Below are 57,671 nucleotides of genomic sequence, written 5' to 3' on the forward strand. Positions count from 1 at the left end.
AACATCACTTTAGGTGCTCCTGGAACGCCAATTAAGATTAATAAATCGTTAATCACAGCACCAGGAAGCGTAAAAATCAACATCATCGCACCGAATTACCAAAATGCGACAGTTGATCAACCTTTCTACAAACAAGGGATAACACTTACAAAACCAGCAGGCACAATCTATGCTGGAAAAGACTTAGTGATGACATATAATCCTAGTACAGCAGCATCTGATTGGATATCTGCAGTGAAGGCTGGTGGCGATATTAAATTTGGCACATCAATCAAAACGAAAGTTAACGTTGATGAAACAGCAGGAACAATAACAATTCCATATAATTTGGTAAGAACTGATGGTGGTGGTGCAGTTTCAAGGAATTTAAGTGTGACAGCTCCAGGATATGCTGACACGATTATGACTGTAACTGTTACACCTCAAACTGCGCCTGTGCTTACGCTTTCTGCGCCTACAGGAACACCGCAGTTTGGCGACACCATTACTTATAAGATTAACGGTGATGATAATCCACTGTGGAGAAGTTCAATTTTCCTTGCGTCAACATCAGATCAAACCGTAGACAATGGTGATGTGACAATTCAGATGTCATCAGTTATATCAGTCAAACCATATGTCACAACATCTGTAGCAAATGGTACAGGGGCAGTAACGATTGACGGGTACGTAACACAGTCGAATACAGTAGCGGGTAATAAGAACGTTAGGTTCAAATCACCATACTTTACACCAATTACAATTGCTCAACCATTTACTCAAAGAACGGCACCAACGCCTACTTTGACACCAAGTGGAATTGGTAAGCCAGTTATTGTGACAGTTCCGAACAATGCTGAAAACATGAGATGGGCAAATGCTACAAAAGCAGTTTCAGGTGATATTACGGTAGGAGGAGTATCGATTAAAGCGGGTACGACTATCTCATCTGATGAAAGAAATATCACGATTACAATGCCTGGAACTGCATTCCCAGCAACGGGTAATATTGAGGTCAAGTTTACAGCTTATTGCTACCCTGTTACGTCTGTAACTCAAGTAGTTAAGAATAATGCACCAGTGTTTGCATCAAAAATTGCTTATATTCAAGAAGATACACCAATCACTACTAGCTACAATCAAGATTCAAATTGGGTTGCAGCGTCACCTGTTGTTTCACTAAATGGCAAAGTAGTTGATTCTGGCAAGTACACGCTTACAGCTAATGAACTGACATTTGTTGATAGATCTTTATTTAAAGACCTAGGTGAATATGAGTTTACAATTTCTACTCCTGGTTATACTGATACGTCATTTACGATAATCATTAGTGATGATTTGTCACATTTGATTTCGGCAACATCAGACAGCAATGGAAAAATTGATCCAGAAGGCTTCGTTTCGGTAAAACATGGATCTAACCAAACGTTTAAAATCACACCGAATACTGGTTTTGAGATTGGAAGCGTTAAGGTTGATGGGCAAGAAGTAACAGTAACAAATGGCGAGTACACATTTACAAACATCACGAAGAATCATTCAATCAATGTAACGTTCAAACAAATCGTTCACATCATCACGGCAACAGCTGGAAGCAACGGAATGATTAGTCCGAACGGTAGAATTGCTACGAATTATGGAACGAACCAAACGTTTACAGTCACACCTTATGAAGGTTATGAGGTTGCAACGTTTAAAGTAGATGGTGTGGATGCACAGTTAACAAACAATACGTACACATTTACGAACGTAACGAAAGATCATACGATTAATGTAACGTTTAAACAAATCGTACACACAATCACAGCAGCAGCTGGAAGCAATGGGACGATCAGTCCAAGCGGTAATGTTTCTGTAAATTATGGAAAGGATCAAACATTTACGGTTACACCGAATAAAGGCTATGAAGTTGCTACATTTACTGTTGATGGTGTGAATGCAAATCTTACAAATAACTCTTATACGTTTACAAATGTAACAAAAGACCACACGATTAACGTTACGTTCAAGAAGATCGTTTACACAATCGTAGCATCAGCTGAAGGCAATGGAACGATTAGCCCAAGTGGTATACTTTCTGTAGATGAAGGAGCAAATCAAACATTCAAAATTACACCTGATAAGGGTAACTATGAGGTTGCAACATTTAAAGTAGACGGAGTAGCTGCACAGTTAACAAATAATACTTACACGTTTACGAATATAACAAAGAATCATACAATCAGTGTAACGTTCAAACATAAAGGAAGCAGTGGAAAGTAATGGCACAAATAGCACGGGTCGGTAAAGCTTCAGCTATTGATGGAGCAAGTAAATCGTTCAAGAAAAAATAAGTGCCGTTAAACAATTACAAAATATATGTTTTCGAATGAGGAATTAAAGGGCTCATTTTGAGTCGCATTAGGCTGTCGGGACTTTCTCGACAGTCTCTTTTTTTGTGTACAAATCAATTAAGTCGGAGTAAATTTAGACTAAAATTTGGTTCAATTAAATAATTTTAAAATAATAAGCAAATCTTTCCTTCAGTTATTTTATACTGTTCACGAGACAAAGTTAAAATAAGCGCTTACTATATAAAGGTAGGGTTCATTAACTAATAGTGAATTAGAATTTATTTTTCTAAAATAAGGACCTTAATGATAGATTTTTAACTTTTTTACATTGTTTAAATAGTTTATAATTATCAGATAAAGAAAAAATTTTTTAGGACAATAAATAATAGAAATATACTATTAATTGGATATAATTAAATAGTGATATACTATTATTAAAATGTAGCTTAAATGTGTTATACTATTAATAAGATATAATTGAGACAGAAAAGGTGTGTTCCTAGGTGGTGCCTTGCTTTTTGTGACACCTAAGCAGGAAAACCTACTTTTTTGCAAATAAAGGGGAAAAGGAAGGTTATTATGAGCAACAGACAAACTAGAACAGACATTATCTTAATTGGTGCCGGAGTCATGAGCGCGACTTTGGGATCATTACTAAAAGAGTTAGCACCGGAAATGGAAATTAAAGTATTTGAGAAATTAGAAAAAGCAGGAGAAGAAAGCTCTAATGAGTGGAATAATGCAGGTACGGGACATGCTGCATTATGTGAGCTTAACTATACATCAGAAAAAGCTGATGGATCGATTGATATTAGCAAAGCAATAAAAATTAATGAACAGTTTCAACTTTCAAGACAATTTTGGTCATATCTTGTAAACAACAACTTGATTGGTAATCCTCAAGACTTTATCATGCCAATTCCTCATATGAGTCTAGTGCAAGGTAAAGAAAATGTGGAATTTTTGAATAAACGATTTGAAGCGCTTTCTAAAAATCCTCTATTCAAAGGGATGGAATACTCAGAAGACGCCCAAAAGTTGAAAGAATGGATCCCGCTAATCATGGAAGGACGCACATCTAATGAACCAATAGCGGCAACAAAAATAGACTCAGGAACGGACGTAAACTTTGGCGCTTTAACACGTATGATGTTTGAGCACTTAGAGAGTAATAATGTAGAGATAAACTATAGACATAGTGTTGAGGACATTAAACGCACTAGTGACGGCGGGTGGGAAGTAAAAGTGTATAATATGAGCACTGGTAACATCGATTCCCACATTGCAAAATTCGTGTTTATCGGAAGTGGAGGAGCTAGTCTACCTTTACTGCAAAAAACTGGTATCCCTGAGTCAAAACATATTGGAGGGTTCCCTGTAAGTGGGCTATTCTTAGTATGTAAAAATCCAGAGGTTGCGAAGCAGCACCATGCAAAAGTATACGGAAAAGCTAAAGTTGGTGCACCACCAATGTCTGTTCCGCATCTTGATACAAGATATATCGATAACCAAAAGTCGCTATTATTTGGACCTTTTGCTGGGTTTTCACCAAAGTTCTTAAAAACAGGTTCTAATATGGATCTGATTAGTTCTGTAAAACCAAATAACGTCATGACGATGTTAGCGGCAGGCGTAAAAGAGATGTCATTAACTAAATATTTAATCCAACAAGTCTTATTATCGAATGAAAAACGTATGGAAGAATTACGTGAATTTATTCCAAACGCTAAGAGTGAGGATTGGGATATCGTAGTTGCTGGTCAACGTGTACAAGTTATTAAAGACACGCCAGCTGGAAAAGGAACACTTCAATTTGGTACTGAAGTAGTTAGTGCTGCTGATGGTTCGATCGCGGCATTACTTGGAGCATCTCCAGGTGCTTCGACAGCTGTTCACGTAATGCTTGAAGTATTAGAAAAATGCTTCCCACAACATATGATGGAATGGGCTCCAAAAATTAGAGAAATGATTCCTTCATTTGGTTTATCTCTAGAAGAACATCCAGAACTTTTAGAGAAAATTCAAGTTTCAACTTCAAATACGCTTGGATTAAACGAAAAAGAGCTAGCTTATAGTTAACCTTTTTCAATTAAATAGCATAATCAAGTTAAGAACCTTCAATTTGAATTGGATTGAAGGTTCTTTTTATAGTCATATATAATTAGTGAAAGGAACTAAATAACAAAGATAATGATGAATCATGTCGATTTAAATTTTTTGAAAAATTGAAAAAAAGTATTCATGATTTAAAAAAGAGGTGATATACTACATACAACTGGTAATGACATCATTACTAATGTGATTTTTATGAAAGTTATACAGGAGGTGAATGTTTTATATTAGAAATTAAACAATTTTTGTAAGCCTTTTCAACTTAACTGGTAATAACATCATGACAACATGTTTGTGGAGCACTATTCCAAATCATGTCTTTTAGTGCAACTACTGGATTAAAAGGCTATTAAACTTTTAAGAGAAAGAAGGGGAATGGGATGAAAAAGTGGCTTATTATGCTACTAATCTTAGCTTTAGGCTTACTAGGATTAGCTGGATGTGGTAGCAGTGACACATCGGGAGATGCAAAAGATGGAAAGGTTGAAATTACTTACGGTTATTGGGATAAGAAACAAGTTCCCGCGGTTGATGAAATTATAAAATTATTTAATGAAAAGTACCCTAATATTAAAGTGAAAACTGAGCTTACTCCATATGCACAGTATTTCCAAAAGCTAGAAACAGCTGCAACAGGGGGAGCATTGCCTGATGTTTTTTGGATGAATGGCGCACATGTAGTCCAATATGCGGAAGGTAAAGTAATAGTCCCTCTTAGTGACTTAGCATCTAAGGACAACTATAGTCTAGACAATTATCCTAAGTCATTAGTCGACCTTTATACAGTTGACGGAAAACTTTATGGTATTCCAAAAGACTTTGATATAACTGGATTTTGGTATAACAAAAAGATTTTTGATGAAGCTGGTATACCTTACCCAGATGATACTTGGGATTGGAATAAGTTAAAAGAAGTAGCTAAGAAGCTTACAAATAAAGAAAAAGGAATTTATGGTTTTGCAGCTTTAATGGGTAACCAAGGCGGTTATTATGATTTCATTTGGCAAAATGGTGGACATATTATTTCCGATGATGGCAAATCAGTCGGATTTGATCAACCTGAGGCTATTGAAGCACTTAAATATAACATTAGTTTTATAAAAGAAGGGCTTTCTCCAACACAAGCTCAAATGACAGAAACAGCACCATCGGAGTTATTCGCTTCAGGAAAAATTGCAATGATGTTTGATGGACCATGGATGGTTCCGGAGTATAAGAAAAATCCAGATTTAAATGTAGCTGTTGTACCAAAAGGAAAACAACGCGCAGTTTCTATTCATGGATTATCAAACGTGATTGCGGCAAATACGAAGCATAAGGACGCTGCTTGGAAGTTTGTTCAGTTCCTAGGTTCAAAAGAAGCGGCTGAAATCTATGCAAAAACAGGTACTGTTATTCCTGCTTACAATGGCACACAAGATGCTTGGTTAAAATCTGTTCCAAGTTTAAATCTTCAAGCCTTTATTGATGGAGTTGATTACTCTGTTCCTTTACCTAGTGTGAAAAATACGGGCGAAATCTGGCAGTATGAAACAGATATCTTGAAAAAGGCATGGAGTAATGAAGAAAGTGTTGAAGATGCTGCAAAAGAATTAACGAAAAAGGCAGACGAGGCACTAGCTAAGAACTAAAAAATGAAGAGAAGAAGATCTCTAAAGCCTAAAATTACTTCTTCTCTTTATTTCCTTAAAAGGAGTGAATACAGTGAAAGAAATGCCTCTACAAGTTGAAGTGAAATCAAAAAGTAAACTAAAAATACCAAGCTTATCAAAGACGAGAAAACGATCAGATTATTTTTGGGCGTATTGTATGATTGCACCAACAATGATTGGTTTAACTATTTTCTACTTATGGCCAATCATTCAAACGATTTACTTCAGTTTTACAGAATGGGGAGCATTTGGGCAATATGAATGGACAGGATTAGACAATTATAGACGAATGCTAGAAGACTCTAACCTATTACAGTCGTTTAAAAACACAGGCATTTATATAATTTTTACGGTTCCGATTGGTATTTTTTTATCGATTCTTATAGCAGTTCTCTTAAACCAAAAAATTAAGGGCAAATCTGTTTATCGAACCTTGTATTTTTTACCTGTTATTACCATGCCAGCAGCAATCGCTATGGTTTGGAGATGGTTATATAATTCTGATTATGGGCTCCTAAATTATCTTTTATCTATCTTTGGAATAAAAGGTCCACAGTGGGTAAGTGATCCAAAAATTGCACTGTATTCAATTATTGTAGTAGCAATTTGGAGTGGACTTGGTTACAACATGGTTATTTTTCTTTCAGGGCTCCAAGGGATTCCAAAAACATATTACGAAGCAGCGGAGATAGATGGTGCTGGGCCGATCAGGGTCTTCTTTAAAATAACACTACCGTTACTTTCCCCGGTTATATTCTTCGTAACAATCATGTCCTTTATAGGAGCGTTTCAAGTGTTTGATTTAATTTTTATGATGATTGGGAAAAGCAGTACAGCACTCGAAAATACTCAATCAATTGTGTACTTATTTTATCAGCATGCATTCGTGTTAAATGACAAAGGTTACGCTGCTGCAATTGCAGTTTTACTATTAATCATTATTTTAATCATTACAGCGATACAAATGGTTTTACAAAAGAAATGGGTTCATTATGATTGAAGGAGGAGTAACCATTGGAGAAAGCAAGTCAACATATCACAAGTAAAACAATCTTAATTCATTTAATTCTAATTGTCGGCGCCTTGGCGATGGTCTTCCCTTTTATATGGATGTTACTAACTTCATTAAAAACTTATGCTGAGTCGATTCATGTTCCACCTGTTATTGTTCCAAAGCATTTTCAGTGGGTAAATTATAAAGAAGTTTTTGATTTACTACCATTCTTTAAATTTATGTTTAATACGCTGATCATTACAGTGATTCGCACAATTGGACAATTATTATTATGTTCTTTAGCCGCATACGCTTTTGCGAGAATTGAATTTCCAGGAAGAAATTTTCTTTTTTTAATAGCTTTATCGGTTTTAATGGTACCAGGACAGGTCTTTTTATTGCCACAATATATGATTATGGTTAAATTAGGCTGGTTAAACACTTTACAGGCAGTAGTCGTTCCAGGTTTATTTAGCGCATTTGGTACATTCCTTTTAAGACAATTTTTTATGGGGTTACCAAAAGAATTAGAGGAAGCAGCTAGATTAGATGGTTGTAATCATTTTCAAATCTATTGGAAAATCTTGCTTCCTTTAGCAAAGCCAGGTTTAGTTGCTTTAGGTATATTTACAACATTATGGAGCTGGAATGAATTAATGTGGCCAATGATTGTTAACAGCTCACCAGAATCAATGACGTTGTCCGTCGGTTTGTCGTCATTACAAGGACAATATTTAACTAATTATCCAGTTTTAATGGCAGGATCATTTTTAGCAATTTTACCAATGCTTATTTTATTTATGATTTTGCAAAAACAATTTATTGAAGGAATTGCGGTTACAGGAAGTAAATAAAAATCTTACAAAGCTTGGAGGAAACTAATTATGAAAGCAGCTTTAATAGGAGCGGGAAGTAGAGGATTTTACGCATACGGTTCATACGCTTTACAGTATCCACATGAAATTCAATTCATTGCTGTAGCGGAGCCAAATAAAGAAAAAAGAGAAAAGTTTGCGGAAGCTCACAATATCCCTGAGAATATGAGATTTGAAGACTGGACTGAGCTATTAGAAAAAGAACAGCTATGTGAGGCATTATTAATTTGCAGTCCAGACCGTAATCATTATAAGCCTGTTATGAAGGCAGTTAAAAAAGGATACAGTATTTTATTAGAAAAACCGATGTCACCAGAACCAATTGAGACGTTAGAAATAGCTGAAGCAGCAGAAAGGCATAATACATTATTAACGGTTTGTCATGTTATGAGATATGCGCCATTTTATCAAGCATTAAAAGAAGTTGTTGATCGAAAAGTAATCGGCGACATCGTATCGATCCAGTGGAATGAGAATGTAGGTTATTTTCACCAAGCTCATAGTTTTGTACGTGGTAACTGGCGTAATTCATCTGAGTCTAGCTCAATGCTCTTACAAAAAAGCTGCCATGATATGGATATGCTTGCGTGGCTGATTGGTACAGATTGCAAGAGTGTATCTTCATATGGAAGTTTAACTTACTTTAAAAAGGAAAACGCACCAGAAGGTTCAACATATCGCTGTTTGGATGGTTGTAAGGTAGAAAAGGAATGTCCTTATTCAGCAGCTAAATGGTATTTACATGAACGTGATGTTTGGCCAGCAAATGTTATTTCAGCAAGTTCAAGTCTTGATAGTAGACTTAAGGCAATTCAAGAGGGACCATATGGTCGCTGCGTATATCACTGTGACAATGATGTTGTTGACCATCAGGTAGTTAATTTATTATTTGAAAATGACGTTACAGTTGCATTTACTATGACTGCATTTACAAATGAAACCTTCCGTAACTTTAAAATTATGGGAACAAAAGGCGAAATAGTTGGAAATGATGCTAAAAATGAAATTGAAGTTAATTATTTTTCAGGCAAGAAGGAGTTAATTAAGCCATCAACTGTAGATGGTGGTCATATGGGAGCCGATACAAGTATTATGGCTGATTTCATTCAACGCGTTACTAAGAAGGACAAAGGCAGCTTAACATCAGCTATCGTATCAGCTAAAAGTCATATGATTGCTTATGCTGCTGAGGAATCAAGAGTTTCAGGAACAATGGTTTCACTAGGTGACTATGAGAAAAAATTAAGAATGACAGAAGAGGGAGTTTTGTAGAAAATTCTGTTGCGACATAATGTGGTATCTTTTTCAATATTATGTATAATAGATGTATATTTAACTGGTTATGACAAAGATACCACTAAAGGAGCTAATCATGGTAGAAAAGGATTCCCGACTTCCTCTTTATTATCAATTAATGGATATTTTATTAGAAAAAATCGAATCAGGCGAACTTGCTGAAAACGATCAGCTACCATCTGAACGAGAATTATGTGATACGTATCAAGTTAGTCGAACAACGGTAAGGCAGACGATGCAAGAGCTAGAAAAACAAGGCTATATTTATAAAGTTCATGGCAAGGGGACATATGTTTCTCCAAGAACGTATAACCAAAGCCTTGTAAAATTTTATAGTTTTACAGAAGAAATGAAAAAAGCAGGGAAAATCCCAACGACAACGGTCGTTTCTTTTGAAAAAATCAATTGTGACAGTAAAGTAGCAAAGGTCATGGATATACCGGTAGAAGAAGAGGTATTTAAGATCGTTCGGTTAAGACTTGCAGATCAGGAACCGATGTTATACGAAACCTCTTATGTACCCGTAAAGGATTTTAAAAATCTTTCGAGTGAGGAATTACAACATACGCCGATGTATGAAATCTTCAGAACCCAATATAATGTGAATATTTCTAGCGCTTTAGAAAGCTTTATGGCTGTTAGTGCAAATAAAGTGGAGTCAGAAATGCTAAACATAATCGAGGGTGCACCATGTCTGATGCTTAAACGAGTAACTTACGATCAAAGCAAAGTAATTGAGTATACAATTTCTATTGCAAGAGGGGATAAATTTACTTATACAGTAGAGTTAAAATAGACCTTCAGACTGCCCGCCATACGACCGCATGCAATCAGTTTGAAAACCAGCTTTTATGGGTTTTGTCTACACACTGAAATAGATACAGAAGTATCTATTTAATCTAACTGGTAATGATGACATTAACAGTTAAAATAGGAGGAAATAGTATGGAGCTATTAAAATCGAATGAATATGAAAGAATGAATGTTGGCGCGAACCATACAGCAAAAGAAATAGCTCAGCAACCTAGATTGTGGAACGAAACAAAGGATATTCTTTTATTTAATAGAGATCGAATTCTTACTTTTTTAAAGAGCATTGAAAATAAACACGATCAGTTACGAATTATTTTAACCGGTGCAGGTACATCTGCATTTGTTGGTGACACAGTCCTTCCTTATTTAAAACAAATCGTTAACAACAAAAAAATAGTAGTAGAGAGTATTGCGACGACAAATATCGTTTCAAATCCATATTCTTTTTTAAACAAGAATCTTCCAACAATCATGATTTCATTTGCACGTTCAGGAAATAGTCCAGAGAGTTTAGCTGCTATTCATTTAGGAGAACAAGTTATCGATGATTTTTATGGAATCATTTTTACATGTAACCAAGATGGACTACTGGCTAAAAAGAAGAAAAATGATAATAAGCATTTGGTCATCTATATGCCAGAAGAAGCAAATGACCAAGGATTTGCAATGACGAGTAGTTTTACGACTATGCTTTTCTCAGCTCTACTGCTTTTCAATATCGAGCAGATTCATACATGGGAGAAGAAAGTTGATGAACTTATACATGCTGGTCATTCAATTATTAGCGGGAGCGAGCAAAGTATTAAACAGCTGGCAAATTCGTCTTTTCAAAAAGTTGTTTATTTAGGCTCAGGGGTTTTTGAAGGATTGGCAAGAGAAGCATCATTAAAATTGTTGGAGTTAACAGGCGGGACAATTCCTTCTACTTTTGATACCTCATTAGGTTTTAGACACGGCCCTAAGTCCATTTTAGATAAAGATACCGTTGTATTTGTATTTTTATCTTGTAACCCATATACAAGGCAGTACGATCTTGACATTTTAGAAGAGATTTACAAAGAAACGAATCGGGGGAAAGTAGTGGCGATTTCATCCTTAAAGGATCAGGTGGCTGAAGAATATAGTGATCTTTTCTATTATGTAGATCTTCCTAAAATTAGTGAAGATATTTTTCTAACTTTCCCTTTTATCTTATACGCACAAACTTTTGCTATGTATAAATCTATTAATCTCGGCTTTTCTCCAGATAACCCTTCTCCATTAGGAGTAGTTAACAGAGTTGTTAAAGGAGTTACGATTCACCCTCTTACAAATGAGACGAAGAATGGAGGAGATGTATCTTGATTACATCGAGAAGTACGATTCTTTTAGAGGCACAATCCAAAGGCTACGCAGTTCCGGCATTTAATATTCATAACTTAGAAACAATGAAAACAGTTTTAGAAACAGCTCAGGAGCTGCGTTCACCGGTCTTGATCGCAGCTACACCAAGTACGGTTAGTTATATGGGGGAAGAATTTCTAATTAGTATGATGGAGGCCGCAAAAAAAAGATACGATATTCCAATTTGTTTTCATTTAGATCACCATGAAAAAGTTGTGGATATTAAAGCTTTAATTGATAGTGGAATTCACTCAGTCATGATTGATGCCTCTCACCATGACTTTGAAGAAAATATTCGAATCGTTCGTGAAGTAGTCGATTATGCTTCTTCGTTTGGAGTTGCTGTGGAGGCGGAGCTTGGCCGACTAAGTGGGGTAGAAGATGATCTTGAAGTGGATGAAAAGGATCAAATTTATACAAATCCAGCACAAGCTAAAGAGTTTGTTTCAAGAACAGGAATTGATTCGTTAGCCGTTGCCATTGGGACGGCCCACGGTCTATATAAAGGAGAACCTAAATTAGATATTGAACGATTAAGTGCAATCCAAAGAGAAGTTGATATTCCGCTAGTTCTTCATGGAGCTTCAGGCTTGCCAGATGAATTAGTACAAAAAACAATTAAAAGTGGAATATGTAAAGTAAATATTGCTACTGAATTAAAAATAGCTTTTGCTAATGGATTACGTGGTTACTTAAAAGAACATCCAGACGCCAATGACCCTAGATATTATTTTAAAGATGCGGTAAGAGAAATGAAAATAGTCGTTGCTGATAAAATTAAAATGTGCGGTAGTATGAATCGGGGTTAGAAAAATGATTGCTACAATTACATTAAACCCAGCTATTGATATTCGGTATAATCTTCCCGTCTTTCATTTAGATGGCGTTAATCGTGTTACAGCTGTAGATAAAACAGCTGGTGGAAAAGGACTTAACGTTTCACGTGTATTATCTCAGCTAGGGGCTAATGTTACTTGTACCGGATTTTTAGGCGGAAAAAGTGGCGAATGGATAGCTGGTCAGCTCCCAAATTACAATTTAATTAATCATTTTGTAGGAATAAAAGGAGAGACAAGATTTTGTTTAGTAATTGAATCTAAAGAAGGTCATACAGAAATTCTTGAACAAGGGCCAGAGATATTGGAGAATGAAAGAGAAGAATTTTTGAAAAATTTTGATACTATTATTGAATCAAATAACTATATTGTAGGTTCTGGCAGCTTGCCATACGGAATCGACTCTGATTTTTATAGAGACCTAATAGAAAAAACAAAACAAAAAGGGAAGTATTTTCTTTTAGATTCAAGTGGAGAATCACTAGCCCACGGTATAAAGGGAAAACCTTTTTTAATTAAGCCGAACAGAGAAGAGTTTTGCAAGTTGATCGGGTTAAACCAATTTTCAATAGAGGATATGATTTGGCATGCTCGAGATATATGCCAAAAGGGTACCCAATACGTTTTACTTTCTTTAGGAAAAGAAGGTGCTCTTTTAGTTAGCAAAGACGTCACACTGCAAGCAGTTATTCCAGCTTTGACAGATGTACACCAAGTTGGCTCAGGAGATAGCATGCTTGCAGGCTTTACCTTTGCTCATTCGAAAGGTTATTCAATTGAAGATATTTTAAAGTGGTCATGTGCCTGCGGGATTTCCAATGCTGCCTCAGAGCGGACTGGATCAGTTGAATTAACAAAAGTTCAACATTACTTTAATCTCATTAAGGTGAAGGAGTTAACAGGGGGCGATCAAGGTGGAAAATATAGTTTGTTTTGATATCGGGGGTACATTTATCAAATTTGGACTAATAAATTGTGATGGGCAAATGGTCTACAAAGATAAGGTACCAACACCTAAAAAAAATATACAAAAGCTGCTTCCTGAACTTTTAGCTGAGAAAATAAAAAAGCTCCAAAATGATTTTTTAATAGCAGGAATCGGAATCTCCTCGTGTGGTCTTGTAGATCATGAAATAGGTGAAATTTTATTTTCCAACAATATACCCGACTATTCAGGTATGAAGTTGGGCGAAATACTTTTCAATTTATTTAAATTACCCGTTAGTGTAGAAAATGATGTGAAAAGTGCTTGCCTTGGTGAAATGTGGAAGGGTGCAATTCAAGGGAAGAAAGATGTAGTTTTTTTAACATTAGGAACAGGTATTGGAAGCACCATTATTATAGATGGAAAGATTGTAAGCGGATCTCGTCATTTAGCTGGAGAACTAGGTCATACCGTCATTATTAATAACGGACGTTCTTGTGGATGTGGACGGAGAGGGTGCTTTGAAAGATATGCTGCTACTTCGGCATTAGTAAATGACTTTATAGATGAAAAGAACAAAAATGGTGAAGTTATAGAGAAAATCTCTGGAGAAGATATTTTAGCTCTAGTAGAAAAAGGAGATTCAATTGCTACTGGCGTATATAAAAAGTTTATCCATTATATAGGCATAGGTCTATCAAATATAGTCCATCTTCTGAACCCGGAGGCAATTATTATCGGGGGAGGGATTGCTGAGCAGGGAGAACGGTTTATTCAGGACATCAACTCTGAGATTAAAAAGGAAACCATGCCGATTTATCATCAAGAAACAATCGTATTTCCTTCGATTCTTGGGAATGACGCCGGGCTGTATGGAGCATGTTACTTAACTTTAAAAAAATTAAACTACTTACACGTATAAGTAATAAACAAACAGGCAGCATCCTATTTTGGTGTTGCCTATTGTTCTTCTTGAAAAAGTATTCTTACGAACAATAGAGGGGGAAGTGTTATGAAAGCAATTAAGGTAGAAAAAGTTTATACACCGGATAAAGTATTTGAAACTGGTTATATACTGATTGAAAACGGAAAAATAAATGAAGTAACAACGAATAGACCCTCTTGTGAAATTTTGGATTATTCTAGTTTTGTAGCCATTCCAGGTATGATTGATTTACATGTTCATGGGATTGCTGGGAATGACACGATGGATGGTAGTATTCATTCATTACAAGAAATGTCTATGTCACTTGCACGTCATGGAGTTACTGGATTTTTGCCAACTACGCTGACTCATGATTTCGAAAAAATTAAAAAAGCTGTAATAATCGTGAGTGATGCGATGGGAAAGACAGAAGGAGCGGAAATCATTGGGTCGTATGTAGAAGGCCCATACATTACAACTGAGCATCGTGGTGCTCATCCAGTCAAGTATATTCGTGAACTAAATACTGATGAGTTAATTGAACTCATAAAGGTTTCCAATAATACGGTTAAAGTAATCACGATAGCTCCAGAAAAAGAGCATGCAGATGAAGCTATTAAAATGATTACAGATAAAGGAATTCACGTGTCTATGGGTCATACAAATGCAGACTATGACACAACGAATAACGCAATTGAACATGGGGCAAGAGTTTCTGTTCACACTTTTAATGGCATGAGGGGATTTAATCATCGTGATCCTGGGTGTCTTGGTGCCGTTCTAACAAATGATCAATGTTATTGTGAATGTATAGCAGATTTACAACATGTCCACCCTGGAGCAATTAAGCTGCTATACAAAGCAAAAGGCACAGAACGTATTCTTTTAATAAGTGATTCAATGGCAGCTGCTGATTTACCAGATGGATCCTATACTCTTGGTACATTAGACGTTAAAGTGGAAAATAAAATTGCTCGAACAGTAGAAACAGGCTCATTGGCTGGAAGCACGACTAATTTAATGGAGTGTTTAAAAAATGTAAAAGACGTTTTAGAGGTACCTTTAGAAACTATTTTACCGATGGTCAGTCTGAACCAAGCAAAATTACTTAATATTGATAATGAAGTTGGAAGCATAGAGAGTGGGAAAAAAGCAAATATCGTCTTAATTGATCGTAAGTTTAATGTTCAAGCTACTATTGTGAATGGAGAATTTGTATTTAGGAATGATCATAAATAATATGGCGGATTTTAATAAAGATGTAAAATTTAATAAAAGGTAACTGATTGAAGTATGTACAGAAGAAATTAATAAATAATAATGATGACCTTACTATAAGTGATTAATTGATCATTTTTGGGTGGGTCATTTTGTTTTTTTTGTGTGTACGAAAATTAGTAATTGAGATGAAATAATGATGATTTTAAACGAGGAACTATTGCTTAAAAGGTAAAAACATGGTAGATTAATACAGTATATATAATAGGAATAACGAAGAGGTTATATTTTCCCTACTTTAATTTTACTATACAAATCCTCTTGAGTCAACCCCCATTTTTATCTTTTAAAGGAGTGCATGAAATGAACAACGAACTTCAAAAAGAACAGGTAAGAGTAAATGCTGTACTAGATCTAATCACGGACAAAATTAGTAAATTAACAGACGAAACAGCCCAACGTAGAAACGAAGTAATCAATGTTCGGAAAAATTTTTGGGATGAGGTTAAAGTTAATACAGATAGCTTTGATGACTATTTAGAGACGGTTATTAGTTTGAGACAACAATCTCAACTTTTGGCGATCGGCCAAATTAATCATAAGCAATCTTCCAACCGACTATCAGCACTTCGTCGGATGAAAGAGGTTCCTTATTTTGGTCGCATTAACTTTACAGAAGAAGGTATGTCTGAAACAGAGCGTATTTATATAGGCGTTTCAACGCTAATGGATGAAACTGGAGAGAATATTTTAGTTTATGATTGGAGGGCCCCAGTTTCGAGTGTTTACTATGATTATCCACCAGGTCCTGCTGAGTATGATACACCTGGGGGAAAAGTGAATGGTGTATTAGATCAAAAATGGCAATACATTATAAGAAACGGTGTAATTGAATCAATGTTCGATACAAGTCTCACTATAGGTGATGAGATTTTGCAGCATGTGCTTGGTAAAGGAACAAACAAGCATATGAGAAGCATAGTAGCCAGCATTCAAAAAGAACAAAATCAAATTATTCGTTATGACAAAGGTAGACTACTGATTGTTCAAGGGGCAGCTGGTAGCGGAAAGACATCTGCAGCTTTACAAAGGATTGCATATTTGCTCTATAAATATAGAAATTGGATAAAAGCAGATCAAATTATCTTATTTTCCCCTAACGCAATGTTTAATAACTACGTATCGAGGGTTTTACCTGAACTAGGCGAAGAAAACATGCAACAAGTTACATTCCAAGAATATTTAGTTCATAGGCTAAGTGATGCATTTCAAGTTGAGGACAATTATGAGCAATTAGAATATGTGCTAACTGCTTTAGATGATCCTTCCTATAAGACTAGGACTTCAAGCATCCGATTTAAAGCATCAACTCGATTCTTTGAGACAATTAAGGCATACAGACAATCACTGGAATTATCCGGAATGGTCTTTAGGGGATTTAAATTTAGAGGTAAACCAGTCGTTACAGCTAAACAGATTTATGAAAGATTTTATAGCACTGACACTTCTTTAAAATTTAACAATCGATTAGAGAAGTTGACGGAATGGCTAAACAAACAAATCAATGAAATGGAAAAGCTAGAATTGAAAAAAACATGGGTACAAGATGAAATCGAGTTACTCAGCAAAGATGATTATCAAAAAGCATATAAGTACTTACAGAAAAAACAATCTAAAGAAGACTCATTCGATGATTACGAACAAGAAACTAAGGTGTTAGGTCGAATGGTTGTGCGTAAAAAACTAAAGCCACTACGTGAATGGGTTCGAGGATTGCGTTTCATTGACATAAAGGGTGTATATAAACAGTTATTTTCCAATCCAACTCAAATCGAACAATGGATTGAAGGGGATACCCCTGAGAATTGGGAAGACATCTGTCAGTTAACATTAAATATGTTAGATGAAGGCAAATTGTTTTACGAGGATGCTACACCTTATTTACTTTTAAAAGAATTGGTTCAAGGCTTCCAATCAAATGTTACGATTAAATTTGTACTTGTAGATGAAGCTCAGGATTATTCTCCTTTCCAATTTGAATTTTTGAAGAGATTGTTTCCTTCTGCAAAGATGACCGTTCTAGGTGACTTTAATCAGGCTATCTTTGCGCATGCCAGTGAAATGGGAGATTTTAATGTCCTTAAAGGCTTATATGGGCCAGATGAAACAAAAGTGATCAATCTGACTCGCAGTTACAGATCAACAAAACCAATTGTAGAGTTCACACGTAGACTCATACCTGGAGGCAATCTAATTACGCCTTTTGAACGAGTTGGGGATAAGCCTGTGTTAACACAGTTATCTAATCGAGAAGATTTGCATAGTCATATTACATCTAAAATCGAAGACTTAAAGAAAAGTGAATTTAATACAATTGCTGTCATTTGTAAATCTGCTGAAGAAAGTTTAGAGGCATATGAAGCATTAAAAGATGTAGAAGGAATCAAGCACGTGAAGAGAAACTCAGTTGAATATGAACAAGGTGTAGTCATTATTCCTGCATATTTGGCAAAAGGAATTGAATTCGATGCAGTGATTATTTATGATGCATCAGCTCAAGTATATGGAGATGAGCGTCTCCGAAGACTATTCTATACTGCATGTACAAGAGCAATGCATCAGTTACATCTATATAGCTTAGGTGAAGCGACGCCTTTTTTACATGATATAAATTCAGAGTTCCTACTATTAAATCAGACGATAGCTCACGATTAACTTTAAAAGCTTCCCTTACGTAAATTAAGGGAAGTTTTTTTAGATTGAACGCTAGATTTTCTATCCTGTAAATATTCGTAAAGAAAATTTTTATTTCTAGTTCATACTTAATTCATAATTAGTCGATATATTCATCTTGTAATAAGTCGTAAAGGAGGAAATAAATTGGAATTTTTAAATAAAAAAATAATTACCCCAAATAATGGAGATTTGGCCGTAGAAGCGAGTGGTTTAGTTAAAATATTTGGTGATAATCGCGCGGTCGATGGAGTGGATTTAAACGTTCGTGCAGGAAGTATATACGGCGTTCTTGGACCAAACGGTGCCGGTAAAACCACAACAATTAGAATGCTGGCTACACTACTTAGACAAGACGCAGGTAATGCAAGCATATTCGGACATGATGTTTTAAAAGAGGCTCAAATTGTGCGTCAATTAATTGGCGTTACTGGTCAGTATGCCTCAGTTGATGAGTCACTAAGTGCTACAGAGAATCTTATTATTTTCTCAAGATTACTAGGTTTAGGTAGAGCGGAATCGAAAAAGAAAGCAGCCGATTTATTAGAGGAATTTGGTTTAACGGAAGCGGCAAAACGCCCATTGAAAAACTTCTCAGGTGGAATGCGTCGTAGATTAGATTTGGCAGCAAGTTTGATTGCTCAGCCACCACTTATCTTTTTAGATGAGCCGACAACTGGTTTAGACCCGCGTACTAGAAATCAAATGTGGGATACTATTCGTCGTTTAGTAAAAGAAGGTTCAACAGTTCTGTTAACAACACAATATCTTCAAGAGGCAGATGAACTAGCTGATCGAATTGCAGTAATAGATCGTGGTCATGTAGTTGCGGAAGGTACTGTTGATGAATTGAAAGCTTCAGTTGGTAGTTCATCGTTACAACTAAAAATTCAAGATATAAGGGATGTTCAAAAGGCACGTCAGACAGTAGAACATGTTCTAAAAGTAAAATCTAATATCACATTAGAAGAAGGAAAGATTACTGCTCCTATGGCAGATGCTGATCGAGTAACTGACCTACTAATCGCTTTACGGGATGAAGGTATTCATCTAGCTGAAATGAGTGTGCAAAAGCCGACTCTTGATGAAGTATTCCTTACGATTACTGGTAACAGCGTAGAAAATGATGGATCAAAGGAGTCAAATAAAACAAAAGAAATGGAGGGAGTAAGGGTATGAGCACTTCAATAAAACCTGCTGCTTATCGTGACTTGAAAAATAAAACTAGTTTTAGTCAATCAGTAAAAAATTCATTTACGATGGCTTATCGTGGTCTACTAAAAATTAAGCGTACACCAGAACAGTTATTTGATGTTACATTACAACCTATTATTTTTACACTTATGTTTACTTATATCTTTGGTGGAGCAATCTCTGGGGATGTTAAGAGTTATTTACCAGTAATCATACCGGGAATCTTAGTACAGACAGTCATTACTACTTCAATTGTTACAGGTGTACAATTGCGTGAAGATATGGATAAAGGTGTATTCGATCGATTTAAGTCGCTGCCGATTGCACGTATTGCACCACTGGCCGGAGCTTTATTGGCGGATACGATTCGTTATACAATCGCTACTGTTCTTACCTTCACTATGGGGTATATAATGGGATATCGTCCTGAAGGTGGCTTGGGCTATGTCGTTTTAGCTGGGCTTCTTGTAATTGTATGTTCATGGGCAATTAGTTGGATTTTTGCCTTTTTTGGAGTAATTGCACGTACAGCGTCGAGTGTACAAGGGATTTCTATGCTAGCACTATTTCCATTAACATTCCTTTCAAATGCCTTTGTACCAGTCGATACAATGCCAAATTGGCTTCAATGGTTTGTAAAAATAAACCCAATTTCACATCTGATCACTGCTGTAAGAAATCTTACGAACTCAGGAACTGCAGGTTCAGATCTAATCATTTCACTTATTGGAGCTGCTGTAATTGTAGCAATTTTTGCACCACTAACTGTAAAAGCTTATATGCGTAGAACATAAATAGAAGGTGTTTCATTAGTTTTTTTCTAATGGAGCACCTTTTCCTGCATTTTCTACTTGAAAATATTGAATAGCATGTGTAACATAATCAAGGTACAAATATATAAATAACTCATATAATCATGGGGATATGGCCCATAAGTTTCTACCGGACGACCAATATAATCGACCGACTATGAGTGAAAGCACATCTAGGGTTCCGCATTATTGTATAAGTAAAATGGCTGGTCCGAGCGATGTGGGCACTATGTGCTACACCATTAGGGATAAAAACCCAGAAGGACAGGTTTCACTTGAGAGAAACATACTCAAGTGGAACCTGTCCTTTTTGTTTTATAAAGAGTATTAACTGTACATCAATCAATATAGATAAATTTAGCAATGACAAGGGAGAGAATCAGATTGTTAAGTAAACAAAAAGCATTTACATTAGGTTTTCAACACGTCATGGCTATGTATGCAGGTGCAGTTGTTGTACCTCTTATAATAGGTGGCGCGCTTAAACTTACGCCAACTCAGATTGCTTATCTGATTGCAGCAGATTTATTTACTTGCGGTATTGCAACAATCCTGCAAAGCATGGGGACGAAATACATTGGTAGCAGATTGCCAGTCGTTTTAGGATGTACCTTTACGGCGGTAGGTCCAATTATTGCAATTGCATCATCTTCAAATTTACCGACAGCATACGGTGCAATAATCATTTCTGGGATTTTTGTTATATTAGCTGCTCCTTTCTATGGAAAGCTTTTAAAATTTTTCCCTACAATTGTAACTGGATCAGTTGTAACGATTATTGGACTTTCTCTAATTCCAGTAGCTATGAATAATGCAGCGGGTGGCCAAGGGAGTCCAGACTTCGGTCAAGTACACAATTTATTACTAGCCCTTCTTACACTTATCGTAATTTTAGTCGTTAACAGATGGGCTAAAGGATTTTTACGTACAATTTCCGTACTTGTTGGTTTAGTTGTAGGAACAATTGCTGGCTATGCAATGGGAATCGTTCACTTTTCAAGCGTATCAGAAGCATCGTGGTTTAGTATCGCTCAACCATTCTATTTCGGAGCACCAAAAATCAGTATTACAGCTATCATCACAATGATTATCGTATGTATCGTTAGTATGGTGGAATCAACTGGAGTCTATTTCGCAGTTGGAAAAGCGACTAACCAAAAGGTTAAACAGGATCAGATCGTAAATGGTTTGCGTTCGGAAGGTCTTGCAATTATGCTCGGTGGTATTTTTAATGCATTTCCGTACACAGCTTTTTCACAAAATGTTGGTTTAATCTCACTTACAAAAGTTAAATCTAGGGAAGTTATTTATGCCGCAGGAAGTATCATGGTTGTTCTTGGATTATTACCTAAACTAGCAGCTTTAACGACTGTTATTCCAAATGCCGTTCTTGGAGGCGCTATGATTGTCATGTTTGGATCTGTCGCGGCTGCCGGGATATCAATTCTTTCAGAAGTCGATTTAGGTAAAGGAGAAAACTTATTAATCGCTGCTTGTAGTATAGCAGTAGGGTTAGGTTCAGCAACACTTCCACAAATGTTCGACCAACTACCTGACTTTTTAAAAATGTTAATGCAAAATGGAATTGTGACAGGTTCATTAACTGCAATTATTTTAAATTTATTCTTAACAAAACGAAATGTGGCAGTAGAAGTGCAAGTTACGAAAAAAATATCATAAACTTACAAAAGAGACCCCTATCTAGTCGTAGGGGTCTTTTTAGTACTTGTTACTAATAAACTTCGATTTTAAATAATGCAAAATCATGTAAGAACTAACAACTAACCTAGCCGTACTCCCATAAACGCTAATAAATTTGCCTTGAATTGCTGAAATCTCGATATTAAATTGCATACGTTTCGAATACCGATCCCAACATCCAAGCAGTATGACCGTCAGGAAACCGATTTGTGGAGAGAACACCGGCTCATCAAATACCCCTGTAAACAAAATAATTGGTAGGCCGAGTAAAAAACTATTAAAAAAACATTTTTTACTGCGCTCAAAAAAGAATAAGTGAATGCATTTTACAATATTTATACTAATTAGTGTTATAAAAGCCAATCCTCCCAATGTTCCGTATTCCGCAAACATACCCAGCAGTAAATTATGTGCATGGGGGATGAAATGACCATATTGTATTACATATTCTTGACCAAATCCGATCGGTGTCACACCAAAGAACGGGTGATTTTTCCATATAGTATAAGCGTTTTTCCAAATGTCCAACCTTTTTTGCCCTGCTTGAATAACTGAATCGGCTCTTGGCATTATATAGAGCAACCATTTCGAAAAGAATAGTCCGATGATTGTACAAACAAAGAAAAAGATTCGATTAAGTCGGAAGATAAAAAGTAAATAAATCAGAATCATTGTCGCAAAGCCAGCTCTTGAACCAGTAAGATAAATTCCATAACTAAGTAGTAGTTGTATAGGAAGCTGCCACGCTAAGTTAATATAGTGTTTTTTCTCTATACTAGAAAGTAGGCTGGCAAAGAGAAAAGAAATAGCGATTAATAAAATAAAAACAGTAAAATTGGGATTATATGCACAACCAATTAGACGGTTAAAATTCTTAGGTTCAACTTCTCCAAAAAGCACTGTTCCCAATAAATAACCAACAATTTTAGGAAATTCAAACCATTTAGATATCCATCCAATTACACAACTATATACGCCCCCAAAGATTATGATCACGCGAAATTTCTGAAATAATTGACCTTTCTCAGTTACTAAAGTCCTACAATATATTCCCCAGTAACCAAGAATCATGATACTGACCAATAAAAATAATATATTTCTAAATAAAAGGGTAGCACCAATAGTAGATATAAGTAGGCATAAGAAAAAGTGCGAACTAAACGAATAAATAAAACGTTTATTAATAAACCATTGAGTATAGAGTGTACGAAGCCCGATGATCAATAGCAGCAAAATACCTACTGGAGGTAAGAGAAAGCAGAGAAGTGCGCTTTTCTCCACTAACGAGAAATTTTTATAAAACTGTATAAACTTTTTCATTGTATACCCCTAGTTAAGTGACATAAATATCCTTAATCATATGGAGGATGCTGTTTTTTCATTTATAAAATGAAATGTATTTTAGTTAAGTTGTCATCAGATTAACAAACCTATTTTAAATACATAGGTTTAAAATACCACAATAGTTTATTAATTATGTTTTGAAATTGTAAATTGAGCTTAAACTTCTATGCCAGACAAATTAATGTAAAGATTTTATAGAATTATGCATCTTCTAAACGAAAAATTGTTAGTAGTGGTTTTTAAGAATATGACATTTATTTGAACAAAAATACGAATTAATAATATGAAATTTCTTCCTTATAAATTTTATTATTGAAATTTTATTTCAAAAATAGTTATAATATATATGAAATTAAATTTAGTTTTAAAAAATTACTTGAGGTGAAGCAAACATGCTTGAGAATTTAACAACCGAAACAAGAAATGAAAAAACAATGAATTTAGATGAGATGTCTATAGAAGAGTTTTTAACTGTAATGAACGAAGAGGATGCTAAGGTTGCCGCTGCCGTTCGAAATGAAATTCCTAATATTTCTAAAGCTGTTGAAAAAATTGTAACTGCTTTCAAAAGTGGAGGTCGCTTGATTTATATAGGTGCAGGCACAAGTGGCCGCATAGGACTTTTAGATGCAGTTGAATGTCCTCCTACATTTGGAACAAGCCCAGAAGAGGTAGTAGGGTTAATTGCAGGTGGAGAAAAAGCTTTTATAAAGGCAGTTGAAGGTGCTGAGGATAGCGAAGAACTTGCAATTGAAGATTTAAAGGAAATTAAGTTAAGTAAAAATGATATTGTAGTTGGAATTGCAGCTAGTGGTCGTACGCCTTATGTTATTGGTGGTTTAAAATACGCCAAAGAAATTGGTGCTTCTACTGTAGCGGTTAGTTGTAACAAGGGCTCAAAGATTGGTCAAGAGGCAGAAATAGCAATCGAAGTTGTTAATGGGCCTGAAGTATTAACTGGTTCAACTAGATTAAAGGCCGGTACTTCTCAAAAGTTAGTATGCAATATGTTATCTACAGCATCAATGGTTGGAATTGGAAAAGTATACGGTAACCTAATGGTCGATGTTCAATCAACAAATGAAAAACTAGTTGAGCGTTCAAAGCGTATTGTAATGGAAGCAACTTCTTGTACGTATGAAATTGCAGAAGAGTATTTAACGAAGTCGAATCAAAGTCCAAAAGTAGCAATCGTTATGATTCTTACTGGATTTAGTTATGAGCAAGCAATTGAGCAATTGAAAAAATCAGAAGGATTTGTTCGAAAAGCGATACAAAAATAAATTTTGGAGGAGAAGAAGATGGATAAATATCAAAGAATAGCTTCTGAAATCGCTGATGCGATTGGCGGTACTGATAATGTAGTTTCATATACAAACTGTATGACAAGACTTCGTGTTAATGTTGCTGATCGTAGTTTAATCAATGAAGACCAAGTTAAAAAAATTAACGGGGTTTTGGGAACTGTTGATGATGAGACTTACCAAATCATTTTAGGTCCTGGTACAGTAACTAAAGTTGCAGAACAATTTGGTCATCTAAAAAACAGCTCGTCAGGAAAACAAGGAACTTCATCAGCGGCTTTAAAAGAAAAGGGCTCAGATCTTAAAGCTGAGTTAAAAAAGAAAAATAATACACCTTTTAAAAATTTCTTACGAAAAGTCGGTAATATCTTTATTCCATTAATTCCAGCATTCGTTGGTGCAGGTTTAATTGCTGGTATTGCTTCGATATTATCAAACAATATTACTGCTCAAAACCTAGACGCAGCAACTTGGTCACAATATGTTACAGTTTTAAATGTAATTAAAAACGCAATTTTTACTTATTTAGTGATTTATGTTGGTATCAACGCAGCGAAGGAATTCGGGGCGACACCATCCCTTGGTGGAGTAATTGGTGGGGTAACTCTTTTAACAGGTATGCTTCCTGATCAACCAATTAAAAATATCTTTAATGGTGATCCATTAGTTCCAGGACAAGGTGGTATTATTGGTGTACTACTTGCAGTCTATTTATTATCACTTTTAGAAAAACAATTACGTAAAGTTATTCCAGATTCTTTAGATATTATTATTACACCTATGATTGCTTTATTAGTAGTAGGTTTGCTAACAATTTTCTTCATCATGCCATTCGCAGGATTTATTTCTGATAACTTAATTGGCTCAATTAACTGGATTATTGCAAAAGGCGGTATCTTTGCAGGATTTATATTAGGTATGGGATTCTTACCATTAGTAATGTTAGGTTTACATCAAGTATTAACACCAATTCATATCGAATTAATTAATACAACTGGTGCAACAGAATTATTACCAATTCTTGCAATGGCAGGTGCTGGACAAGTTGGAGCAGCATTAGCATTATGGTTACGTTGCAAAAAGAATAAATCATTATCAAATATGATTAAAGGTGCTCTTCCAGTAGGTATTTTAGGTATTGGTGAACCATTAATTTATGGTGTTACATTACCTCTTGGTCGTCCATTTATCACTGCATGTATCGGTGGTGGTATTGGAGGGGCAGTAATTGGAATGTTTGGTAATGTTGGAGCAATTGCAATTGGTCCTTCAGGCGTAGCGTTAGTTCCACTTATTGCGCACGGAATGTGGCTTAAATATGTGATCGGATTACTTGCTGGTTATGCTGGTGGTTTCGTCCTTACGTATTTATTCGGTACCCCAAAGGATGCAATGGCTGAACAAGAATAAATAACAAATATAACCCGAATAATTAGACCTCTCCAGTCTACTATTCGGGTTTTTTAATTATTAATCATTGGAATCAATATACTGAACGATTCTTTCGCAAATTTCATGAGTGATTAAGGAATCATTTATTGAAGGGTCTGGGGTTTTATTTTGTTCTATACAGTCAAGAAAGTGATCAACTATTTGGTAAAACCCACGTTTATATAAGGTTGGTTCCCAATCACCAAATTTTGTAATATTGATTTCTTTATTATGATAATGGGTTGTTTCGACTAAACTACTCACTACATATTTATTTTGTGGTGTCATATATTCAATGATTTCTTCCGTAACACCATTGTTCCTGTTCATTATTCCAATAGCCGTACATCCTTCACCTATAAGATGAATAACTAGGTGTTCGAGCATATTATCTTTTTTTAAGAAATTGATTTTTAAATCAACTACATTAGTGGACATTAAATACCTAAGTGTATCCACCACATGGATAAAATCCTCTACAACAAATCTTCTAGTATATTCAGGAAAGTTAAATCTATTTTTTTGCATGATTATTAAGTTAGCCTTCCCATGCATAGTAAGCTCTCTTACTCTAGGGATAAATCGTCTATTGAATCCAACCATTGCTATTTTTCCTTGTTCTCTGGCTAGATTTACAATTTGTTCAGTTTCTTTAAAATTCATTGAAATAGGCTTATCAATATAAACGTTTATACCATTTAATAATAATTTTTTAGTTATCATATAATGAGCTTCCGTGGCTGTACTAACAAACGCTGCATCAATATTCTTTTCTATCAATTCATCTACTGTATTAACAGTTTCATTGATTCGATATTTGTTTGATAAATTGTCTAGTGTTTCATTACTTCTCGTACATAGCACCAACTCGATCTTTTCTTTTTCAGAAAGAACCGGTAGATAGGCTTTCGCAGCTATATCTCCTAAACCGATTATTCCAATTCTCATATGCTAACACCTCACTTGTTATTAATTGAAACATAGAAAAGTGGTAAAGTAAGTAATTGTATGTAATTTTACTTAAAAAATTTTGGATACTCAGATCAATATTTCGGTTAAATCAAAATGTTTTTTTAATTTTCAAAAAACTATTTATTCATTTAAGCTTTTCCATTATAATAAGGTCTAAAGTTGATTTTGATAATGATTTACTATTCCATTTTCCATTCCATTTATCCTTTCCACACTAAACTTAGCAAATGCCTTATTTTGCAATTTACTTTCAATTAATTTCAAAGATACTATTTAAAGCGAATAATTTGTAAGCGTTTTCTGAAAGAGGGTTTTATATGAATAATTGCCCTGAATTTTTTTGTTAATGACTAAAATTTCATACATACAAGAAAGAGCTATCAGTATTAAAAATTAATATAAAATAGGTACATAAGCGGAGGGGAAAATTATGAGTACTTCACATTTTGCATATTGGCCAAAAAGGGTTTCTAAATCTTTAACTTTACCTGAGACAACACTCTATGATAATTTAGTCGTTTCGGCAAAAAGATATCCAAATAAAACTGCAATAGAGTATTATGGCGCTTCAAAAACGTATAAGCAGCTTCTTGAAGAGGTTGATCATTTAGCAGGGTATCTTGAGCATAGGTTAAAAATATCCCCTGGTGAACGTGTAATGCTTTATATGCAAAACTCGCCTCAATATGTCATCGCCTTTTATGCAATATTAAGAGTAAGAGGAATTGTAGTTCCAATTAACCCGATGAATACCACTGATGAACTTGAATTTTACATAAATGATTGTGAAACTAAAACCGCAATCATTGGCCAAGAACTATCCCCTCAAATTGAACCTTTACAAGCTACAACTGGATTAGAGAATTTAGTAGTTGCAGTTTACTCTGAATACTTACCAACAATTCCTTTAGTTTCCGATTTAACGGCTGAAATAACTGAGCCAAAGAAAATTTATCAAAATGAAAATTTATTTTATTGGGAGGATGCTATACAAACACAGCTCACCCCATCGATATATGAAGGTAATTCAGAAGATGTTGCAGTTCTTCCATACACTTCAGGAACAACAGGTTTACCAAAAGGCTGTATACACACACATAAAACGGTACAAGCAAATGTAGTAGGATCTGCCGTTTGGATGAATATTTCTGCAAATGCCGTTAGCTTTTCAACTTTGCCTCTATTCCATGTTACAGGAATGGTTCATGGAATGCATACACCGATTCTTACTGGTTCAAGTATGGTATTGCTAACAAGATGGAATCGAAACCATGCATGCAAACTGATTGAAAACTATCAATGTACCCATTGGGTAAATATTAGTACAATGCTAATCGACTTTTTAGCAAATCCAACTTTAAATACAGATGACATCAAGTCTCTTGTAAATATTGCAGGTGGTGGGGCTCCTCTTCCAGAAGCAGTAGGTGAGCAGCTATTCCAATTAACAGGTTTAAAGTTCGTAGAAGGTTATGGATTATCAGAAACAATCGCACAAACTCATTTTAATCCGCCAGATCGACCAAAACTTCAATGTCTTGGAATTCCATCATTTGACGTAGACGCCAGAATTATCGAGCCAGCAACAATGAAACAGTTAGGTGTTGGAGAGGTTGGTGAGATTGTTGTTAATGGACCACAAGTATTTAAAGGTTACTTTAACCGATCAGAAGAAACAAATGACGCCTTTATTGAAATAGACGGTAAACTATTTTTCCGTACAGGAGATATCGGTCGGTTTGATGATGAAGGGTACTATTTTATAGTTGACCGTGTTAAAAGGATGATTAACGCGTCAGGCTTTAAAGTGTGGCCAACCGAAGTAGAAAACCTACTATATAAACATCCAGCCATTCAACAAGCTTGTGTCGTTAGTAAGCCTGATGAAAAAAGGGGCGAAACAGTAAAGGCGTATGTAATCCTAAATCCTATTTACTTAGGCAAAGTAAGTGAGGATGACATTATCGATTGGTCAAAAGAGCATATGGCTAACTATAAATATCCGAGATATGTCGAGTTTATCGATAAATTACCAACTACTGCAAGTGGGAAAATTTTATGGAGGACTCTTCAAGAAGCAGAATGGAGTAAAGTTGAACAAGTTAATGATTGAGAAAAGTCAAAAATACGGGGTAGGGGGTAAATAAAAAAGTTAAAAAGAAAATGAAATGGGGAGCCTCAACATCATATGTTTAGGTTCCCTTTTTTCGTGCTGATTTTTATTTAAACTATTTATCATTTTCCCAACATTGCCATTAAGACATCTGGTAGTTATTACTAGATAGTTGTTTTTAATATTCAGACTAATGCTAAATATAGTATGATAAATTTTAAAGAAAACCCTTACATTAACTTACTACTGAAAAGGTGATTACAATCGTCAAAATTAGATTACGGTTAAGAAAATTAAACACTTTACGAAATCAAATATTGGCTGTCTTCTTGATTGTTATGGTGATTGTTTTATCCATTGTTTCCATAATGGTATATAACCAAGTTGGAACTTTAATGAAAGATACAACAGAGAAGCAAATCAAACAAACGGCTGTTGAAGCAAATGGAAGAATGGAAACCTTGTATAAGCAAATTGACACTTTATCAAATCAATTAATGACCAATGAGACAGTTCAACAAATATTACTCGGATTGAAAAACGGAGAAAGTGTTGATTTTGCAAAGAGACAGTCATTAATTAGAGTAATAAATAACTTTTTAGCTTACTCAAATGGAATCTCTTCTTTTGAGCTATATTCTTCGGAAGGTAATCGTATTTTTCCATTCGGTGAAAAAAATTTATCTAGTGTAATCGATGAGAAATGGGTAAAGGAAGCAGAAGCCGAGAAAGGAAGATTAGTGTGGGTAGGGAAAGATCCTAAAAATAGTAACTATTCTTATGCAATAAGAAGAGTAAGTTTAATGGATCGATGGTTTTCAAATGGAGGATATTTAGTAGTAAGAATTCTTAATAGTTACTTTCAGGTTGAAGAAAGTAATTTATCTCCTGGGGAGAAGGATTATATGATGCTACTTGATAGGGATTTAACTCCGATAACGGATAATTACGGCATTGATATTCAAAAGTTTTTACTAGAAGGATACGAATCGATAAAGGTAAATAAAAAACAATATATGATTGTTACGCAACCATCTACAAAAACAGGCTGGACTCTTGTTATTTTAAAACCTACAAGCTTTTTAAATGAGCGGGTCACACCGGTAAGAAAAGCTACTCTTTTATCTGGGGTGATTGGGTTTATCATTTTTGTCGTATCTTCAATTATTCTAGCAACAATGATCACAAGACCGATAAAAAAACTTACAAATACAATGAAGAATGCGAAAATGGACGAGTTGAAAATTAACAAGGAAAGCGCAGCTTCATTAGAAATTATTGAATTAAATAGAACGTATAACCAGATGGTAGAAAATACTAATCATTTAATACAGGTCGTTTACGAAAAAGAATTACTTCGTAGTCAAACTGAGTTGAAGGCGCTACAAGCCCAAATTGATCCGCACTTCCTTTATAATACGCTAAATGCACTTTATTGGTCTTTAGATGATAGGGGTGAGGAGGATTTAGCTGAAATAGTGATTGCAATGTCAGGATTATTTCGCTATACAATTGGCAATGCAAACAGTAGTGAATGGGTGACTATACAAGCTGCTCTTGACCAAATTGAACGTTATTTACAGATTATGAAAATGAGATTAGGAGAACGGTTGTTATGGGAGATATCTGTTGAGCCGAATCTATTAACTATTAAAATCCCTAAACTGCTAATCCAACCTTTAGTTGAGAACGCCATTATGCATGGTATTGAAAGTAGTCGGGAACAAGGGATTGTTTTAGTGAAGATTAAAAGGATTAATGACTCATCTAATTTATTAGTGACTGTTAAGGACAATGGACCGGGGATTAATAGAGAAGCTCTTAATGCTCTTAATCTAGCAATTAAAAATGATAATGTATCATCCTTTAAAGGGATGGGTATGGCGCTTACTAATGTAAATAAAAGAATTAAATTATATTACGAAGGATATGATTTAAGCGGTCTTCGTTTAGAAAGTGAGATCGGTAAAGGTACAACTGTATTATTCGAGGTTCCAGACAAAGGTGGGGAATAATTTGGATACAAAAACGATTCTAATTGTTGATGATGAACAAGCGACTAGACAAGGATTAAAAAAAACATTAGAGAAATGGTCAAATGGTAAATTTGATATTGTTAGTGCGGCAAATGGTCAAGAAACATTTGAACAGATGAGCAAAACAAAAATTCATCTATTGGTAACTGATATTTGTATGCCTGAAATGAATGGTTTAGAGCTTTTAAAAAACCTAAAGGATAAAGGCCATAAGTTTGTTTCAATTATTATTTCTGGACACCCTGACTTTGAATATGCCCAGGAGGCTATTCGTCTAGGAGTTGTAAATTATTTATTAAAACCGGTAAGTAAACAAAAATTAATTGAGGCTATTGAGCAAGCGCTTGAAAAGGAAGCGAATATTGAACGGATTGAATATATGGAAAAAGTGACTGATCAGAAATTATTAAAACTAGATCAAGTTAATAACCGCTCTAACTCAATTAACGGAGCAAAGACCTTTATTAATGAAAATATAAGCAACCAAATTTCATTAAAAGAAGTTGCGGAATCGGTACATCTAAATGCGAGCTATTTTAGTGTGTTATTTAAAGAGCAAGTGGGGTTAACATTTAGTGAGTATTTGACTAGAAAGAGGTTACAAATTGCAAAAAAACTTCTTCTAATAACAGATTTGCAAATTGAAGAAATTGCACTAGAAGTAGGCTATCAGACAGCTAAATATTTCATTAAGATCTTTAAGGATTACGAGGGTATTACTCCTAGTAAATTTAGAAAAGTGTCAGAACTTGATGATTCCCTAATCCAAAAATAGTGGAATTTTATCCAATCGTGGTTACCTTACCGCGGTTTTTTTTTTAGTGCTAGAATTTACTTGTAACGAAAAATTCAAAAAAATGGGGGTTTGACATGTTTAAGAAAGCGTCTTCATTAATGTTAGCACTAGTTCTTATACTGATGGTTGCTTTAACTGGCTGTGGTAAATCTAATAATGCGTCAACTGAAAGCGGTTCCAAAAAAGTGATTAAGTTTATGCATCTTTGGCCAGCTGGAAGTTCTAAGCAACAAAACTTAATTGTATCTGACATTATTAAGCAATATGAGGCTGAACATAAGGATGTAAAAATCGAAGTAGAAGTTCTTGAAAATGAGCAATACAAGAATAAGATTAAGGTTCTTTCTTCTTCTAACGAACTTCCTGATGTTGGGTTTACATGGGCAGCAGGATATATGAAACCATTTGTAAAAGGTGGACTTTTTGCTGATTTAGATGATGTGTTAAATAACGGATTAAAAGATTCTTTTGTAAGCGGAACAACAGAAGCATATGCAATCGATGGTAAAACATATGGATTACCTCTAGAACTAAACATTGCTCCAATTTATTACAATAAAGCAATTTTTGAAAAATATAACCTTCAAGTACCACAAACTTATAGCGAATTTCAAAATGTTGTTAAAACACTTGCTAAAAATGGAGTTGCTCCAATCGCTTTAGGAAATAAAGATCGTTGGACAGGTTCACTTTGGTATATGTATTTAGCAGACAGAATTGGTGGAGCTGATGTACTAAATAAAGCAATTAACCGTACAGGAACATTCGAAGATCCTGCACTTGTTTCAGCGGCATCAGAGGTTCAAAACTTAGTTAAAGAAAAAGCTTTCAATAAAGGCTTTAATGGATTATCGAATGATGAGGGTAAATCTGAATTCTTAAATGGAAATGCAGCTATGTACTTAATGGGAACATGGGAGCTTCCAAACTTTACGACAAATGAAGAAATTCCAAAAGATTTCCGTGATAATGTAGGTTTCTTTAAATTCCCTACTTATGAAGGTGGAAAAGGAAATATTAATAGCTGGGTTGGTGGTCCTGGAGTAGGTTTATTCGTAGCAGAACATTCAAAAGTTAAGGCTGAAGCTAAAGACTTTGTTAAATTCTTTGTAGAGAAGTGGGGAGAGCAATCTGTTGAAAAAGCGGGCGTAATCCCAGCTACTAAGGTTGATACTTCAAAAGTAAATTTACCACCGTTATATATTGACGTGTTAAATGAATTAAATAAAGCTAGCAACTTAACACTATTTGCTGACGTTCAAATGAGTGCTTCTGTAGCAGAAACTCACTTAAATTTAATTCAATCTCTATTCGGAAATGAAGTAAAACCAAAAGATTTTGCTAAACAACATGAAGAAGCTTTAAAGGCAGAAGATAAATAATTCTGATGTACTAAAGAAAAGGGCATATGGATTCGTTATAATATGCCCTTGATTTTTAAATATAGGGGAAGGAGTTGAATCGAAGTGAATAAAGCTATGTCAAATAAAAAAATAATTGCCTTGTATATTACACCAGCTCTTTTTCTGATCCTTGCTTTGATTTACGTTCCAATCGTACAAACTGGATACTTTGGCTTAATGAAATGGAATGGAATTGGGGAAAAGGAGTTCATAGGTTTAAAGAATTACTCCCACTTATTACATGATCCTCTATTCTGGAAAAGTGCTTTCCACTCCTTTTTATTAGCAATTTTTTCGGCAGTTAGTTTAATTGGTTACTTGTTCATCTCATTTATACTTGCCGGAAAAATTAAAGGTGCAGACCTTCTTAGAAAAATATATCTTATTCCGATGCTGCTTGCTTCTGTTGCAATTGCCCAGCTTTGGCTTAAAATTTATCACCCTACTAACGGTATTCTAAATAGCTTACTTGTTTCTCTAGGAGTTAATAATCCACCGGCCTGGTTAGCAGAAACAAACTTAGCATTATATGCGATTATTATTCCAATTATTTGGCAGTACGCCGGTTTTTATATTCTGATTTACTATGCAGCTCTTAAAAATATTCCAGACTCTCTTATCGAGGCTGCAAGAATTGACGGGGCAACACCAATTCAAATCGCACTAAAAATAAAATTACCATTAATCATGAATGTTGTGAAAGTAACGATTGTTCTTGCCGTCGTTGGATCACTTAAATATTTTGACTTAATTTATGTTATGACAGGTGGGGGCCCTAATGGTTCAAGTGAAGTAATGGCTTCCTATATGTACCAGAAAGCATTCAAAGGTTTTGACTTTGGATATGCAAGTGCAATTGGATTTTTCTTATTAGTTATTTGTTTAGTAGTTACTTGGATTATTCGTAAGTTTACTGAAGCAAATAATGACATTTACTAAAAGAAAGGGGGATTTTAGGTGGATACGGTAAGGGCTACAGGATCTCAAGCCATTGTAACTGAAAAGAAAACTGACCGTAGCAAAAATAGTATTTTTAGTAAAATTGCTTACGGGTTTATGTATCTTTTCCTTATAATCGTAGCGATTTTTCAAATATTTCCGATCATATGGCTATTTCTTTTTTCATTAAAAAATAACCAAGAAGTTTTCAATATGTCACCTTTTTCTTTACCTGAAAGCCCAAAGTGGGAAAATTATACGAAAGTTTGGACTGAGGGAAACATTAGTCAGTATTTCTTTAACAGTGTAACTTATACAATTGCTGCCGTTATTTTAACGGTTGTATTAGCAAGTATGGTAACCTTCGCAATTACAAGAATGAATTGGAAAGCAAGTAAATGGGTATTGGGATTATTTATGGTTGGTTTAATGATTCCAGTCCATTCAACACTGATTCCTTTATTTAATACTTTTACAAAAATCAATTTAATTGATAATCCACTCTCGGTAATCCTTACGTACACAGCTTTTAACTTGCCAATTACGATTATGATTTTAATTGGTTTTTATGAAGCTCTTCCAAGAGAGGTAGAAGAAGCAGCGATTATGGATGGGGCATCAATTAACCATATCTTTTTTAAGATTACTTTACCAATGACATCACCAGTAATTGCTACAGCAGCAATTATTAATATGATTTACAACTGGAATGAGTTTGTCTTCGTTAATACATTTATTAGTTCAGATCAATTTAAAACACTCACAGTTGGTATTCAAAACTTTATTGGGCAGTACACGACTGATTGGGGAGCAATTGGAGCTACGTTAGTAATTAGTATTCTACCAATCCTAATTGCCTTCCTTATATTAAGTAATCGAATTGTAGAAGGAATAGCTTCTGGGTCAGTAAAAGGTTAATTACATTAGATAAAGCTATAGATGATTCGTAAAGGAAGGTGATTAAATGATACTCGGAAAAACAATGGGGAAATTGTTTACGCTATGTGAGTGGGTTATGAAATTAGCATATGTCAATCTACTATGGTTCCTCTTTACAATTGCAGGACTAGTCATATTTGGTTTTTTCCCTGCTACGGTAGCCCTTTTTACAATTGTTCGTAAATGGATAGTAAAAGAAACGGATCTTCCGATTTGGAGAACATTTCTAACTGTCTTCCTGAAGGAATTTAAAAGTTCTAACAAACTTGGTTTGGTATTCATTTTTAGTGGAATCTTCCTAGCGTTTGATGTATTTTACATTCGAACGATTGAAGGGGTGTTCCAATTTATATTAATCATCCCTTTATTAATCATTGCGGCAGTTTATTTAATGGTTTTCCTTTATATTTTCCCACTATATGTACATTACGATTTTAAACTAAAAGACTATTTAAAAAATGCATTCTTTTTAAGTGTTTTTCATTTTCACATTACTTTACTAATGCTTGTTAGTCTAATCGCTATACTATTTTTGTTGCTGTATCAGCCAGGACTAATTCCATTCTTTAGTGCCGTATCAATTGCTTGGATTTTCATGTTCTGTGGTATGTATAGCTTTAATCGAATAGACCAAAGACAAGGTAAGATTAGTAAAGTCTAAATGTAGAAATTATGACAGAACGGGGAATCTAGATGAATACTTATGCCGAGGAAATCTCTTTTTTAGATAAACCAGCGATTAAAGCAGGTAATAGTGAATTGGAGATTATCATTATTCCTGGATGGGGATCAAACTTGATTTCCATGGTTCATAAAAAATCAAATACTGAGCTTTTAAGAGTCCCTAACTCAACCGAGGAGTATTTGAATAATCCAGTTCTTTACGGTACTCCAATCCTGTTCCCTCCAAATCGAATCGATCAAGGTAAGTTTAGATTTGGTAAAAAGACGTATCAATTTGATATTAATGAAATGGACAAGCAGAATCACATTCATGGTTTTGTTCACACAAGGGAGTGGAATATCTCGAGTGTAGAAGTTAATGAGCAAACAGTGAAAATTATTACTGAGTTTGATTCAAGTAAGCACGAAGATGTCATTGCTCAATTTCCGCATCATTTTGTGATAAGGATGAGCTTTATTCTGAATGATAATTTATTCGCTAAAAAAGCAGAAATTATTAATAAAAGTAATGAAGTTTTACCGTTTGGCTTTGGATATCATACTAGTTTCATATTCCCAGAAGAAACTTCAATCTTCAAGCTTCCAGTCGATAAACGCTGGAAACTAAATAATCGACTTTTACCAACAGGGGAATTAGAAGATATTGAGTACAAGGATGAGTTGAGTGAAGGAATGAGCTTGTACGGGCTAGTGTTAGATGATGTTTTTCTATCTAACCCCAATAACAGTGGCCTACAGACGGCACAAATAACGAACAAATCAACAGGAATTGAGATTAATTATACCGTTGATCAAAGTTTTAAGCATTGGGTTGTTTATAACAAAGATGGGAGAAGCGGCTTTTTATGCCCAGAGCCCTACACGTGGGTAACAAACGCTCCCAATCTTGAAGTAAATAGAGAATTGACTGGCTTACAAGGAATTGAGCCAGATGATATGAAAGTATTGCGCACATGGATTGTCATTTCAAATAAGTCATAAAACTTAAAACTACTATTTTAGGAGGAATTAAACATGAGTTACTTTACTAATATTAACAAAATTAAATTCGAAGGTCCTAAATCTAAAAATCTATTTTCATTTAAATATTATGATCCTCAAAGAATAATTAATGGCCAAAAAATGGAGGATTTACTTCGTTTTTCAGTTGCTTACTGGCATACATTTACTGCAGATGGTTCAGATCCATTTGGAGCAGGTACAATGCAACGTCCTTGGAACCATTTAACGGGAATGGATCTTGCTAAAGCACGTGTAGAAGCATCATTTGAGTTTTATGAAAAGTTAGATGTTCCTTTCTTCTGTTTCCATGATTCAGATGTTGCCCCTGAAGGAAATACATTAGGTGAAACTTATAAAAACTTAGATGTCATTGTAGAGATGATAAAAGAATATATGAAAACAAGTAAAACAAAATTGCTTTGGAATACGGCAAATATGTTTACTCATCCTCGCTATGTAAATGGAGCCGCTACTTCTAATAACGCGGACGTATTTGCATATTCAGCTGCAAAAGTAAAAAAAGGATTAGAAATTGCAAAAGAGCTTGGTGCAATTAACTATGTATTCTGGGGTGGGCGCGAAGGTTATGACACGCTTATGAATACAGATATGAAGCTTGAGCAAGACAACCTTGCGCGTTTCTTCCATATGGCTGTAGATTACGCAAAAGAAATCGGATTCGATGGTCAGTTCCTAATCGAACCAAAACCAAAAGAACCAACGAAGCATCAATATGACTTTGATGTGGCAACTGGACTAGCTTTCTTACAAGCTAATGGTTTAGAGAAACAGTTTAAATTCAATATTGAAGCAAATCATGCAACACTTGCTGGTCATACATTTGAGCATGAATTACGCGTTGCTCGAATTAATGGAATGCTTGGTTCAGTTGATGCAAACCAAGGTGATAAGTTAATTGGTTGGGATACAGATGAGTTCCCTACAGATCTTTACTCTACTACATTAGCAATGTATGAAATCTTAAAAAATGGTGGCTTAGGAAAAGGCGGCCTGAACTTTGATGCAAAAGTAAGAAGAGGATCATTTGATGTAGAAGATTTATTCCATGCACATATAGCTGGAATGGATAGCTTTGCAATTGGCACATTAGTAGCTAATAAACTAATTGAAGATAAAGTATTTGAAAGCTTCATTGAAGATCGTTATAGCAGCTTTACTTATGGTATTGGTAAAGAAATCGTAGAGAATAAAGCAAGTTTCCATACGCTTGAAGCATATGCGTTAAATTTAGGTGATATCCAAAATAAATCTGGTCGTGAAGAACGTCTTAAATCAGTGCTAAACCAATATTTATTAGAAGCGATATCTGAATTCGCAACAGTTTAAAAATCTTTTGACCATAAAATGTGCTGGAAAATTCATGATTTCCAGCACATTTTTCTCATACGATACGATCAAAAACAATAAAAGGATGATTGTTATGAAATATGTAGTAGGTATTGATTTAGGTACAAGTGCCGTAAAAATTTTATTAGTTAACCAGTCTGGAGAGGTATGCCAAGAAGTATCTCGTGCCTATCCATTAATACAAGAGAAATCCGGGTATAGTGAACAAAATCCAGAGGAATGGGTTGAAAAAACAATCGATGGACTTGCCGAACTAGTTAGAGACTTTAATGGTCATCCGAATGATATACAAGGGATTAGCTTCTCAGGTCAGATGCATGGTCTAGTGCTATTGAATAAAGAAAATGAGAGCCTTCGTAATGCAATTTTATGGAATGACACAAGAACGACTAAGCAATGTGAAAAGATCAATGAAATAGTAGGCAAAGAACATTTACTTGAAATAACGAAAAATCCAGCACTTGAAGGATTTACTTTACCAAAGCTTTTATGGGTAAAGGAATTTGAACCGGAGATCTATCAACAGGCAGCAGTATTTTTGTTACCTAAAGACTATCTTCGTTTTCGTCTGACTGGAGAAATTCATACTGAATACTCGGATGCTGCTGGAACATTACTTTTAAACGTAAAAGATAAGCAGTGGAGTGAAGAATTATGTACTAAATTCGATATTCCTTTACATCTTTGTCCACCAATTGTCGAGTCTCATGATTGTGTTGGAACAATTACAAAAGAGGTTTCTAATTCGACAGGACTTAGTCGTGCAGTGAAAGTATTTGCAGGCGGGGCTGATAATGCATGTGGCGCAATTGGCTCAGGTATTTTAAAAGAAGGCAATACGCTATGTAGTATTGGTACCTCAGGAGTCGTCCTTTCTTATGAAGAACATGGAGAACACGACTTCAAAGGTAAAGTTCATTATTTTAACCATAGTAAAGAAGATTCTTTCTATTCTATGGGTGTAACGCTAGCCGCAGGATTTTCATTAAGCTGGTTTAAAGATACTTTTGCTGAGAGTGTGAATTTCGAGCAACTATTAGAGGATGTTGATAACGTTTCAATTGGATCAAATGGTTTAATGTTTACTCCGTATTTGGTTGGTGAAAGAACGCCACATGCGGATTCAGTTATTAGAGGATGTTTTATCGGGATGGATGCAGCACATAAGAGAAGTGACTTTGCAAGGGCCGTCATGGAAGGTATTACTTTTTCATTGAACGAGTCAATTGAAATTTTCCGAAATAACGGTAAAAAGATTGATTCGATTATTTCAATTGGTGGAGGTGCAAAAAATCCTACATGGCTTCAAATGCAAGCAGATATTTTTAATGCGACAATTATTAAGCTTTCAAGCGAGCAAGGTCCTGGGATGGGTGCGGCGATGCTTGCTGCTTATGGATGTAGTTGGTTTGATTCTTTAGAAGCTTGTGCAGAAGAGTTCATAAAGCCAATCACTTCATATAAACCAGTTAGTGAAAACGTTAAAAAGTATGAGAAGCTTTATTCAATTTATAAGCAAGTTTATTCCAGCACGAAGGAACTAAATAGAATGTTATCTGAATTTAGAAAGTAGCATAAAACGCTATAAATAGCACTAGAGGAGGAGTTTTACTTGAATTATCGAGAACTTGGTAATACAGGTTTAATGATTAGTGAGGTGAGTTTTGGAACTTGGGCAATTGGTGGAGCATGGGGAAAAACAGATGATACTGAAGCTTTAAAGTCCTTACAACACGCAATCGATCAAGGTGTAAATTTTTTTGATACTGCAGATGTTTATGGTGATGGTCATAGCGAAGAACTATTGGCTAAAGCTACAAAAGGACTTGAAGACAAGATTTATATTGGAACAAAGTTTTGCCGAAAAGGTGATATCCTTTCACCGGAAAATTACTCATATGAAGCGGTTAAGTCTTATTGCGAGGATAGCCTAAAACGCTTAAATCGAGATGTGATTGATTTATATCAAGTACATTGCCCAGCAACTGAAATTTTAAAGGATGGACAAGTCTTTGATGTACTTGACCGTTTAAAAAGTGAAGGGAAAATCCGCCATTACGGGGTTAGCGTTGAAACGGTTGAAGAAGGAATGATTTGTTTAGAAAACCCAAATGTGAAAAGCTTACAGGTTATCTTTAATATTTTTAGACAAAAGCCATTAGAAGTATTACTTCCCGAGGCTTATAAGCGTGGGGTTGGAGTTCTTGTAAGGCTACCGCTAGCCAGTGGACTCTTGTCTGGAAAGTATAAGGCTGATCATATTTTTGAAGAAGATGATCATCGAAACTTTAATGAAAATGGAGCGGCTTTTAATATCGGAGAAACATTTGCAGGCTTAGGCTTTAAAAAAGGAGTAGAATTGGCAAATCGAATTAACTGGATTGCTGAAGGAAGATCATCAATGGCAAGTGCGGCACTTAGATGGATTTTAGATCAAAAGGAAATTACATGTGTAATTCCTGGATTTAGAAACCAAGGCCAAGTGAATGCCAATTTAGAAGCAATGAATATACAATCTTTTTCGAAAGCTGAATTAGATCAATTAGAGCTATTCTATCAAAAGAATGTTTCTGACTTTATCAAAGGTGCTTACTAAAAAGTAATGTATTGAAAAAGTAATGTATTGGACTATATAGATGCATATGGAGGAGTTTAAAATGGCTAAAATTAGTAATCCAATTTTACCGGGATTTAATCCGGATCCAAGTATTTGCCGAGTAGGGGAAGATTATTACATTGCAGTTTCAACTTTTGAATGGTTTCCAGGAGTAGGAATCTATCACTCAAAGGATTTAAAGAATTGGCACTTAGCATCAAGACCTTTGAATCGTTTAAGCCAATTAAACATGACAGGTAATCCAGATTCGGGTGGAATTTGGGCTCCAGCGTTATCTTATCGTGACGGACAGTTTTGGTTAATTTACACTGATGTAAAGGTAGTTGAAGGTCAATGGAAAGATTGTCATAACTACCTCGCAACATGTGAAACGATTGACGGAGAATGGTCAGATCCAATTTACTTAAATAGTACTGGATTTGATCCGTCGCTATTCCATGATGAGGATGGAAAAAAATATTTAGTTAATATGGTTTGGGATCATCGCGTAGGAAATCATCATTTTTATGGCATTTCATTACAAGAATACAGTGTAGAAGAACAGAAACTGATCGGAAAAGCAGAGGTTATCTTTAAAGGAACTGATATTAAACTGACGGAAGCACCACATTTATATAAAATGAATGATTACTATTACTTATTAACGGCAGAAGGTGGTACGAAATATGATCACCAAGCTACAATTGCTAGGTCAAAACAGTTAAAGGGTCCATATGAAGTACACCCAGAAAATCCGTTAATTTCGTCGTTCCATGCGCCAAGAATTCCACTTCAAAAAGCAGGACATGCATCAATTGTTCAAACGCATACAGATGAATGGTTCCTAGTACATTTAACAGGACGACCATTACCAAGAGAAGGTCAACCGTTGTTAGATCCAAGAGGTTTCTGTCCTTTAGGAAGAGAAACTGCTATTCAAAGGCTTGAGTGGAAAAATGATTGGCCGTATGTTGTAGGAGGGAATAGTCCTTCACTTGAAATAGAGGGTCCAAAAATAGAAGAAGTAAAATGGGAAATTGATTACCCTGCGATGGATGACTTTAACTCAGAAATCTTAAACCCTCATTTTCAAAACTTGAGAATTCCATTAGGAGAGAATATCGTTTCACTAAAAGACAATCCAGGGCATCTACGTCTTTACGGAAGAGAATCCCTAACATCTAAGTTTACTCAGTCATTTATAGCAAGACGTTGGCAACATTTTAACTTTACTGCAGAAACAAAAGTAGCATTTAATCCAAATACATTCCATCAATCAGCTGGTTTAGTAAATTATTACAACACTCAAAACTGGACTTCATGTCAAATAACTTGGAATGAAGAAAAGGGTAGAATTCTTGAATTAGTAACATGTGATAATTTTAAGTTCGATCAACCTCTTCAAGGCAACGAAATTATCATTCCAGAACATGTTGAATATGTGTATCTTCGAGTAGATGTGAAAACGAATGTTTACGAGTATTCTTACTCATTTGATGGAAAGGAATGGACAGCAATACCTGTAGCACTTTATTCATATAAACTGTCTGATGATTATATTCAAGGCGGTGGATTCTTTACAGGTGCATTCGTTGGAATGCAATGTCAGGATACGACTGGCCAAGGGCTTCATGCGGACTTTGATTATTTTATTTACAAAAACTAATAAAAAAGTTCAACCAATTTTGGTTGAACTTTTTTAGTCTGAGACTTACTTTATTAATTCTCTGCTAACTTTTTCTTAAAGTTAGTACTAGTATTAGTATTTTCTTTCACTACAGGTTCCTCTGCAGCTGTTGAACGTTTGATAAAGAATGCAAGAACTAGTGCTACTGCGGCAACGAATACCGTCACATAAAATGAGAAGTTAATTCCCTCTAACATTGCCTTCATTGTTATCTCTTGCTTAATTTGAGCAAGCATTTCAGGTGTAGGCTTACTAGTCACATGCTTCATCGCTTCAGCAGCAAGTTCTTTAGCTTTTGATTCTGTACGATTCGACATTACTGTTACGAGTAAAGCAGTACCAATCGCACCAGATACTTGCTGTAAAGTATTATTCATCGCAGTACCATGTGGATAGAATCGTTTTGGTAATTGATTTAAACCATTTGTTGATACTGGCATCATTACCATCGACATACCAAACATACGTAATGAGTATAAAATAATAATATGCGTATAAGTTGTATCCATTGTTAATTTACTTAAAAAATAAGTAGTAACAGTCATAATCGCTAAACCAGTTACTGCAAGTATTCTTCCACCAATTTTATCGAATAATTTTCCCGTAATTGGCGACATAATTGCCATTAATAAAGCACCTGGTAACAGCATTAAGCCTGCATCAAAAGGTTTAATGCCTCGAAGCGTTTGAGTGTATATCGGTAAAAGCATCATTGCTGAGAACATAGCCATTGTAACTACAATTGAAATTGCTGATGATAAAGCAAACATAGGGTAGCGATAAATTCTAAAGTTAAGCATTGGCGTATCAAGTTTTAATTGACGTAAGATAAATAGTACTAATGAAATAACCCCTACAATTAAAGTAACGTAAGCTTCTGGACTATCCCATCCTTTTGTTCCTGCAGTACTAAAACCGTACAATAATCCACCGAAACCTATACTTGATAAAAGGACTGAGAATAGGTCGATCGTACTATTTGATTTCTCTTTTTTATCTTTAAGTAAGAAAAAGCCAATAATTAAAATCGTTAATGCAATCGGTGATACAACATGGAAAAGCATTCTCCAGTCATAATGTTCAATAATCCAACCAGATAATGTTGGTCCAATTGCTGGTGCACCCATCATTACTAAACCGAAGAAGCCCATTGCAGTTCCTCGTTTTTCAACAGGGAAGCTAGTTAGCATAACATTCATTAATAATGGCATTAAAATAGCCGAGCCCGAAGCTTGAATCATACGGCCCGCTAATAATAAAGGAAAAACATGTGCAAATCCTGCGGTTAAAGTACCGATATTAAATAAAAGTAGTGCAATTAAAAATAAGTGTCTAACAGAATACTTTTGGATTAAAAAAGCAGTAGTCGGAATTAAAATTCCATTAACTAGCATATATCCAGTAGAAAGCCATTGAACAGTCGAAGGCTCAACGTCCAAATCCTTCATAATGGAAGGTAAAGCAATATTAAGTAAAGTATTGTTTAAGAAAGCAATAAACGCCCCAATCATTAGGATTGTAATAATCCCATATGGTGGACGAATCGATTTATTCATGGAATGATCCATGATTCCCCCTCCTTTGTACATCTAGTTCAATTTTTTGAACTATGTTTCCATCTTCTATATAAGATAATATGATATACCATTCATTCATTAGATGCAATTATATTAACCATTAGAAATCTTTAATAATCTAATGAGATATTTACTAGTTAAAAATGTTAAAATAATGTACTATGTTTTTTAAGCAGTAATTAACTAGAACCAAGGTGATTATATGAATGATCGTAAACAGCATGTTGTAAAAATAGCTCATGAATTGTTTATTGAAAAAGGATTTCAAGCAACGTCTATTCAAGACATATTAGACTATAGCGGTATTTCTAAAGGTACATTTTATAATTATTTTTCGTCTAAAAGTGATTTAGTAGTCGCATTATTTAATATGATTTATAAAAAACTTGAACATGAAAGAAATGAGTTGTTGATCGGTCAGAGCCCTTCAGATATTGAAATTTTCATTAAACAAATAACATTATTAATGGAGGCAAATAGAGATAATAAATTGATTTCTCTATTTGAGGAAGTAATTTATATAAATGACTTAGATATTAAACAGTTCATAAGAGAAGGTAATTTTAAGACATTAAATTGGGTGTATACACGTTTTTTAGACATTTTTGGCAGTGAGAAGAAAGATTTTTTATTAGATAGTGCCATTATGTTTTTAGGAATTATACACCATAACGTGAGATACTATGACCTCGCCAAAGATATGAATATTAGTATGGATCAAGTTGTCCGATATAGTGTAAGACGTATTATTAAAATCGTTGAGGATGTTGAGGAATCTGGTGAGCAACTGTTCAATTTGGAATTATTAGATAGATGGCTACCAGTAAGAAAGACCGAAGAAAATCTTCAACAAAAGCTTTGTAGTATTATTTGTATAATGAAAAAATCAGTAATAAATAGTAATGAACAACAAAAGTACAATGAGTTACTAGATTTTTTACAAAACGAATTGTTGCAGTCAAAAACACCGCGAAAATATTTAATTGAGAGTGCTCTAGTATCGTTAAACGAAGGGAAGACGTTACTAGGAGAAAAAGAACTACAAAGGCTGAATGAACTGATCGACATTAATTTTATTCAACAGGTAAAATAGCCTAATTAATATGAAAAAAACCATTCTTTAGCTTTTATGCTTAGGATGGTTTTTTTTGTTTAAAGAATGATTAGTTCAAATGTTACTATAGCTAAAGTTGTTTTTACCCTTAAAATTCTTCAATGGGATAAGTTCAATACAACTTTCGTCTACTTTTATAAAGAAAAACCAGCTTAAAATCAGTATAAATGTCGTTATTATACTTTTTTTACCACTAATTGACAAAAAATTCTGAATTGGTGATATACTTTCTTTTATAAATGAAAAAGGAGGTAACATGTTTGTGAAATCTTTAAAATCAATAGTAGTTTGGGGATTAATTTCTATACTTGGAGCTTTCTGTTTTTCTGTATTAGCTTTAAAAAGAGGAGAAACAATAAATGCAATTTGGCTCCTCACAGCGGCAGTTTGTACATATGCAGTCGCTTATCGTTTTTATAGTAAGTTTATTGCAGAAAAAGTATTTAAACTTGACGAAGATCGTAAAACACCTGCCGAAATTAATAACGATGGTAAAGACTTTGTACCAACGAATAAGTGGGTATTATTTGGTCATCATTTTGCAGCGATAGCAGGGGCTGGACCACTGGTTGGACCAATTTTAGCTGCGCAAATGGGTTATTTGCCCGGAACGATTTGGATTATAGTAGGAGTTGTATTTGCTGGGGCAGTACAGGATTTTGTCATATTAGCTGCTTCGACACGTAGAAATGGTAAATCGCTTGGAGAAATGATTAAAGAAGAGATTGGTCCTATAACAGGGGTTATCGCTTTAATAGGTATTTTAGGAATTATGGTTATTTTATTAGCTGTATTAGCACTTGTTGTAGTTAAAGCGCTAGCAGGAAGTCCGTGGGGAATGTTTACGATCGCGGCAACTATTCCAATCGCGATTTTCATGGGTATTTATATGCGATATATTCGTCCAGGACGAGTAGGAGAAGGGTCTTTTATTGGTGTGATTTTATTACTTCTTTCATTATTTGCAGGACAATATGTAGCAGAAAGTCCAACATTAGCAGCAATGTTTACGTTTAAGGGAGAAACGATTGCTCTTATGTTAATTGGTTATGGGTTTATAGCCTCAGTACTTCCAGTTTGGCTATTATTAGCTCCACGTGACTATCTAAGCACATTTTTAAAGGTTGGTACGATTTTAGGTTTAGCAATTGGCATTATTATTGTAGCACCAGACTTGCAAATGCCGGCCGTTACAAAATTTATTGATGGAACAGGACCAGTATTTGCCGGAAATCTATTTCCATTTTTATTTATAACAATTGCTTGTGGATCTGTTTCTGGATTCCACTCATTAGTTGCTTCAGGCACTACCCCTAAAATGATTGAACGTGAAACGCATGCACGTGTTATTGGTTATGGTGCTATGTTAACGGAGTCTTTTGTAGCTGTAATGGCTATGATTGCTGCTTGTTTATTAACTCCAGGAGCATATTTTGCCATAAATAGCCCACCTGCCTTAATTGGAACTGACGTAAATCAAGTGGCTCAAGTAGTTTCAAGCTGGGGCTTTACAATAGCTCCGCATGATTTGACTGTCTTAGCCAAAGACGTAGGTGAACAAACAATTCTTTCTCGTACTGGTGGGGCACCAACTTTAGCAATCGGCATGGCAGCTCTCTTTTCTAAAGTAATCGGTGGCAAGGCATTAATGGCTTTTTGGTATCATTTTGCTATTCTATTTGAGGCGTTATTTATTTTAACAACAATTGATGCTGGAACTAGGATTGGACGTTATATGACGCAGGATATTTTAGGCAATGTGTATAAGCCATTTGGAAAGACGGATTCACTTCCTGCAAATTTAATTGCGACAGCTATTTGCGTTTTCGGCTGGGGATATTTCCTATATCAAGGAGTTATTGATCCGCTTGGAGGCATTAATACTTTATGGCCATTATTCGGTATCGCAAATCAAATGCTTGCAGCGATTGCATTATTGCTAGGCACCACTATCTTGTTGAAAATGGGGAAAAAGGCATATGCATGGATTACATTAGTGCCAACGATCTGGATATTAATCGTCACAATGACTGCCGGTTGGCAAAAGTTGTTTCATCCATTACCAAAAATAGGGTTTTTAGCGCATGCTAAAGTTTTTAAAGATGTAGATGCTGGCACAATCTTGGCTCCGGCAACTAGTAAAGCACAAATGAATCAAATTATTTTAAATGACTATATTGATGCAACGATTTGTGGATTATTTATGGTGATTGTGCTTTTAGTTCTAATTGCTTCGATTCGAAATTGGATAAATATATTGTCTAATAAACCAATAAAATTACATGAAACTCCGTACATTAAACGCGAAGAAAGTGAACCGAAAAATTATGCATTATAAGATGAAGGAGTTCAAAAAATATTATAAACAGTTTATTAGTTTATTAGTAGGTGTTCCAAGCTATGAGAAATATGTTGAACATATGAAAACACACCATCCTGATCAACCAATTCAATCTAGAAAAGAGTTCTTTATCGAAGCGCAAGAATCACGCTTTAATTCTAAAGGTGGTAAAGTTACTCGTTGTTGTTAATCGTGTAGATCGTAAAATTTCTTAGATAAAAGAAAATCCACAAGGTAAAGTCCTTGTGGATTTTTATGTTTTTGTATTATATTGGATCTTATTTTTTATCTCTACGATATAAATCCATCGTTTTATATCCAGCACCTAAGACCATTTTCATTTCTTCACGTCTTTTTGCTTTCGTTGCTTCTTGCTTAGCGCTATATATATGACGAGCCCAATCTTTACGATACCCAGGAGTTAAAGAATTATAGATTGTAAGTAATTCAGGAGAATCTTCTAAATCCTTTTCAACGTTTGGAATCATATCGATATAATCATCTACACATTGACTTGCTTTCGATGAGTTCGCAGCTTTTGTTTTTGATTCGTCTTTTAATCCAACAACCGTAAAGACGTCATCCAATCCAACCATACGAGCAAATTTAATTGTACTTGAACCAATATAGCCACTCTCATCAGCACCTAATCCTTCGAATAAATCATCACGATGAATATAAGTTGGATATACTTTGTTTCCTTTTTTAGGATAGGCAATAAAAATATAGCCATTTTTATCTAAATAATGATTCCGGATAATCTTTGTTACTAGTTCTTTAAGCGAGTCCATATCAAGTACAAAAGCAAATATAAGATCGTAAGGATGGTTTAGTAGATCCGTATCAAAATGTGGTAAATCTGCAAAATAATTTGCCTTACTTGGTTGATTTAAAACGGTAGCTTTTTTATACTTTTTTAAGTTTAGTTTTTCAACAATCGTTTTTGTCATCCCGATCCACCTTTAAAGTAGTATGTATAAGGTTATTATAAATCAAAATAAGTAAAAAAATAATAGAAGCCCAGTTAGAGCTTCTATTATTTATGAGACAGGAGAAGTGTAGGGGATAGAAATCACAAAGTCTATAGAGCTTCTTTAATCACTTTTTTATAATAAAGAACGGATAAAAGACCAAATACAGAGTATAAAACAGCATATAAAACCATTACGATAATCATTGGTGTCCATACTTCAGTACCGAATAAGAACCATCCAGATTGAACAGCAAAATAGCTATGAACGAGTCCGATTACTAGTGGAATACCGAAATTAAACAATTGCTTAGAACGTATGCCTCTTAATAAGTCTCTACGAGAGAAACCAAGTTTACGTAAAATTGTATAATTTGGTTTTTCGTCAACACTTTCATCCATTTGTTTAAAGTATAAAATACATCCTGATGTCATTAAGAACGTTAACCCTAAAAATCCGACGATGAACATAATAAGGCCCATATTTACTTTCTGACTTTTAACGATTTCAAGTCGTGAAGCATTAGGATAATTTTTATCAAATTGATGGTCCACATAAATATTATTTGCTTTTTCGATTAGTTTTTCATCACTTATATTGATTCCATTGTAAACAGTAGAATCTTTTTGAATTGATGAATCAAGATTCTGTTTTAACGATTTAAACACTTGATCGTCTACTATGACAGTAGGAAATCCTCCATTTGTGAAGTAGGAAGGTATAATCTTTTCGCGTTTTAAACCTAAATAGTTTAGTTTAAATTTTTTCTTGCTGTTAGTTAATTCAATATGCCCAGAATCCTTTAAGGTCATAAATTTTTGAAGCATATCATCGTAACCAGTAAATAACGCTTCATTTGAAGCAAGGTTTACTTTAACTGACTTCTCACTTACGACCGCAAGTGGGAACTTGTCTGCATCCTTCATCATGCCTTCTAACTCTTTATCTAGTATATTCTTTATATTTGCAGTAACTTGAATAACTTCGATGTGTTTTTCAGTATATTTAATACCATTTTCATTTAGCGCAGATGTGAAAGTTTGTAAATCCTTCTTATTATTTAAGAAAAAATTAGCAGGGACGTGGCTCTCAGCCGTCTTTTCTGCAGAATAATAAGATATATAGCTTAAAGATAGTAAGCCTATTGCTAGTGCTGAAACAGTTGTAATAATTGTTAGTAATAAAGCATTTGACTTCATTCTAAACATAATTGAAGATAAAGAAAGGACATCATTAATATTTAAATAGCCATTTTTCTTTTTGCGAACTATATTTAAAATAAAACGAACAGAGCTTTTATATACTAAATAGGTTCCAATAATAACTGAAGCTAAAATACAAATCATTACCGTAAACAGTTCAGTCATAGTAGTAAAATCACCATCAAATAGTTTTGATGATAAAAAATAACCTGAGATAATTAGTAAGATACCTAAAATTCCAATTGAAATCTCAAAAAAAGACATCTTTCTAAGCTTTCCTTCAGTCGAAGAGACCACTCGGAACAATGATAAAATAGTTTGTCTTTTAATAAATCCATAATTCATTAACATAATGAACGCGTAAATTACAACAAATACAATTAATGTCTGCACTAATGCTTGTGAAGAAAAATGTAAAGTAGCTATCGCTTTAACTCCTACGATTTTATATAAAATCATAATGATCAGCCTCGAAATAGAAAAACCTACTAATATACCAAGAACCAATGAACTGAAATAAAGAATACAATTTTCAACTGTTAAAATACCGAAGATCCTGTTTTTCGTCATTCCGATTAATTGAAACAAACCAATTTCTTTACTTCTTCTTTTTATGAAAATCATATTTGCATATAAAAGGAAAATCGAAACGATTGCGACAAGTAAAATCGACGCTGAGCGTATTGCAGCAGCTCCTTTGATTGAACCCTTTGTCGCTTCCATTGATGGGTCATACTGCAATGTAACAAAAGAGAAGTATAAGGCAGCACTAAATATTAAAGCAAAAACGTATAGATAATAGTTTTTTAAATTCTTTTTTAAATTTCGGAATATCAAATGATTAATGCTCATGGTGAACACCACCTAATACACCTTGAGTTTTCATGATATCTTTAAAGAAATTCTGTCTCGTTTCATCACCTTTGTGTAGTTGTGAATAGATTTGTCCATCTTTAATAAAGACAACTCGATTGCAAAAGCTTGCTGCTACTGGATCATGTGTAACCATTACAATTGTCGCGTTTCTTTTCTCATTTAGTTCACTTAGTTTATTTAATAAATCCGAAGCAGATTTTGAATCCAATGCACCTGTAGGTTCATCGGCAAAAATAATACTAGGTTCATGAATAAATGCTCTAGCGGCTGAAGTACGCTGTTTTTGTCCCCCAGAGATTTCGTTAGGATACTTATCTTTTAATTCATAAATACCAAGCTCTTTAGCAATTACATCAAACTTTTGATTGGCTTCACTTGGTGACGTTTTTGTTATTGATAAAGGTAGAAGAATATTTTCTTTTACAGTTAATGTGTCTAGTAAGTTGTATTCCTGGAAAATAAAGCCTAAATAGTATTTACGAAATTCTGCTAATTGTTTTTCTCTCATATCCGTTATATCTTTACCTTCAATCGCAATCGTTCCACTATTAATCTTATCAATCGAGGAAAGGACGTTTAGTAATGTTGTTTTACCAGATCCAGATGGACCCATGATACTAACAAATTCACCTTTTTCGATGTTTATATTAATGCCACTTAACACTTCTTGTTTATTAAATTTATTTCCGTAACTTTTATGAATTTTATTTGCTTCTAAAATAGTCAATTCATACACTCCCTTATTTTCATTCGATAAAATTAGTATAAATGGTTACCAAGACCGTTTCCTTTGATTAACCGAACAATAAACAAAAGCATGTGACAATTTTGTCACATGCTTGTTATTTTTACAAATTCATTTCGTTTAGGGAAGGTTAGCGTGAAAATTGAACCTTTATCTAACTCAGACTTTACTTGGAAAGTAATATGAAGGGACTGGGCAGCCTTCTTTGCTAAATATAACCCCATTCCAGTTGATGCATTGTCTTGATGCTGAATCGTAGAAGTAAATCCTTTTTCGAAGATTCGCGGTAAATCTTTTGAATGAATACCACGACCAAAGTCTTCAATTTCAAGAATCACTTGCTCATTTTTTTGCTTACTTATAATCCGAATGTCTGAGGATGCACTATATTTCACTGCATTTGTTAATAGCTGTCGTAGTATATATGAAAGCCATTTAGCATCACTGAATACTTCTAGTTCCTCTAATTCAATATCAAATCCTATGCCTTTATGAATACACCATGATTGCAAAGTTTTAATCTCTGGATAAATGACATCTTCAAGCTGAATTTTTTCTATGTAAAGATCATTTTCAATGAAAGGTATTCTTTTTTGGTGAAGCTGCTGATCTAGCAATAGGTGAATACGGAGCCATTCATATGTTAAATTTGATTTCAACTTTTCATCCTTCATACGATCAATCATTAAGTGCATTGCTGTTAAAGGTGTTTTTACTTCATGGATCCATGATAGGAGCTCATCTTTTTCTTGCTCTAAATAAGTTTGATTCTGAATCGCTATTTTCTTTAATAAGCTCGTTTGATTCGTTAAGCTGTTTTCAACAATTTCTTCAAATGGACTATTTGAATCTTCAATTCCCGTCAAATCAAGGTTATCTTCACGTTCGATAAGGCTTTTATAAAATTTTATTTCTTTAGGATATCGAACGACTAAAAAAATGATAAATAATAATAGTGATAGAAAGACAATGTAAAGTAATGATTTTAAAGGAATTGACGAATCAATAAATGAAACAAATATTATGAGTACTTGTGTTAGTAGAAAAAAAAGAATCCAACTAAATCGCTCAATTAGAAATGTTTTAATCATTTAGAGCTCCTCTTCTAAAGCAATATATCCTTGACCTACCTTTGTTTCAATAAATTGTCCTAATCCTATTTCATCTAGTCTTTTACGCAATCGATTTACGTTTACTGTTAAGGTGTTATCACTAATAAATCGTTTATCATCCCAAAGGGCATTTATTAAATCCTCACGACTTACAATTTTATTTTTTTGATCAATTAGCAGTTTTAAAATATAGATCTCATTCTTTGTAAGTTCAATTGCACCATTTTCATTTGATACAGTATTTTTTTCATAGTCCACGGTTGCACCACACCAAGTTTTAAGTGCAATTTTTTCGGTATTGTAATTATATACGCGTCTAAGAGTAGCCTGGATTTTCGCAATTAGCACATCAAAGTGGAATGGCTTTTGTATAAAATCATCTGCTCCAAGCTGCATCGACATGACCATATCTGAAGGGTGATCTCTTGAAGATAAAAAGATAATTGGTACGTTTGAATGGGAACGAATCATACGACACCAGTGAAAACCATCGTATTTTGGTAGTTGTATATCAATGATGACTAAATCTGGTTTTATCTCTGTAAATTCTTGAATTACCTTACTAAAGTCTGTTATCCCATATACCTCATAGGACCATCCTGATAAGCGATCTTTAATCTCAGTGAATAGAGAAGAATCATCTTCAATGAGTAATAGTTTAAACAAATGGTTTCACCACACTTTTTATTTACTTTCCATTAATTGTAAAATAAAAACAAATTAAGTGCCATAAACGAATATAGTATTTACCTGAATAAAAAAAGGACACTGTATTTAATACAGTGCACTTTAAAGTGATTTTTTTATCGATTATCAATCTTCTCAGGATATAAATCATGGTTCATCATACGATGTTCAGCCATTTTTTCGTATTTTGTACCTGGTCGACCATAGTTGCAATATGGATCAATTGAAATTCCACCACGTGGAGTGAATTTTCCCCAAACTTCAATATATCGAGGATCCATTAATTTAATTAGATCATCCATAATGATATTCATGCAATCCTCATGGAAGTCACCATGATTACGGAAGCTAAAGAAGTATAGTTTTAATGATTTACTTTCAACCATTTTCTTCTCAGGTATATAGCTTATATAAATTGTCGCAAAGTCAGGTTGACCAGTTTTTGGACAAAGTGAAGTAAATTCAGGGAAATTAAATTTTACGAAATAATCACGATTTGGGTGAGTATTATCGAATGTTTCTAATATTCCTGGATCATATTCAAATAAATATTTTGTGTTGTTGCTGCCAAGTAATGATACATCTTCTAGTGAACCTTGTGATCTTCCTACCATTTTGGTTAAACTCCTCTCTTATTTCCCCAAACAAATGCATGTAATTGAGGTAAAACTTTTACATTTTTAAAGACTTTTGATTTCATTGCTTCATCTATAAGCCATTCGTAACGATTTAACATGTATTGTAATAAAGTGCCATCATCCGCATTTAGCCAACTATTTCCGACTTGTAAAAAGAACGGAACATGTGGGAATTTTTGATGAACAGTTTCTGCATAAGCTAAATCTTTTTCATCAAAAATAACAACTTTTAAGCAAAACTTTGGGTGATTTTCTAAATTTTGAATAATGCTACCTAGCATATCAAAATCAGTATTCATGCCACTGCTAGGCGGTTTAGGCGATAAAGTAACTTCATCAATAAAAGGTAACCATGGTTGCCACTTACTACCTTGAGTTTCAAGAGCTAAAGTCATATTCTTTTCCTTTAAAAACTCAACTACAGGGCCTAAAGATGGAAGTAAGGCAGGGTTTCCACCAGAAATCGTAATATGGGAGAATGTATCGCCGCCTAAACTCACTAAATTCTCCCAAACTTCTTCTGCGGTCATCCATTTTATATTTTCTTTTTCACTACCATCCCATGTGAATGAAGAATCGCACCAACTACAAGAATAATCGCAACCCGCAGTACGAATAAACATCGTTTTTTGACCGATTGCCATACCTTCACCTTGTACAGTAGGTCCAAATATTTCAAGTACAGGAATTTTACTCATTGATCATCCACTCCCTACGAGCTTCTGCGTAGCAAGTAGGTGTTTCATATAAACGAACAAACTCTACTCGAATATCTTGTGCAGGATTTGTATGATCTTTTAGTGCATTTTCCATTTGCTCATAAATCCAAACAACCATATTTTCAGCTGTTGTATTCATTAGAGGTAGCATCTCATTTAAATAACGGTGATCTAAATAGATTTCAATTTTTTCTTTCCAAATCTGCTTAATATCACCAAAATCGATTACTAAGCCGATCTCATCAACAAAACCACTGATTCCAAAAATAACTTTATAAGTGTGGCCATGTAAATTCTTACATTTACCTTCATAGCAGTGTAAGTGATGTGCAGCATCAAAGGTAAATTCTTTATTAACAAGAACACGTTTATGGTGATATTTTAAGTCTTCTTTTTTAATATGCTCATCAATTTTATGAAGTCTTTCTACGATGCGAAAATCAAACATGCTTTGTCGCTCCCTTCGATTGTAGGTAACGATCTAAACCAGCCTGACGAAGCTCACATGCCGGACATTCTCCGCAACCATCAGAAATAATGCCGTTATAGCAAGTTAATGTTTTATTTTTAACGTATTCAAATGCGCCTAAATCATCAGCTAATTTCCATGTGTCAGCTTTATCAATCCACATAAGTGGAGTATGAATAACAAATGGATAATCCATTGATAGATTAAGAGTTACATTTAATGATTTAACAAAGATATCTCGGCAGTCAGGGTATCCGCTAAAATCAGTCTCACAAACACCAGTAATAATGTGTTTTGCTCCTTTTTGTTTAGCAAGTACTGCTGCAAAAGATAGGAATAATAAGTTACGTCCATCGACGAATGTAGAAGGTAATTCGCCTTCTTCGTGAGTTATATCAATATCTGATCTCGTTAAAGCATTTGGTGCAAGCTGATTTAACAAGGACATATCAAGGATATGGTGAGGAATATTTAATTCCTTACAAATATCTGCAGCTACATCTAATTCTAGTTTATGGCGCTGATTGTAATTAAACGTAACAGCTTCAACTTCACCAAATTGTTGCATAGCCCAGAATAAACAAGTAGTACTGTCTTGGCCACCGCTAAATACAACGATTGCTTTTTCATTTTTCATATTTCTTCTCTCCTTTACATGTTTAAAAAGAAGAGGGCATCCCGAATAACAAAAATAAAAACAATACGACAAATATTGTTTTTCGCCTTATTTTTTTGTAGAGGGGAGTTTGCGACCTCTACCATAAGTAATAAAACTTATGGATTTTTTATTAAATTTTCTATCTATTAAATTGTACTAGAGAAGTACAATCATAATTCCCATTATAATCGTTTCATGTTAAAAGAACAAAAACTTTTGTAAGAAAGTAAAAAATTACATATAGAGGGAGTGTAATTGTTGTATTGATTAGTAAATTAGTCAATTTAATTTGAATAAATTCATAATCCTTATGTCGGAGCTTGTATTTTATTATCCATTGGTTTTTTCGTTACTTTGGATTGCCTGATCATGTCTTTTTTTTCGATATCGAGTAAAAGGAAAAGAGGTAAATTTTGAAGGAATTATTGGCTATTAATTGGCACATTGATATCAGTCGAAGAGATAATTGAATATTTAGGAGAACTAGATTATTTCATTAAAGAAAATAGAGGGAATGCAAAGGATCTACAAATACTTGCTATGCATCAATATGAGCATATATTGTATTGTTTTGAGTATTACTTTAGCGAATAAATCTGCAATGTAACGTATTTATTATTTTCTACATAGCGGGGTATAACGGGAAACCCAAGATTTTGACAATTATGATACTACTACTTAGTAGATTACAAAAGATCTTTTATTATTGAGGCTATAAAAAGAAACCAACAGAATGCTGGGGAAAATTATGACTGTCCAGGGGACCTAAAAGGAATTTAGAATCAAAGAATTTGTTGAGAGGTGGACAGAGGTAATCATGCGATATTGGCAATTATTATTGGACTTTCGACATAGAAGAATTCTGCCAATCTAACTTTAGTGGTTTGGAGATATTGTAATTGTAATAGCTTTTTTCATTAGTTCGCTAATAAACGGCAATATTCGATATATAAATATAGTAAAGTCCAGTAGTCTTGTTATGGAGAAGGTCTTATTTAAAAAAGTAAACAACAAAAGAGGATCTATTAAGTTTAAAGCTTATGTCTGAAGAGGATTACAATTTATTACAGGATTCAAAATTATAATCTTTGAAAATAATCCTATTCAAGACTTAATTAATCATAGTAAAAATAAGTAATCCACATGTGGATATTTTTAATTAAAGGACTTATCCACATACAGACAGGTAGAAGCCATCTGACTGTTTTTTAATTTTTAGAGGAAAACCGATCTAAAGAGTGTTGTACACAGATTTGTACACAAGAATACATTTTGTAAACAAATGTACACGATAAAGTATACTTGTACACAAAAACGTAAACCTTTATTCACAGGTAGGAAACAGTTATCCTGAAATTAATTCTAGAAAGAAAAAGGGGATGTATACACTTTTGTATACAAGTAAACATTTTTGTAAACATTTGTATACATTTTTGTACACATGTATACAGAATTGTATACATGTTTATGTGTTTACAATTTTGTATACAAGATGACAAGTTAGTTACATTTTTATAATAGTTCAGTATGGGACATTGACCGGATGGCTAAAGTCAGATAATCTAATATCAGAATTATCTATTAATATGTAAACCTATTAACGAAAGGGATGATTTAGGTGGTAAATGCTCGTATAGCTGCTATTGATGTAGGAAACGATTCACTCAAAGGAATTTTTGGGAAGATGGAATCTGAGATTAATATTCCTAATATTATTGCAAGGGATACAGAAGATCGTCCAATCATTGGGATAGAAGAATTAGACAACCAAGATCCAGTTGATGGAATACATATTCGCGTTCACTCCCCTACCTTAAAAGAGAATAACACTGTTTATCGTGTAGGAAATTTAGCAACTAAAAGTGGTAATGCAACAGAACTAGATCCTGGGAGTAATAAGTCTGAAGAGGATCAAACACTTATTATGTTATTTGCAGCTTTAGCGTTAGATGCAGCGAGAGAAGAAAATAAACAGATTGTAAAGAACTCTAATAATGTAATCGAGGCAACATACGTATTAGGAACTGGTCTTCCGCTTAGAGAAGTAAAGGAAGGAAAGGACGTAGGTTATCGCTCACGATTACTAGGCTCAGTTCACCAAGTAGAGTTTTTAGTAACACCAAGGCATCAAGGATTAAAAGTTAATATTAAGTTTGAAGAAGTTAAA

Annotated in this window: 46 protein-coding genes and 1 riboswitch (2 of these 47 cut by a window edge); of the genes, 34 read left to right on the plus strand and 12 right to left on the minus strand. The window is 34.4% G+C overall.

Features of this window, described 5'->3' with window-relative positions:
• The 16 genes from EP747_RS09055 to EP747_RS09130 form a co-directional block, all read left to right on the plus strand.
• Window positions 1–2,241, plus strand: partial view of a S8 family serine peptidase gene (locus EP747_RS09055; RefSeq protein WP_129689589.1) — the final stretch only. The gene continues 5,793 nt to the left of window position 1, outside the view; the window shows 2,241 of its 8,034 coding nt (coding positions 5,794–8,034); the start codon falls outside the window, past its left edge; the stop codon is at window positions 2,239–2,241.
• 650 nt (window positions 2,242–2,891) lie between these two features.
• On the plus strand, window positions 2,892–4,391 hold the full coding sequence (locus EP747_RS09060) for a malate:quinone oxidoreductase (protein ID WP_129689590.1): 1,500 nt from the start codon (window positions 2,892–2,894) through the stop codon (window positions 4,389–4,391).
• Window positions 4,392–4,804: 413 nt separating this feature from the next.
• Window positions 4,805–6,055: an ABC transporter substrate-binding protein gene (locus EP747_RS09065; RefSeq protein ID WP_129689591.1), complete on the plus strand. Its 1,251-nt coding sequence runs from the start codon at window positions 4,805–4,807 to the stop codon at window positions 6,053–6,055.
• Window positions 6,056–6,137: 82 nt separating this feature from the next.
• Window positions 6,138–7,076, plus strand: coding sequence for a carbohydrate ABC transporter permease (locus EP747_RS09070; RefSeq protein WP_165347008.1), 939 nt, complete (start codon window positions 6,138–6,140; stop codon window positions 7,074–7,076).
• Window positions 7,077–7,165: 89 nt separating this feature from the next.
• Window positions 7,166–7,924, plus strand: a complete 759-nt coding sequence (locus tag EP747_RS09075; protein ID WP_129690147.1) for a carbohydrate ABC transporter permease — start codon at window positions 7,166–7,168, stop codon at window positions 7,922–7,924.
• A gap of 27 nt (window positions 7,925–7,951) precedes the next feature.
• On the plus strand, window positions 7,952–9,217 hold the full coding sequence (locus EP747_RS09080) for a Gfo/Idh/MocA family protein (RefSeq protein ID WP_129689593.1): 1,266 nt from the start codon (window positions 7,952–7,954) through the stop codon (window positions 9,215–9,217).
• 100 nt (window positions 9,218–9,317) lie between these two features.
• A complete protein-coding gene (locus EP747_RS09085; protein ID WP_129689594.1) occupies window positions 9,318–10,037 on the plus strand; it encodes a GntR family transcriptional regulator in 720 nt (239 codons plus the stop codon).
• 149 nt (window positions 10,038–10,186) lie between these two features.
• Window positions 10,187–11,398, plus strand: a complete 1,212-nt coding sequence (locus tag EP747_RS09090) for an SIS domain-containing protein (protein WP_129689595.1) — start codon at window positions 10,187–10,189, stop codon at window positions 11,396–11,398.
• Window positions 11,395–12,246 carry a tagatose-bisphosphate aldolase subunit GatY gene (gene gatY, locus EP747_RS09095; protein WP_129689596.1) on the plus strand — a complete coding sequence of 284 codons (852 nt, stop codon included), beginning with the start codon at window positions 11,395–11,397 and terminating at the stop codon, window positions 12,244–12,246. The genes EP747_RS09090 and gatY overlap by 4 nt, the downstream gene beginning before the upstream one ends.
• Window positions 12,247–12,250: 4 nt before the next feature.
• On the plus strand, window positions 12,251–13,210 hold the full coding sequence (locus EP747_RS09100) for a 1-phosphofructokinase family hexose kinase (RefSeq protein WP_129689597.1): 960 nt from the start codon (window positions 12,251–12,253) through the stop codon (window positions 13,208–13,210).
• Window positions 13,188–14,120 (plus strand): ROK family protein, encoded by a 933-nt coding sequence (locus tag EP747_RS09105; protein WP_165346944.1) that lies wholly within the window; start codon window positions 13,188–13,190, stop codon window positions 14,118–14,120. The genes EP747_RS09100 and EP747_RS09105 overlap by 23 nt, the downstream gene beginning before the upstream one ends.
• 90 nt (window positions 14,121–14,210) lie before the next feature.
• The gene (nagA, locus tag EP747_RS09110) at window positions 14,211–15,362 is read left to right on the plus strand and encodes an N-acetylglucosamine-6-phosphate deacetylase (RefSeq protein WP_129689599.1); all 1,152 of its coding nucleotides are present in this window, start codon (window positions 14,211–14,213) and stop codon (window positions 15,360–15,362) included.
• Between the two features lie 342 nt (window positions 15,363–15,704).
• Window positions 15,705–18,056 carry an RNA polymerase recycling motor HelD gene (helD, locus tag EP747_RS09115; RefSeq protein WP_129689600.1) on the plus strand — a complete coding sequence of 784 codons (2,352 nt, stop codon included), beginning with the start codon at window positions 15,705–15,707 and terminating at the stop codon, window positions 18,054–18,056.
• Between the two features lie 165 nt (window positions 18,057–18,221).
• On the plus strand, window positions 18,222–19,253 hold the full coding sequence (locus EP747_RS09120; RefSeq protein ID WP_129689601.1) for an ATP-binding cassette domain-containing protein: 1,032 nt from the start codon (window positions 18,222–18,224) through the stop codon (window positions 19,251–19,253).
• Entirely contained in the window at window positions 19,250–20,062 is an 813-nt protein-coding gene (locus EP747_RS09125; RefSeq protein ID WP_129689602.1) for an ABC transporter permease, read from the plus strand. The genes EP747_RS09120 and EP747_RS09125 overlap by 4 nt, the downstream gene beginning before the upstream one ends.
• A 92-nt stretch (window positions 20,063–20,154) precedes the next feature.
• A riboswitch (purine riboswitch) is annotated at window positions 20,155–20,258 on the plus strand.
• Between the two features lie 206 nt (window positions 20,259–20,464).
• Window positions 20,465–21,760, plus strand: a complete 1,296-nt coding sequence (locus tag EP747_RS09130; protein ID WP_129689603.1) for a nucleobase:cation symporter-2 family protein — start codon at window positions 20,465–20,467, stop codon at window positions 21,758–21,760.
• A 39-nt stretch (window positions 21,761–21,799) separates the two neighbouring features.
• Here the strand turns inward: EP747_RS09130 and EP747_RS09135 are convergent, their stop codons facing one another.
• Window positions 21,800–23,101 carry an O-antigen ligase family protein gene (locus EP747_RS09135; protein ID WP_129689604.1) on the minus strand — a complete coding sequence of 434 codons (1,302 nt, stop codon included), beginning with the start codon at window positions 23,099–23,101 and terminating at the stop codon, window positions 21,800–21,802.
• Between the two features lie 416 nt (window positions 23,102–23,517).
• Here EP747_RS09135 and murQ point away from each other — a divergent pair, with 416 nt between their 5' ends.
• Both murQ and EP747_RS09145 read left to right on the plus strand, forming a co-directional pair.
• Window positions 23,518–24,408: an N-acetylmuramic acid 6-phosphate etherase gene (gene murQ / locus EP747_RS09140; protein WP_098565828.1), complete on the plus strand. Its 891-nt coding sequence runs from the start codon at window positions 23,518–23,520 to the stop codon at window positions 24,406–24,408.
• Window positions 24,409–24,426: 18 nt separating this feature from the next.
• Entirely contained in the window at window positions 24,427–25,839 is a 1,413-nt protein-coding gene (locus EP747_RS09145) for a PTS transporter subunit EIIC (RefSeq protein ID WP_129689605.1), read from the plus strand.
• Window positions 25,840–25,899: 60 nt separating this feature from the next.
• Here EP747_RS09145 and EP747_RS09150 read toward each other — a convergent pair whose 3' ends face one another.
• The gene (locus tag EP747_RS09150) at window positions 25,900–26,808 is read right to left on the minus strand and encodes a Gfo/Idh/MocA family protein (protein WP_129689606.1); all 909 of its coding nucleotides are present in this window, start codon (window positions 26,806–26,808) and stop codon (window positions 25,900–25,902) included.
• A 454-nt stretch (window positions 26,809–27,262) separates the two neighbouring features.
• On the opposite strand from EP747_RS09150, the gene EP747_RS09155 reads away from it, so the two are divergent.
• The 12 genes from EP747_RS09155 (at window position 27,263) to EP747_RS09210 (ending at window position 42,374) form a co-directional block, all read left to right on the plus strand.
• Complete coding sequence (locus tag EP747_RS09155) at window positions 27,263–28,945, plus strand: long-chain fatty acid--CoA ligase (protein WP_129689607.1); 1,683 nt, start codon at window positions 27,263–27,265, stop codon at window positions 28,943–28,945.
• Between the two features lie 395 nt (window positions 28,946–29,340).
• Window positions 29,341–30,960 (plus strand): sensor histidine kinase, encoded by a 1,620-nt coding sequence (locus EP747_RS09160; protein ID WP_235832805.1) that lies wholly within the window; start codon window positions 29,341–29,343, stop codon window positions 30,958–30,960.
• A 1-nt stretch (window position 30,961) separates the two neighbouring features.
• The gene (locus EP747_RS09165) at window positions 30,962–31,756 is read left to right on the plus strand and encodes a response regulator transcription factor (RefSeq protein WP_129689608.1); all 795 of its coding nucleotides are present in this window, start codon (window positions 30,962–30,964) and stop codon (window positions 31,754–31,756) included.
• Between the two features lie 95 nt (window positions 31,757–31,851).
• Window positions 31,852–33,159 carry an extracellular solute-binding protein gene (locus tag EP747_RS09170; protein ID WP_098859893.1) on the plus strand — a complete coding sequence of 436 codons (1,308 nt, stop codon included), beginning with the start codon at window positions 31,852–31,854 and terminating at the stop codon, window positions 33,157–33,159.
• 84 nt (window positions 33,160–33,243) lie between these two features.
• Entirely contained in the window at window positions 33,244–34,119 is an 876-nt protein-coding gene (locus EP747_RS09175; RefSeq protein ID WP_129689609.1) for a carbohydrate ABC transporter permease, read from the plus strand.
• A 90-nt stretch (window positions 34,120–34,209) separates the two neighbouring features.
• Complete coding sequence (locus tag EP747_RS09180) at window positions 34,210–35,037, plus strand: carbohydrate ABC transporter permease (protein WP_235832829.1); 828 nt, start codon at window positions 34,210–34,212, stop codon at window positions 35,035–35,037.
• Between the two features lie 46 nt (window positions 35,038–35,083).
• Window positions 35,084–35,719, plus strand: a complete 636-nt coding sequence (locus EP747_RS09185) for a YesL family protein (protein WP_129689610.1) — start codon at window positions 35,084–35,086, stop codon at window positions 35,717–35,719.
• 32 nt (window positions 35,720–35,751) lie between these two features.
• Complete coding sequence (locus tag EP747_RS09190) at window positions 35,752–36,723, plus strand: aldose 1-epimerase (protein WP_129689611.1); 972 nt, start codon at window positions 35,752–35,754, stop codon at window positions 36,721–36,723.
• A 33-nt stretch (window positions 36,724–36,756) separates the two neighbouring features.
• Window positions 36,757–38,091 carry a xylose isomerase gene (gene xylA, locus EP747_RS09195; RefSeq protein WP_129689612.1) on the plus strand — a complete coding sequence of 445 codons (1,335 nt, stop codon included), beginning with the start codon at window positions 36,757–36,759 and terminating at the stop codon, window positions 38,089–38,091.
• A gap of 94 nt (window positions 38,092–38,185) precedes the next feature.
• Window positions 38,186–39,685, plus strand: a complete 1,500-nt coding sequence (gene xylB / locus EP747_RS09200) for a xylulokinase (protein ID WP_129689613.1) — start codon at window positions 38,186–38,188, stop codon at window positions 39,683–39,685.
• A gap of 39 nt (window positions 39,686–39,724) precedes the next feature.
• Window positions 39,725–40,708: an aldo/keto reductase gene (locus EP747_RS09205; protein WP_129689614.1), complete on the plus strand. Its 984-nt coding sequence runs from the start codon at window positions 39,725–39,727 to the stop codon at window positions 40,706–40,708.
• Window positions 40,709–40,769: 61 nt separating this feature from the next.
• Window positions 40,770–42,374, plus strand: coding sequence for a glycoside hydrolase family 43 protein (locus EP747_RS09210; protein WP_129689615.1), 1,605 nt, complete (start codon window positions 40,770–40,772; stop codon window positions 42,372–42,374).
• A gap of 53 nt (window positions 42,375–42,427) precedes the next feature.
• On the opposite strand, the gene EP747_RS09215 is transcribed toward EP747_RS09210, so the two are convergent.
• Window positions 42,428–43,963 (minus strand): DHA2 family efflux MFS transporter permease subunit, encoded by a 1,536-nt coding sequence (locus EP747_RS09215; protein WP_129689616.1) that lies wholly within the window; start codon window positions 43,961–43,963, stop codon window positions 42,428–42,430.
• 211 nt (window positions 43,964–44,174) lie between these two features.
• Here EP747_RS09215 and EP747_RS09220 point away from each other — a divergent pair, with 211 nt between their 5' ends.
• The 3 genes from EP747_RS09220 (at window position 44,175) to EP747_RS09230 (ending at window position 47,617) form a co-directional block, all read left to right on the plus strand.
• Window positions 44,175–45,065 carry a TetR/AcrR family transcriptional regulator gene (locus EP747_RS09220; RefSeq protein ID WP_129689617.1) on the plus strand — a complete coding sequence of 297 codons (891 nt, stop codon included), beginning with the start codon at window positions 44,175–44,177 and terminating at the stop codon, window positions 45,063–45,065.
• Window positions 45,066–45,342: 277 nt separating this feature from the next.
• The gene (locus EP747_RS09225; protein ID WP_328590717.1) at window positions 45,343–47,424 is read left to right on the plus strand and encodes a carbon starvation CstA family protein; all 2,082 of its coding nucleotides are present in this window, start codon (window positions 45,343–45,345) and stop codon (window positions 47,422–47,424) included.
• The gene (locus EP747_RS09230; RefSeq protein ID WP_129689619.1) at window positions 47,414–47,617 is read left to right on the plus strand and encodes a YbdD/YjiX family protein; all 204 of its coding nucleotides are present in this window, start codon (window positions 47,414–47,416) and stop codon (window positions 47,615–47,617) included. The genes EP747_RS09225 and EP747_RS09230 overlap by 11 nt, the downstream gene beginning before the upstream one ends.
• An 88-nt stretch (window positions 47,618–47,705) precedes the next feature.
• Here the strand turns inward: EP747_RS09230 and EP747_RS09235 are convergent, their stop codons facing one another.
• The 9 genes from EP747_RS09235 to queC all read right to left on the minus strand — a co-directional run bounded on the left by EP747_RS09235 (window position 47,706) and on the right by queC (window position 55,483).
• Window positions 47,706–48,377: a YdeI/OmpD-associated family protein gene (locus tag EP747_RS09235; protein WP_129689620.1), complete on the minus strand. Its 672-nt coding sequence runs from the start codon at window positions 48,375–48,377 to the stop codon at window positions 47,706–47,708.
• Between the two features lie 131 nt (window positions 48,378–48,508).
• Window positions 48,509–50,452, minus strand: a complete 1,944-nt coding sequence (locus tag EP747_RS09240; RefSeq protein ID WP_129689621.1) for an FtsX-like permease family protein — start codon at window positions 50,450–50,452, stop codon at window positions 48,509–48,511.
• Entirely contained in the window at window positions 50,442–51,203 is a 762-nt protein-coding gene (locus EP747_RS09245) for an ABC transporter ATP-binding protein (protein ID WP_129689622.1), read from the minus strand. The genes EP747_RS09240 and EP747_RS09245 overlap by 11 nt, the downstream gene beginning before the upstream one ends.
• A 104-nt stretch (window positions 51,204–51,307) precedes the next feature.
• Complete coding sequence (locus EP747_RS09250; protein ID WP_129689623.1) at window positions 51,308–52,312, minus strand: sensor histidine kinase; 1,005 nt, start codon at window positions 52,310–52,312, stop codon at window positions 51,308–51,310.
• Window positions 52,313–52,999 carry a response regulator transcription factor gene (locus tag EP747_RS09255; protein ID WP_129689624.1) on the minus strand — a complete coding sequence of 229 codons (687 nt, stop codon included), beginning with the start codon at window positions 52,997–52,999 and terminating at the stop codon, window positions 52,313–52,315.
• 137 nt (window positions 53,000–53,136) lie between these two features.
• Complete coding sequence (queF, locus tag EP747_RS09260; RefSeq protein WP_129689625.1) at window positions 53,137–53,634, minus strand: preQ(1) synthase; 498 nt, start codon at window positions 53,632–53,634, stop codon at window positions 53,137–53,139.
• A 5-nt stretch (window positions 53,635–53,639) separates the two neighbouring features.
• Window positions 53,640–54,356 carry a 7-carboxy-7-deazaguanine synthase QueE gene (gene queE, locus EP747_RS09265; RefSeq protein ID WP_129689626.1) on the minus strand — a complete coding sequence of 239 codons (717 nt, stop codon included), beginning with the start codon at window positions 54,354–54,356 and terminating at the stop codon, window positions 53,640–53,642.
• Window positions 54,349–54,825, minus strand: a complete 477-nt coding sequence (gene queD, locus EP747_RS09270) for a 6-carboxytetrahydropterin synthase QueD (protein ID WP_129689627.1) — start codon at window positions 54,823–54,825, stop codon at window positions 54,349–54,351. Before queD ends, queE begins: the two co-directional genes overlap by 8 nt.
• Window positions 54,818–55,483, minus strand: a complete 666-nt coding sequence (queC, locus tag EP747_RS09275; protein WP_088012610.1) for a 7-cyano-7-deazaguanine synthase QueC — start codon at window positions 55,481–55,483, stop codon at window positions 54,818–54,820. Before queC ends, queD begins: the two co-directional genes overlap by 8 nt.
• A gap of 1,639 nt (window positions 55,484–57,122) precedes the next feature.
• Here queC and EP747_RS09280 point away from each other — a divergent pair.
• Window positions 57,123–57,671, plus strand: partial view of a ParM/StbA family protein gene (locus EP747_RS09280; RefSeq protein ID WP_129689628.1) — the 5' portion only. Its footprint extends 654 nt past the window's final position; only the first 549 of its 1,203 coding nucleotides appear in the window; the start codon lies at window positions 57,123–57,125; the stop codon falls past the right edge of the window.

Source organism: Gottfriedia acidiceleris (genome assembly GCF_004138285.1).
GTDB lineage: Bacteria > Bacillota > Bacilli > Bacillales > Bacillaceae_G > Gottfriedia > Gottfriedia acidiceleris_A.

What these genes read in the sequence shown, in the direction of transcription:
- EP747_RS09145 (WP_129689605.1), top strand. Translation starts at nt 24,427, where the DNA reads ATGGATAAATATCAAAGAATAGCTTCTGAAATCGCTGATGCGATTGGC.
- EP747_RS09210 (WP_129689615.1), top strand. Translation starts at nt 40,770, where the DNA reads ATGGCTAAAATTAGTAATCCAATTTTACCGGGATTTAATCCGGATCCA.
- helD (WP_129689600.1), top strand. Translation starts at nt 15,705, where the DNA reads ATGAACAACGAACTTCAAAAAGAACAGGTAAGAGTAAATGCTGTACTA.
- EP747_RS09090 (WP_129689595.1), top strand. Translation starts at nt 10,187, where the DNA reads ATGGAGCTATTAAAATCGAATGAATATGAAAGAATGAATGTTGGCGCG.
- EP747_RS09125 (WP_129689602.1), top strand. Translation starts at nt 19,250, where the DNA reads ATGAGCACTTCAATAAAACCTGCTGCTTATCGTGACTTGAAAAATAAA.
- EP747_RS09060 (WP_129689590.1), top strand. Translation starts at nt 2,892, where the DNA reads ATGAGCAACAGACAAACTAGAACAGACATTATCTTAATTGGTGCCGGA.
- EP747_RS09065 (WP_129689591.1), top strand. Translation starts at nt 4,805, where the DNA reads ATGAAAAAGTGGCTTATTATGCTACTAATCTTAGCTTTAGGCTTACTA.
- EP747_RS09100 (WP_129689597.1), top strand. Translation starts at nt 12,251, where the DNA reads ATGATTGCTACAATTACATTAAACCCAGCTATTGATATTCGGTATAAT.
- queC (WP_088012610.1), bottom strand. Translation starts at nt 55,483, where the DNA reads ATGAAAAATGAAAAAGCAATCGTTGTATTTAGCGGTGGCCAAGACAGT.
- xylB (WP_129689613.1), top strand. Translation starts at nt 38,186, where the DNA reads ATGAAATATGTAGTAGGTATTGATTTAGGTACAAGTGCCGTAAAAATT.
- EP747_RS09185 (WP_129689610.1), top strand. Translation starts at nt 35,084, where the DNA reads ATGATACTCGGAAAAACAATGGGGAAATTGTTTACGCTATGTGAGTGG.
- EP747_RS09220 (WP_129689617.1), top strand. Translation starts at nt 44,175, where the DNA reads ATGAATGATCGTAAACAGCATGTTGTAAAAATAGCTCATGAATTGTTT.
- EP747_RS09235 (WP_129689620.1), bottom strand. Translation starts at nt 48,377, where the DNA reads ATGACAAAAACGATTGTTGAAAAACTAAACTTAAAAAAGTATAAAAAA.
- queD (WP_129689627.1), bottom strand. Translation starts at nt 54,825, where the DNA reads ATGTTTGATTTTCGCATCGTAGAAAGACTTCATAAAATTGATGAGCAT.
- queF (WP_129689625.1), bottom strand. Translation starts at nt 53,634, where the DNA reads ATGGTAGGAAGATCACAAGGTTCACTAGAAGATGTATCATTACTTGGC.
- EP747_RS09230 (WP_129689619.1), top strand. Translation starts at nt 47,414, where the DNA reads ATGCATTATAAGATGAAGGAGTTCAAAAAATATTATAAACAGTTTATT.
- EP747_RS09225 (WP_328590717.1), top strand. Translation starts at nt 45,343, where the DNA reads ATGTTTGTGAAATCTTTAAAATCAATAGTAGTTTGGGGATTAATTTCT.
- EP747_RS09150 (WP_129689606.1), bottom strand. Translation starts at nt 26,808, where the DNA reads ATGAGAATTGGAATAATCGGTTTAGGAGATATAGCTGCGAAAGCCTAT.
- xylA (WP_129689612.1), top strand. Translation starts at nt 36,757, where the DNA reads ATGAGTTACTTTACTAATATTAACAAAATTAAATTCGAAGGTCCTAAA.
- EP747_RS09070 (WP_165347008.1), top strand. Translation starts at nt 6,138, where the DNA reads ATGCCTCTACAAGTTGAAGTGAAATCAAAAAGTAAACTAAAAATACCA.
- EP747_RS09250 (WP_129689623.1), bottom strand. Translation starts at nt 52,312, where the DNA reads ATGATTAAAACATTTCTAATTGAGCGATTTAGTTGGATTCTTTTTTTT.
- EP747_RS09085 (WP_129689594.1), top strand. Translation starts at nt 9,318, where the DNA reads ATGGTAGAAAAGGATTCCCGACTTCCTCTTTATTATCAATTAATGGAT.
- EP747_RS09240 (WP_129689621.1), bottom strand. Translation starts at nt 50,452, where the DNA reads ATGAGCATTAATCATTTGATATTCCGAAATTTAAAAAAGAATTTAAAA.
- EP747_RS09170 (WP_098859893.1), top strand. Translation starts at nt 31,852, where the DNA reads ATGTTTAAGAAAGCGTCTTCATTAATGTTAGCACTAGTTCTTATACTG.
- EP747_RS09160 (WP_235832805.1), top strand. Translation starts at nt 29,341, where the DNA reads ATGAAAGATACAACAGAGAAGCAAATCAAACAAACGGCTGTTGAAGCA.
- EP747_RS09135 (WP_129689604.1), bottom strand. Translation starts at nt 23,101, where the DNA reads ATGAAAAAGTTTATACAGTTTTATAAAAATTTCTCGTTAGTGGAGAAA.
- EP747_RS09075 (WP_129690147.1), top strand. Translation starts at nt 7,166, where the DNA reads ATGGTCTTCCCTTTTATATGGATGTTACTAACTTCATTAAAAACTTAT.
- EP747_RS09215 (WP_129689616.1), bottom strand. Translation starts at nt 43,963, where the DNA reads ATGGATCATTCCATGAATAAATCGATTCGTCCACCATATGGGATTATT.
- queE (WP_129689626.1), bottom strand. Translation starts at nt 54,356, where the DNA reads ATGAGTAAAATTCCTGTACTTGAAATATTTGGACCTACTGTACAAGGT.
- EP747_RS09155 (WP_129689607.1), top strand. Translation starts at nt 27,263, where the DNA reads ATGAGTACTTCACATTTTGCATATTGGCCAAAAAGGGTTTCTAAATCT.
- EP747_RS09190 (WP_129689611.1), top strand. Translation starts at nt 35,752, where the DNA reads ATGAATACTTATGCCGAGGAAATCTCTTTTTTAGATAAACCAGCGATT.
- murQ (WP_098565828.1), top strand. Translation starts at nt 23,518, where the DNA reads ATGCTTGAGAATTTAACAACCGAAACAAGAAATGAAAAAACAATGAAT.
- nagA (WP_129689599.1), top strand. Translation starts at nt 14,211, where the DNA reads ATGAAAGCAATTAAGGTAGAAAAAGTTTATACACCGGATAAAGTATTT.